This is a genomic window from Streptomyces sp. B8-7 (assembly GCF_058833805.1).
Window position 1 is genome coordinate 1 of sequence record NZ_JBYRRL010000006.1, and the last position, 57671, is coordinate 57671.

Genomic DNA, 57671 nt, shown 5'->3' on the forward strand with positions numbered 1-57671 from the left:
ACTCCGACTTTATCAGAAGTTCCAGGCCGGACTGACCGGCCATCCATTTCCGATTCATCGGGGGTGGCTTCGCGAATATCGATGAGATCGACACTTCAAGAAGCTGGTAGAGACTTGCTCGTCACCGACCGGATACTGTCCAGTCCAGGCAACTGTTCGAATCTACCTCCCCGCGCGCTCCGTGTCAACGGTTCTTGCGGGGCGAAGAGGACAGTAGCAGCTCCACGGACCGATGCGCACATCAGGCCGCGACGGGCAGCGTGGCACTGCGCTCGGCGGCGTCGACGTCGCCGGTGGAACCCTCCCGGGCGGCACGCCCGCCCAGGACGTACACGTACGCCAGGAAGGCCAGCTCCGCGGTGATGCCGATGGCGATGCGGGCCCGGGTGGGCAGTCCGGACGGGGTGACAAAGCCCTCGATGGCTCCGGAGACGAACAGGACGAGGGCGAGCCCGATGGCCATGCCCACCGCGGCGCGGCCCTCCTCCGCGAGGGCGGTCCGGCGCGTGCGCGGGCCCGGGTCGATCACCGTCCAGCCCAGCCGCAGTCCGGTGCCGGCGGCCACGAAGACCGCGGTCAGTTCGAGCAGGCCGTGTGGAAGCACCAGTCCGAGGAAGGTGTCGAGTCGCCCGGCGGACGCCATGAGGCCCATGCCCACGCCCAGGTTGAGCATGTTCAGGAAGAGGATCCACAGGACCGGAAGACCCAGGAAGATGCCCAGAACCAGACACATCGCGGCGGCCTGTGCGTTGTTCGTCCACACCTGGGCGGCGAACGACGTCGCCGGATGGCTGGAGTAGTACGTCTCGTACTGGCCGCCCGGGCGCGTGAGCTCCCGCAGCTCGCTGGGGGCCGCCACGGCGGCCTGGACGTCGGGGTGGGTCCCGATCCACCATCCGAGCAGGGCGGCCACCAGCGTGGACAGCAGCGCGGTGGGCACCCACCAGTGGCGCGCGCGGTAGACCGCGGCGGGGAAGCCGTACGTCAGGAAGGCCGTGACGTCACGCCATGAGGCCCGGCGGGTGCCTGTCACCGCACTGCGCGCGCGGGCCACCAACTGGCTGAGCCGTCCGGTGAGCTGCGGATCGGGTGCGCTGGACTGGATCAGGGACAGATGCGTGGCGGTGCGCTGGTACAGGGCCACGAGTTCGTCGACCTCCGCGCCGCTGAGGCCGCGCCGACGCCTGATCAGCGCGTCGAGACGGTCCCATTCCGCCCGGTGGGCGGAGACGAAGACGTCGAGGTCCATCGGTGCACCTGCTCCTCGGCTTGTGGGGCTTGTGGGGCTTGTGAGGTGTATGAGGCTTGTGAGGCTTGTGAGGCTTGCTGCCGGGTCGTACGCGGGTTGTGATCGGCCCGGTCGCGGATGTCAGCTTGTCGTACTGCGGCGCGATGCGCCCTCAGCTTGGCAGACTGTCGGTTCTTGAGGCAGAGCAGGGCAGGGAAGGGCGGCAGGTGTGAGTGAGCTGGTGACGGGCGAGGCGGTGGCGCTGGAGTTGCGCCCGGCGAAGCTGCCGAGCAGGGCGCTGGCCGTGCTGCTCGATCTGGTGGTGGCCGGGATCGCCTTCACCACCGCGTCGATCGGCTTGGCCCTTGCCACGGCGTCGCTGGACGAGGCCGCGCAGACAGCCGTGGCCATCGCGACGTTCCTGCTCGTTCTGGTGGGCGGCCCGATCGCCGTCGAGACGCTCAGCCACGGGCGCTCGCTGGGCAAGCTGGCGTGCGGCCTGCGCGTGGTGCGGGACGACGGCGGGCCGATCCGGTTCCGGCACGCCCTGGTGCGTGGCGCGGTGGGCGTGGTCGAGATCGTGATGACCTTCGGCGTGATCGCCTGCATCGCCTCGCTGACGTCGGCACGCGGACGACGGCTCGGTGATGTCTTCGCCGGAACGCTGGTGGTCCGCGAGCGGGTGCCGGCAGCGCGGAACTCCGTCCTGCCTCCAACGCCCCCCTGGCTGTCGGAACGTTTCTCCGCCGTTGATCTGTCCGCCGTCCCGGACCCTCTCTGGCTCGCCGTCCGCCAGTACCTGACGCGCATGGGACAGCTGGACCCGCAGGTCGGCTGGTCGATGGGCGAGCGGCTCGCCGTGGACCTCGGCGCGCGGACGGGGACGCCGGCACCTCCCGGTGTTCCGCCCGCGGCCTATCTCGCGGCGATGCTCCACGAACGGCAGACCCGCGAGGCCCGGCGGGCGTTCGGCGCGGCGCAGGCAGCATCGGACGCCCGGGGACGGGTGCCCGAGGCGTACGGCGCCCCGGCCGGCAGTCCCACCTGGGGCTGGGCCGGGTCCCCCACGGGCCCTCTGCCGCCGTCCCACGAGAACGGGCCGACCGGCCGGGCCGCTGACGCGCCCGCGGCCCAGCGGCCTTCTCCCCGGACGGGGGCGCCGCTGCCGAGCGCTCCCGTGCCGACGGCTCCTCCGCAGGTTCCGTCGGAGCCGGTGCAAGTTCCGTCGGAGCCGGTGCAGGTGCCGTCGGAGGCCGGTCGCGCGGCCGGTGAGCCGAACGGCACCGCGGACGGCTCCTCGACCGGAGGTTTCGCGCCTCCGGCGTGAACCCCCGCGGCCTCCGTCCGCGAGCCGCTTCCACCTGTCCCGTCCGTCTGCCGCTCCTCATCCTCCGGATCTGCTCCGTCTCTCCGGACTGCTCCGTCTCTCCGATCCATTCCGTTCTGTTCCGTCCCTCCGGTTTGTTCCGTCCCTCCGGCCTGTTCCGTCCGTCCGTTCGCCCGCCCTGTCCGACCGTCGCGGTGTCCGAGCCGTGCGCGAGGTGCGCCGGTCTTCCGGGTCGACGCCGATGTCGTACGAGTGCTTGTCGCCACGTCTGCTTGTCGCCACGTCGTACCCGCTGCCGGGTCGGGCGGGGCCCGGTCAGCGGCCGTCCGTGCCCTCGGGGTCGCTGAGGTCGCCGCCGTCGGTGTCCGGCGAGGCGAAGCGCGACGGCGGCGTGTCGAGGTCCTCCAGCTCGATGCCCGGTGCCGCCAGCACCACGTCCCCGGTGAGGTGAACCGTGTGCTGCTCGCCCGTGTCCAGGGCTGTGACCTGGTATGCGTCCACAGTCAGGGGGCCGTTGTCAGTGGCGTGTGCTTCTCTGTCCACCAAGGCCCAGGACTGGTCCACGGTGCGGGGGGCGAGGACCGGGTCCGTGAAGGCGACCAGCCGTACGCGGGTCGCCTGTCCGAAAGGGGTGAGGCGCAGGAGACGGGCCGTGGCGACGAGGAACGCGGGGGATGTGCCCGTGAAGGCGTGGGCGCGCACATTGCCTTCCGTGGCATGGGAGCCGGTGGGGTCCGTACGGACCCAGGTGACGCCGTCGAGGGCGGCGCCCCGCACCTGCCAGCTCCCCGCATGGAGCTCCAGCCTGATCGGGCGGCCCAGTTCGTCCAGGGTCAGGTCGACGGAGCCGTGGTGATCGCCGGACGGGGTGGTCAGCTGCGAGACATAGCGCCAGCCGGAGGGGCCGGGGGCGCAATGGAAGTGCTCGAACGCGAGAGGGGTGTGATCGTGCGGATCGTGGAGCGAATAGCGGCCGCGGGGCATGGGAGGTCCTGGGTTCTGGCGGGCTGATCCGGCATGGCTCGGTTCCGTCGGCGACCGGCTCGTCCTGGTGTCGCCGGCGTGGTCCGGGCGGAGGCCTGGGCGGGCGGGGCAGACCGCCCCGTCGCGAGGCCGAGGTCGTCGCAGCGGCACAGGTGGCGAGGCCGCGGTGACGGCCCGTGGACGAGGCAGGCCCCCGGCACGGGGGTGCGGGGGCCTGCCTTGAGCGACCGGACCGCGGTGCGGGTCGGTGCAGTGGACGGACGCGTACCAGTGCACGGACACGTACCGCGGCCGGCGAAACCACCGAGCCCCGGTTGCACCAGTCTCACGGGGCTCACGGGTCTCACCGGTCTCACCGGTCTCGCCGGGGCTCAGGACTGCGGGACGCCGGACCCCTGGAGTCCGCCGGCCTCAGGCGCTTGGGCCGGTCCGCCTCGGTCGAGTGGCCGAGGCGGACTCCCGGGAAGTCCGGGCCGGCCCGGACTCAGTAGCGGTAGTGGTCCGGCTTGTACGGACCCTCGACCTCGACGCCGATGTAGGCGGCCTGCTCCGGGCGCAGCGTGGTGAGCTTGACACCGAGCGCGTCCAGGTGGAGGCGGGCGACCTTCTCGTCCAGGTGCTTGGGCAGGGTGTAGACGCCGATCGGGTACTCGGCCTGCTTGGTGAACAGCTCGATCTGGGCCAGGGTCTGGTCCGCGAAGGAGTTGGACATCACGAAGGACGGGTGGCCGGTGGCGTTGCCCAGGTTCAGCAGGCGGCCCTCGGACAGGACGATGATCTTCTTGCCGTCCGCGAAGGTCCAGGTGTGGACCTGCGGCTTGATCTCGTCCTTGACGATGCCGGGGATCCTTGCAAGGCCCGCCATGTCGATCTCGTTGTCGAAGTGGCCGATGTTGCCGACGATGGCCTGGTGCTTCATCTTGGCCATGTCCGAGGCCAGGATGATGTCCTTGTTGCCGGTCGTGGTGATGAAGATGTCGGCCTTGTCGACGACCTCGTCGAGAGTGGTGACCTGGTAGCCGTCCATCGCGGCCTGGAGAGCGCAGATGGGGTCGATCTCGGTGATGATCACGCGGGCGCCCTGGCCGCGCAGGGACTCCGCGCAGCCCTTGCCCACGTCGCCGTAGCCGAACACGACGGCGGTCTTGCCGCCGATCAGGGTGTCGGTGGCGCGGTTGATGCCGTCGACCAGGGAGTGGCGGCAGCCGTACTTGTTGTCGAACTTCGACTTGGTGACGGCGTCGTTGACGTTGACCGCCGGGAACAGGAGGGTGCCCTCGCGCTGCATCTCGTACAGACGGTGGACGCCGGTCGTGGTCTCCTCGGTGACACCGCGGATCTCGGACGCCAGCTGGGTCCACTTCTGCGGGGTCTCGGCCACGGTGCGGGTGAGGAGCTCCAGGATGACGCGGTGCTCGTCGGACTCGGCGGTGTCGGGCGAGGGGACCTTGCCGTCCTTCTCGTACTCGACGCCCTGGTGGACGAGGAGGGTGGCGTCGCCGCCGTCGTCCAGGATCATGTTCGGGCCGCCGGTGGGGGTGTTCGGCCAGGTCAGCGCCTGCTCCGTGCACCACCAGTACTCCTGAAGCGTCTCGCCCTTCCAGGCGAAGACCGGGACGCCCTGGGGGTTGTCCGGGGTGCCCTTCGGGCCGACGGCGACGGCGGCGGCCGCGTGGTCCTGGGTGGAGAAGATGTTGCAGGACGCCCAGCGGACCTGCGCGCCCAGGGCGACCAGGGTCTCGATCAGGACGGCGGTCTGGACGGTCATGTGCAGGGAGCCGGTGACGCGGGCGCCCTTGAGGGGCTGCGCCTCGGCGTACTCCTCGCGGATCGCCATCAGGCCGGGCATCTCGTGCTCGGCGAGGCTGATCTCCTTGCGGCCGAACTCGGCGAGCGAGAGGTCGGCGACCTTGAAGTCCTGTCGGTTGTCGACAGTCGTCATTGCGAGCTGCTCCTCGGGATTGGGTCGAGGTGGGTGGGCTGGTCTGCGCGGCGGCGGACAGGGGGGCGCCCGGTTGGACACAGGCATGCCCGCGTGCGCGCAGCGCAGTCCGTCGGAGGCCCTCTCTCCCTCGGCCGGGCCCCGTGCGGGACCGACCGACCGCCATCAGCAGCGACGTCTGGCTCCGTCCCAAGCTACACCGGTGTGCCCGGCCCACCCCAGTCCGGTTTCGCACACATCCGGCCGAACCCGGTCCGTTCGCCGGGCGGCCTCCGGTCGGAGGACGCCCGGAGGCCGCCCGGAGTTGGGCAGGAGTCGGGCAGGAGTCGGGCAAAGGCGGGCAGGAGACCGGCAAGCGACCGGTCAGGAGTCCGGCGGGAGTCCGGCGGGAGAGCGGCGGGAGAGCGGCGGGAGTCCGGCGGGGCGACGCGAACCGGAGGCCGGTGGGCGGCCGCCCGGCCGACCGCCCGGCAGGTCCGTCCTGCTCGTCCGTCCTGCTCGCGCCCGGCAGGCGGCAGGGCACGACGGGGCGCGGGGGACGGTGGCCGGGCCGGTGGGCGGGGTCGGTGATCCGGGCGCCTGACGGCGACACCCTGTGTGCGTGCATATCGGTGGGTGGTCGTCCGGCGGACGTCGTTGCCTCTTGGCGCGTTCCGAGCCCGTGGGTCAGTGGCCCGGGGCCGGGGACGGGCCACCCGGGGTGGCCTCCCGGTCGGGGCCCTTGGCGGCTTCGTCCGCGCTGTAGATGTCGGGCTCCAGGTAGATCACGCGGGCGATGGGGACGGCCTCGCGGATGCGGGCCTCGGCGGCGTCGATGGCCCGGGCGACCTCGCCGGCGGTGTCGTCGTGACGTACGGCGATCTTCGCGGCCACGAGAAGTTCCTCGGGACCGAGGTGGAGGGTGCGCATGTGGATGAGGCCGGTGACGGTGTCGCCGTCGACGGCGGCGGCCTCGATCTTCCGGACGTCCTCGACCCCGGCGGCCTCGCCGAGCAGCAGGGACTTGGTCTCGGCGGCCAGGACGAGCGCGATGACGATCAGCAGGGCACCGATGCAGAGGGTGCCCACGCCGTCCCAGACGCCGTCGCCGGTGGCGAGGGCGAGGCCGACGCCGCCGAGGGCCAGGACCAGGCCGACCAGCGCGCCGAGGTCCTCCAGCAGGACGACGGGCAGCTCGGGGGCCTTGGCGCGGCGGACGAACTCCGCCCAGGACCTGCCGCCGCGCAGGGGGTTCGACTCCTTGACGGCGGTGCGGAAGGAGAACCCCTCGGCGATGATCGCGAAGACGAGCACGCCGACGGGCCAGTACCAGTGCTCCAGCTCGTGCGGATGCCTGATCTTCTCGTAGCCCTCGTACAGGGCGAACATGCCACCGACGGAGAAGAGGACGATGGAGACCAGGAAGGCGTAGATGTAGCGCTCGCGCCCGTAGCCGAAGGGGTGCTGCGGGGTCGCCTCGCGCTGGGCCCGCTTGCCGCCGACGAGGAGGAGGAACTGGTTGCCGGAGTCCGCGACGGAGTGGACGCCCTCGGCGAGCATCGAGGAGGAGCCGCTGAAGGCGAACGCCACGAACTTCGCCACCGCGATCGAGAGGTTGGCGCCGAGTGCCGCCACGATCGCCCTGGTACCGCCTGACGCGCTCATCTGTCCGCGTTGTCCCTTCGTACGCAGCTCCGGGCACCGCCCTCGGCTCTGCCCGTCCTTGGCCGGTGGGTCATTGTTGCAGCACGGTCCGGCGCGGATGCGCCGGAGTGCCCCTGACGTCCCCTCGCCGACGTCCGGTCAGGCGATGACGGTGGCACGGAACAGGGTGCCGGTGCCGGACGTCTCGGCTCGTTCTCCGGCCGGGACGAAGACGGAGGCGCCGGGGGTGAGGTCGTGGCCGCCGACGCGGACGGCGCCGGCGGTGCAGAGCAGGATCTGCGCAGTGGTGCGGGTGAGGTCGTGGGTGGCGCCGGCGGGCGGCAGGACGTACCGGGAGAGGCGGAACTCGTCGACCGGCGTCGTGTAGACCTCCTCGCCGTCCGGGGAGGCCTCGGGGCGCAGCACGGCGGGGTCGGCGGGCTCGAAGCGGACCACGCGCAGGAGTTCGGGGACGTCGACGTGTTTGGGGGTCAGGCCGCAGCGCAGCACGTTGTCGGAGTTGGCCATGATCTCGACGCCGAGGCCGTCGAGGTAGGCGTGCGGGACGCCGGCGCCCAGGTAGAGGGCTTCGCCGGGCTGCAGGCGGACGTGGTGCAGGAGCATCGCGGCGATGACGCCGGGGTCGCCCGGGTAGTGGTGGGCGATGTCGGCGTAGGGCGCGTAGTCGCCGCCGAGGCGGGTGCAGGCGGCGGTGGCCTCGGCGACGGTGCGGGCCATGGCGTCGGGGTCGGCGGACAGCACGGCGGTGAGGACCTCGCGCAGCGCGGCGTCCTCGGGGTGGGCGTGCAGCAGGTCGACGTAGGGCTTGAGGGAGTCGACGCCGAGGCCGTCGAGCAGGTCGGCGGCGTCGGCGGGGTCGCGGAAGCCGCACAGGCCGTCGAACTCGGTGAGGGCGCAGATCAGTTCGGGCTTGTGGTTGGCGTCCTTGTAGGTGCGGTGCGGGGCGTCGGCGGGGACGCCGCGCCGTTCCTCGTCGGCGTAACCGCTCTGTGCCCGGGCGAGGTCGGGGTGGACCTGGAGCGACAGGGGGGCGCCGGCCGCGAGGATCTTGAGCAGGAACGGCAGCCGGGGCCCGAACTTGGCGACGGCGGCCGGGCCGAGTTCCTTCTCGGGATCGGCGTCGATGACCTCGGCCAGGGTGCCGCGCCCGGTGCGCGAGGGCGCGCCGGGGTGGGCGCCCATCCACAGTTCCGCCTGCGGTTCACCGGTCGGCTCGACGCCGAGGAGTGCGGGGATCGCGGTCGTGGAGCCCCAGGCGTAGGGGCGGACGGTGTTGTCGAGGCGGTCCATGCGCTTGTCTGTCTGCTCTCTCTGCGTACGACGCGGGTTCGCCTCCGCGTACGACGGGCGGGGCGTCCTGGGCTACATCAGGCTGCGGAGGCGAGCGCCAGGTAAACGGCGGCGAAATCCGTGATGGCGATCAGTTCGGCGAGGGTCTCCAGTTCGTCGCCGGACTCGGGTTCGAGTTCGCTGATCGGGGTGTCGTGGCCGAGCGCGAGGTCGCGGGCCGCGGGTGCGGCCGTGAGCCCGCCGATCGGACGGTCGCGCAGCAGCACCACGCGCGCGTGCAGGGCGGGGGTTTCCTCGACGCGGTCGCGGAAGAAGTCGTCGGGGTCGGCACTGGCGGCGAGCGGCCCGGCGAGCAGGGCGCTGTGCGCGGCGAGTGCCTCGGGGAGTTCGGCGACCACGGCGGGGCGGCCGGAGAGTTCGGCGAGGGCGGCGGCGAAGCGCCGGCCCGCGGGCCCCGCGGAGTCGCCTTCGGTCCAGATCACGGGGAGGGCGTCGGCGAGTTCGGCGGCGAGGGTCTTGGCCGGGTTGCCGTAGGTCGCGATGGCGGGGCCGCAGCGCTCGGCGATGTGGTCGAGGCGGTCGGCGACCTGGTCCAGGGCGTCGGCGGGCGCGGTGACCAGGCCGATGCGGTCCAGCAGGGCGAGCAGCGGGGTGAGCAGGGCCCACAGCACTCCGGGGGCGGACGCGGTGAGGGCTTCGTCCTCCTCGCCGGGCTCGTACGGTGCGGTCGCCATGGGGACGAACAGGCCGTGCGACTGTTCCAGGGCCTCGCCGAGGGGGGTGCCCGCGGGGGCGACGGCGACGACGGTGCAGCCGCGGCGGTAGGCCTGTTCGGCGAGGAGGGACAGGCCGGGTTCGGTGCCGTCGGGGGTGGCGATCAGCAGCAGGTCGACGGAGCCGGCCCAGCCCGGCAGCTCCCAGCGCAGGGCGCCCGCGGCGGGGGCGACGCCGGTGGGCGCGAGCCGGGTGACGGGGCTGCCGGCGCCGGCGAGGGTGCCGAGGAGGTCGGCGGCGCAGCTGGCGGCGAGGCCGGGGCCGGCGATGAGAACGGCGCGCGGGCGGCCGTCGGGCTTGAGCCGGCCCACGCCGGCCTCGGTGGCGAGCCGGGCGGCGGTACGGACGCGGGCGCCCGCTTCGGCGGCGCCCCGCAGCAGGGCCCGACGGTCGGCCTCGGCGAGGGCGTCCGGGGTGTCGAGCAGCGATTCGTCGAGCATGGCGGAGGCCTCCGGTCGCCGGGTCGGTGCGGGGTGCTTGCGCGGGCCTGTGCGCGGGCCGGGCGGGCGTACGGGGTGCCGCGGGGCTCAGGCGGGGCGGCGGGCCTCGTCGACGAGGAGCACGGGGATGCCGTCGCGGACCGGGTAGGCCAGGCCGCAGTCCTGACCGGTGCAGATCAGCTCGGCGTCCTGCTCCGTGAGCGGGGCGTGGCAGGCCGGGCAGGCGAGGATCTCCAGGAGGCCGGCTTCGAGCGGCATGGTGCGTCCCTCCGGGGGTGCGACGGGGTGACGGGATATCGGCGTATCGGGTATCCCTGTGTGCCCGGTCAGCGTACCGCTGGTGGGGGTGGGTCGCGGGGCACGACGGGTGCTCAGGGGGCGGGTGCTCCTCAGGCCCTCCGCAGGCCCGCCTCAGGCCCCCGCCCCGCGCTCCGCCCTGCGCTCCGCCCCGCGGCCGCCGGCCGGGAGGTCTCAGCCCCGGATGAGGGCGAGGGCCTCGTCCCGGATCTTGGTCATGGTGGCCTCGTCGCGGGCCTCGGCGTTGAGGCGCAGGAGCGGTTCGGTGTTGGAGGCGCGGACGTTGAACCACCAGTCGGCGGCGGAGACGGTGAGGCCGTCGAGGTCGTCGAGGGTGATGCCGTCCCGGCCCTGGTAGGCGGCGCGGACGGCGGCGAGGCGGCCGGCCTGGTCGGCGACGGTGGAGTTGATCTCGCCGGAGCCGGCGTAGCGGTCGTACTGGGCGACCAGTCCGGACAGCGGTCCGTCCTGGCCGCCGAGGGCGGCGAGGACGTGGAGGGCGGCGAGCATGCCCGTGTCGGCGTTCCAGAAGTCCTTGAAGTAGTAGTGGGCGGAGTGTTCGCCGCCGAAGATGGCGCCGGTGCGGGCCATCTCCGCCTTGATGAAGGAGTGGCCGACGCGGGTGCGGACGGGCGTGCCGCCGTTCTCCTCGACGACCTCCGGGACCGTCCAGGAGGTGATCAGGTTGTGGATGACGGTGCCCTTGCCGCCGTGCCTGGCGAGTTCACGGGCGGCCACCAGGGCGGTGACGGCCGACGGGGACACCGGGTCGCCGTGCTCGTCCACGACGAAGCAGCGGTCCGCGTCGCCGTCGAAGGCGATACCGAGATCGGCGCCCTCCTCGCGCACACGTGCCTGGAGGTCGACGATGTTGGCCGGGTCGAGGGGGTTGGCCTCGTGGTTCGGGAAGGTGCCGTCCAGTTCGAAGTACATCGGCACCAGGTCGAGCGGCAGCTGCGCGAGGACGGTGGGCACGGTGTGGCCGCCCATGCCGTTGCCCGCGTCGACGACGACCTTCAGGGGGCGGATGGAGGTCAGGTCGACGAGCGAGCGCAGATGGGCCGCGTACTCCTCCAACGTGTCGCGCCGGGTGACGGTTCCCGCCGTCGCGGCCGGTGCGGGGGCGCCCGACGCACGCCACTGCTCGACGAGTTCGCGGATCTCGGTGAGGCCGGTGTCCTGACCGATCGGGGCGGCGCCCGCGCGGCACATCTTGATGCCGTTGTACCGGGCGGGGTTGTGCGAGGCGGTGAACATCGCCCCGGGCAGGCCGAGCGCGCCGGAGGCGTAGTAGAGCTGGTCGGTGGAGCACAGGCCGATCTCGGTGACGTCGGCACCGAGCAGGGCCGCACCACGGGCGAACGCACCCGCCAGAGCCGGCGAGGAGGGCCGCATGTCGTGCCCGGTCACGATCGCGTCCGCACCGGTCACCCGGGCGAAGGCGGCGCCGAAGAGTTCGGCGAGCGACTCGTCCCACTGGTCGGGGACGACCCCGCGCACGTCGTACGCCTTCACGATCTGCGACAGATCAGCAACCACGGCCAGCCTCCTGAAAGTCCTGTCGGTCACCTCAAACTACCCGCACGGCCCGGCAGTCCGCCGAGCGCTCCGCCCCTCGGGCGGTCGGGATGCCCGGAGCCGGGCCGGTTCGGGCCATGGTGGCGCGCGGAGGGTCCGGCGGTGCGCCGGGAGAGGGGGTCCGGGTGCGCATGGTCCGCTCCCGTGACAGATCAGGCCGGACGGCCGTGAACGGGCGGTGGCGGGCGGGTGCCGGTCAGTTGTCGGGAGAGCGCAGAACCCGCAGGTGGCCGCGGCGGGCGACCTCCATCGGGTCGGCCCCCCGGCCACCGCCGGCCTGCGCGGCGCGCTCCTGCGGGCGGGCCGCCTCGCGGACCGCGTTGGCGAGGGCCTCCAGGTCGTCGCCGCTGGGGCGGGCCGGGGCGGAGCCGTCGAGGAGGCGTACGACCTCCCAGCCGCGCGGCGCGGTGAGGCGCTCGGAGTGCTCGGCGCACAGGTCGTAGCAGTGGGGTTCGGCGTAGGTGGCGAGCGGGCCGAGGACCGCGGTCGAGTCGGCGTAGACGTACGTCAGCGTCGCGACGGCGGGTCGGCCGCAGGCGGTGCGCGAACAGCGACGTACAGGGCTCACGACGTTGGACGGTACCGCACTCTTGAGCGGGCCGCGACGACTCTCCACCAGGTCACCCCACCGTGTCGTGTTGCGAAACGTCCCACAAACCTCTTCTGTCATACCCCGCTGACCTGGGCGGACACCAGGCTTCCGGGGAGGGCGCGGCCGACCGTCCGGCCACCGGTCCGGACAAACCACGTCAATCGCCGTGACTCGGACGGTCTTCCGAAGGTATGGAATCGAGCCCGAGCTTGGCTGGAATGGTCATACTGCGACAGGCCGCGCGGGTGGCCGGAAGCCGTCCCGCGGGGCGTGGCCGAGTCCGGCACCCGGGGTGCGCGACGACTACCCTTCACCAGTGATGGACACCCCCGTACCGCCCCGTGCCACCAGCCCCGGGCCCCGCCGCCGCGACCGCCACGGCAGGGGCATGCGAGGCCCGATCGCGCCGCCGCAGGTGCCGCTGGCCGCGAGTCGTGCCGAGATCTTCGCGGATCTGGTGCAGGACTCGGTGGAGCGCCTGGAAAGACGCTGGCCGCAACTCGCCGACATCGACTTCCTCGTGCTGGAGGTACCGGCGCCGACCGGCCGGGACGGGACGTGGCACGACGAACCGGTCCCGCTGGGCGGCACGGTCGCCGCGCACGAGGGCCGGCCCGCCCGTGTGGTGATCTACCGGCGGCCGGTGGAGATCCGCACCAAGGGGCGCGACGAGCGGGCTGCGCTGGTGCACGAGGTCGTCGTCGAGCAGGTCGCCGAACTCCTGGGGCTGACACCGGAGACGGTGGACCCGCGCTACGGCGAGGACTGAACCGACCGGGCCGGAACAGACGGGGACCGGAGCAGAAGGGGACCGGAACAGAGGGGGACCGGAACAGAGGGGGACCGGAACAGACAGGCTGCGACCGACAGTGACCCGTAGTGACCCGTAGTGACACCCGCAGTGACCCGTATCGGCCGTGTCGGCGCGTGGTGGCCTGCGACGACCGGTCGCGGCCGGAACCGCCCGGCGGTGCCCGACGGCGCCCCGCGCGAGACCGCGGGAGCCGCTGAGGGCGAGCGCGGAAGGGTGCACGGGTGACGACGCATGACGACGGACGAGGAGCCGTGAGCACCGGTGAGCACCGGTGCGGACCCCCGTGAGGAACCGTGAGGACCCGTGAGGACCCGTGACGGCCTCTGAGGAACTGCGGGGCCGAGGAGGCGGCCCCGTCCCCCCGCGGCCTCCCGCCCCCGTCCTGCTTCCCTACTTCAGCAGCACCGACAGGTCCTGGTCCGCCCCCGGTACGGCGACGGTGCCGCGGTCGTCCGGAAGGGTCTGCACCGTGAACGCGGACACGCCGCCCAGCGAGGCCTCCAGCGTCCGGGCGGCGTACACCGGGCCGGCGGCGCCCGGGGCGGGCTCGACGGTGAGGGCGTAGGAGCCCTTCAGGCCGTCGGGGACGGGCACCTTCACGTTCTGCGTGGTACCGGACTTCAGGCGGTACGTCTCGCTCTTGGGTGTGCCGCCCTGGGTGCCGGCCGAGGCGGTCACCTTCACCTCGGCCGCGCCCTCGGGTGCGGTGAGCGACAGGGTGGTGCCCTTCGCGGTGTTGGCGACGACGCTCGCGCGGCTGCCGACCGGCCGGGCCGCCGGGATGAACGCCGTCTCCTGCGCGTCCCCCTTGCCGCGCACGACGCGCACGGCGGCGACGACCGGCACGGAGCGGTCCGCCGGGGACAGGACCAGCGAACCGGCCTCCCCGCGGGTGAGCTCACCGAGGTCGGCGGCGGCGGTCATGCCGGCCTTCACATGCAGGGTCTCCTGCCCGGCGGGGGTGATCAGGCCGGTCGGGGAGGCCAGCCGGACCTCCAGGTCGGCGTCCGTACCGCCGGGCGTGAACGCGACCAGCCGGACGGACGCCGCGTCCGCGGGGATGCCGGGCACCACGAGCGTGCCGGCCGGGTCGGCGGAGGCGGTCAGCCAGTCGCCGCCGAGCCGGTCGTCCAGGGCGAGCAGGGCGGCGCCGACGCGGCCGCTGCGCACGGTGACGTGCACGGTGACGTCGGTGTGCGCTCCGTCGGCGAGGGTGGACAGCAGGACGGGTTCGGTGGAGCGGGGCTTGACCGTGATGCCGTCGGCGACGGTCGACTCCAGCAGGCCGTCCTCGCCGTACAGCTGGATGTCGACGACGGCCGCGGAGTCGTCGGGATTGGTCAGGTGGACGTAGTCGGTGCGGCTCTTGCCGGTGCTCGCGCCGGGAAACCAGAACTCCGTGTCGGGAGCGCCGCAGGTGACACCCTGCAGGCCGCGGCCGGTGCCCGCGGTGACCTCGGTGGTCTGCTGCACGGTCCAGCCGGGCGCGGCCCTGCCCTCCGCGGTGCCGATCAGCGCGGGCGCCTGGCCGCCCGAGGTGTCGTCGCTGACGGGCGTGCCGGGCTCGCCGGCCTTCAGCACGGACTTGGCGTCCGCCTCGGCGCCGTCACCCTCGCCCTTCTCCTGTCCCTTCTTCTCCGTCTTCTCCTTCTTCTCCTTCTTCTCCTTCTCGTCGCTCTGGTCCTTCTCGTCGCTCTGGTCCTCGGCGTCCTTCGCGGTCCCGCCGGCCGGGGTGCCGTCGGCGGGCAGCAGTACGGCCGTGCCGTCCTTGCCGGTGCCCTCGGTGACGGGCGTGAACGCCGTGTACGTGGTGTCCGCGAGGTCGGAGGTGCTCGGCGCGGGGCAGAGCAGACCCGTGCGTTCGACGGGCAGACGTTCGGCCGCCTCGGCGGGGTCCGTGCCCGACGCGCCGGGAGCGGCGAGCGTGCCGAGGCCGGTGACGGCGGCGAGCGCGGCCGCCGCGGCGATCAGGGAGAGGGTGGTGCGGTTCACTGCTGGCTCCCGTCGGGGCGCTCGCTGCCGGTGGCGTGCGGGTCGTGCGGGCGGTCCGGGCCTGCCGGGTCGTACGTCGCGTCGTAGCCCCGCGCCTGCGGGTGTGCCGGATCGTACTGCGTGGTCTGCGATCCGCCCTCGCCGTAGGAGTACGGGGCGTAGGTCCCGGTCCGGTACGGGTCCGCCGGAGATCCGTCGGCGGCGTACGGGCCTGACGGGTGGTGGTCGGCCGGATGCCGGTCCGGGGCGTGCCGGCCCGACCGGCCCGACGGGTACGGGTCCGACCCGTACGGGTCCTGCGCGTACTGCCCTGCCTGGTACTGCCCTGCCTGGTACGGGTCCGCCTGGTACGGGTCCGCCTGGTGGCCGCCGTCGTACGGGCCCGTGGTGTACGGGCCGGACGGACCGGAGGTCTGGCCGGCGTGCGCGGCGTACTGGTCCGCGCCCTCCCAGCCGTCGTAGGCCTGCTGCTGCGGGACGGCGGCCGCGGGCTCGTGCGCGGCGGACACCTCGTACGGGTCGGTGCGGTTCTCGGCGGCGTCGTCGCTGCCGGCGCCGAGAGCGGCGTCGTCGCCGGTGGCGGCGGCCTCGGCCTCCGTCCGGGCGCGCAGCCGGCGGGCCCGGCGGCCCTCGCCGGAGGTGGCCTGGGCCGGGACGGGCGCCGCCTCGGGCAGGTCGTCGTCGACGTCGCGGCGGCGGCCGGGCAGGGCCAGGACGACCAGGACGAGCGCGAGGAGGCCCTGCGTCCACAGCCAGGCGGTGTGACCGGCGGGGTCGTCGTAGGTGACGTCCAGGCGGCCGCCCGCGGCGGGGAGTTCGAAGCCCTGCGCCCAGCCGTCGACGGTGGTGCGCTTCAGCGGGGTGCCGTCGAGCGTCGCGCTCCAGCCGTCGGCCGCGCTGTCCGCCAGGCGCAGGACGCGGCCCTCGGGTCCGGCCGGCACGGTGGTGTGGATCTCGACGGGGCCGGCCGCGACGGGCTGCGGCTCGGTGTCGTCGTCCTGGACGAGGGTGGCGCGGGCGACCTTGCGCTCCACCCGCCACAGGGCGCCGCCGCTCTGCTCGCTGAGCCGGTTCAGGCCCGGTGTGGCGTCCAGGACGCGGCTGACCTCGCGGGGCGCGCCCTTGTGGACGAGGACGTAGCACACGGCGAAGTCGCCGAGCTGGGCCGCCTGGTCGGCGCCGGAGCCGGCGACGAGGTTGGCGACGACCTTGTCCAGGCGGGCGTTGCGGCCTGCGGCGGCGGCGAGTTCGGCGTCGCCGAGGCGGGCACCGGAACCCCGGACCAGGGTGTAGGAGACGTGCGCGGTGGAGCGGCTGTCGAGGACGAGGGTGCGGGGCTGGGCGCAGCCCGGCCCGTCCTCGGCGACGAAAGCGGGTACCTGCACGGGGTTGCGGCGCTCCAGGGGCCCGTCCGCGCCGCGGATCATCCAGCCGGCCGCGACGAGCAGCGGGCCCGCCGCCGAGGCGAAGGCGATCAGCGCGGCGACCGGCTGCCGCCAGCCGAAGTTCTGCTCGGCGACGCGGGCGCGCGCCCCGTCGGCGCCGAGGACCGCGGCGGACAGCAGGGCGAGTCCGTAGACAAGGGTGGCGGGCCCCGCCCAGGCGGAGCGGTTGGCCAGCACGGCGAGGACGAGGCCGGTCAGGGCGACGGCCCAGGCGGTGAGGATGGCCGTGCGGCGTTCGGCGCGCAGCAGGGCGGCGAGTGCCGCGAGGACGATGCCCGCGAGCATGAGGCCGTTGACGGTGCCGGGGCCGCCGGGGCTCGCGCCGAGCAGGTCGAGCGCGGAGGCGGCCGAGGCACCGTGGTCCAGGCCGGCCTCGGTGAAGAACCCGGTCGGCAGCAGCGTCAGCGACCAGGGCGCCAGGACCAGCAGGGGGGTGCCCACCTGGGCGAGGAGACGCGGCCCGTAGGCGGTGAGGTCGCCGCGGCGCACGACGAGCACGGCGAGGCCGAGCACGAGCGCGGCCGGCCACACCAGGGGCGTGAACGCGGTGGCGACCGTCAGCAGCAGCGCGTACGTCCAGGTGGCCCGCCAGGTGCCGCGGGTTCCGGTCGGGCCGGTGAGGCCGGCGGCGGCGATGCCGGCGCGCGCGATGAGCGGCAGCAGGACCGCGAGGACGGAGGTGCCGAGGCGCCCGCCGGCCAGGGCTCCGGTGGTGGCGGGCAGGAAGGCGTAGGCGACGGCGGCCCAGGCGCGCAGCAGCCGGGACGTCACCAGGGGGCGGGACGCGAAGTAGGCGCTGAGGCCGGCCAGCGGCACCGAGGCGACCAGCAGGACGGTGACGGCGAGCCCGGTGGACCCGAACAGCAGGGTCGCGAGGAGCGCCACGAGGGCGAGGTAGGGCGGGGCGGTGGGGGTGCCGCCGGCGCCGACCGGGTGCCAGGCGTCGAGGTAGCGGCTCCACAGGTCGCCGAGGTGCGCCGGGGCGGGCAGCAGGGCGCCGCCCGCGAGCGAGCCGCCGCCGACGAGTCCTCGGCAGGCGGCCAGGGTGACCAGCAGCAGCACCAGGAACAGCACGGGGGCGGGCTTGCGGGCGAGTCGTCTGAGACGGGCGAACTGCTCGACTTCCAGGAAGTCGGCGTCGTCGCCGCCGGGACCGGACTCCACCGCTCCGCCGTGCCGTCCGGCGCCGGAGGCGGACTCGGTGTCGGAGCGGCCGACGAGGCTGCCCGCGACCTGTTCGACCGTGACGCGGACGGTCGCACCCGGGGGCGGGAAGAGCTGTCTGAGCTCGCCCTTGTCGATCTGGGGCCGGCCTCTGACGCGGCGCGCGGCGATGATCCGCTCGGGCCGCAGCAGTACGCCGAGCAGTCCGCGGATCTCGTCGACGGCCTGTCCGGGGACCTTGCCGACGAGGTAGGCCACGGTACGCAGGAGGGTGCCGAGGACGAGCCGGAGCAGCACCCAGGGCAGGGCCGCGGTCCGGGCGTTGGCAAGCAGCGTGTAGGCGGCGCCCGCCTTGTCGACCCGGTGCGGGGAGGCGGTGGCGCGGCCGGCGCAGTCGACGGCGCGGCGCTCGCGGGAGGCGGCCTCGGCGTGCCGTACGACGGCGTCGGGGGCGACCAGGACACGGTGGCCCGCGGCGTGCGCGCGCCAGCACAGGTCGACGTCGTCGCGCATCAGCGGCAGCCGCCGGTCGAAGCCGCCGAGCTGTTCGAAGACGTCGCGGCGGATCAGCATGCCGGCCGTGGACACCGACAGCACGGGCCGGACGTGGTCGTGCTGTCCCTGGTCCTGCTCACGGCGGTCCAGGCCGGTCCAGCGGCGGCCGGAGTTGGCGATGGAGACGCCGACCTCCAGCAGCTGGCGCTTGTCGTACCAGCCGCGCAGCTTGGGGCCGACCACGGCCACGTCGTCGCGGCCGAGTTCGAGTTCGTTGTCCACGACCCGCAGGAGCTGGGCGAGGGCGTCGGGGTCGGGGGCGCAGTCGTCGTGCAGCAGCCACAGCCACTGGACCGGTTCGCCGTACGGCAGCTCGGGCATGTCGTACGTGTCGTCGCGCCAGGTGCGCGTGACGGGGTCCCAGCCGCTGGGCCGCTTCAGGTAGGGCAGGTCCTCGGGGGTGAGGTGGGGGGCGGTGCGGTGGGCCTCCTCGACGGCCTGGCCGAAGCCGGTGCGGCGGGCGAGGTGCAGCACCTGGTCGGGGCCGAGGGCGTCGGTGACGAGCTGCGCGGAGTCGTCGGCACTGCCCGTGTCCGCGGCCAGGGCGTACTGGACGGGGCGCTCCTGGCCGAGCAGCCCGGCGAGCGTGTCGGGCAGCCAGCGGGCACCGTCGTGGGAGACGATCACCGCGGTCACGACATGGCGCGGGAACTCTGGTGTGGCGGCGCCGTGTTGCGCCGCCGGATGGCTGTACACGGACATCGAGGTACGGGCCCCGGTTCGCTGGACTGCGGTGGACGCCTGCGCCCTGAGGGGGCGGCGGGGCGTCTCGGACGAGCGACCACACTATCGGCAGATACAGAAGCGCGGCGCCCAGCGCCCGGATGGGGGGACCGCGGGCGAGTGTGGGGCCAACCGCTGCGGGCGGCCGGCACCTCGGCCCCGGGCCCGGCGGCAGGTCCGGCACCGGGCCCGGCAGCGGGCCCAGCAGCGGGCCCAGCGGCTGGGCCGGAAGCGGGCCCGGAGTGGTGCCGGCCGTGGCGACCGGCGGTGGCCGTGCGGTGGGTGCCTCCGGCATGAGCGGTGCTCACACTTGCGCCCGGTGCTCCGCGCCGCGATCAGTGCTCCGCGCCGCGATCAGTGCTCTGCGGTGCGATCAGTGCTCTGCGGTGCGATCAGTGCTCTGCGGTGCGATCAGTGCTCCCGATAGCGGGCGGCGCTCACCGACGCGATCGGTGCTCACAGAAGCGGGCGGCGCTCTCCGACGCGACCCGTGCTCCGCACTGCGACCGGCGCTCACGGATGCGACCCATGCTCACCGACGCGACGGGCGCTCTGCACCGCGACCCGCGCTCTGCACCGCGACCGGCGCTCTCCGAGACGAGCAGAGCACCCTTACGACCAAGCCCCGCCCTCGCGATCAGTGCTCTCTGAAGTGATCGGCGCTCACGAATGCGACCCATGCTCACCGACGCGACGGGCGCTCTGCACCGCGACCCGCGCTCTGCACCGCGGCCGACGCTCTCCGATGCGGCCGACGCTCTGTACTGCGACCCGTGCTCTGCACCGCGACCCGCGCTCACTTCTGCGAAACGGCGCTCACTCTTGCGACCGGCGCTCACTCCTGCGACTGGTGCTCGCGTTCGTGATCGGCGCTGACAGCGGGCGCCGGCGTTCGGCCTCACAGTCCCTGCCGGCCCTCGGGGCCTTGCTCCGTCGAGCCGGCGGGCGGGGCCGAGCCCGGGCCGCGGAACGGGCGGCGGATCAGACGGCTGCCTTCTTCAGGCGGCGGCGCTCCCGTTCGGAGAGGCCGCCCCAGATGCCGAAGCGTTCGTCGTTGGCGAGGGCGTATTCGAGGCACTCGGAGCGGACCTCACAGGCGAGGCAGACCTTCTTGGCCTCGCGGGTGGAGCCGCCCTTCTCGGGGAAGAAGGACTCGGGATCGGTCTGGGCGCACAGCGCGCGCTCCTGCCAGCCGAGTTCCTCGTCCGCGTCGTCGACCAGCAGTTGCTGCACCAGCTCGGTCATGTGCGCCCCTCGTCTGTCTTTCGCGTCCCCGTGATGTGGCCGTTACCGAAACCGGCTGAACGACACGAGTGAAATTACAAGTGTGCTGCTCCGGGCGAGTCAAGCCGAGATCTGCTATTGGGCCCCTTATTCACTCTGCGGAACCAAGGCGGTGCGGAAAGTGTTCAAATCGCCATAAACCTTGACATGCAGACAGGGGTCCGGAGGGTTTCCGGCCCCGCACAGAGCTGTACGGAGAAGGACGCCCGGACGTTCGATCCCGTTCCGGCACGCGTGGCGAAGCGAACCGGATCACAGCGAGATCACGGGTTCGCAACGAGGCTTGCGCGCCCGGTTGTGCGCCTTGTGTCCCCGGCCCTCGCTGAACAAACCTTTCGCCAGCGAGGTGCACCGGAAGAGGTGAAGCGCGTCCCACATACCGGGCGTCGAGTTGACAGTGCAGGTGTGAGCCGCTGTCCTTGGGGCATGCTCGCGAACTCGGCACTCGTCTCGACCCGCTCCGCCGGGTCCCCCGGTGCTGCCCCCGTTCGCCGTAGCTGTTGCTGTTGTCCCGGTTGTTGAGCCCCACGCGCGCTCCAGCCGCACCCTGATCCCAGCGGAGTCCACCGCCGACTCCACCGGAGTCCACCGCGACCCGGCGGTTCCGTCTCCGCCGCCCGTACCCGGGCACTCCCCGCTCCCCCCCCCCCGGGAGCCGTCCCCCGTCACCCGGGCGGACGGTACGCGGCACCCGGCCGGCTCCCGCCGTCCCCCGCTCCCCGCCCCGACCTCCCCGAGGAACCACCCCGCTCATGAACAGCGACAGCGACCTCCAGATCGCCGGCGACATCCTCGAAGTGCAGCACCTCCTCCAGGCTCCGCGCGAGCACCCGGTGACCGTCGCCGAGTTCGCCGGTCTGGCCCGCTCCATCGCCGCCGACCGCTCCCAGTGGGAGCCCCTCGTCCGGTACGACGCCACCACCCGCTGGTACCACCGGCTGCGCACCGGCCCCGGCTACGAGGTGTGGCTGCTGTCCTGGGTGCCCGGCCAGGGCAGCGGACGGCACGACCACGGCCGCTCCTGCGGTGTGCTCACCGTGCTGGACGGCACCCTGACCGAGCGGGCCGGACGCACCGGGGGCGCCACGCGCGCGCTGACGGCGGGCGCCCAGCGCGTGTTCGCCCCCGGCTACGTGCACGAGGTCGTCAACGACGCTCTGGTGCCCGCGGTCAGCCTGCACATCTACCACCCCGGCCTGACCGAGATGCCGATGCACACGACGCCGCACTGCGAGACCCGACCCGTGACCGCCTGACGCGATGTCGGACCCGCCTGCAAGACTTGGCGCATGCGCATTGTGGTTCTGGCAGGCGGCATCGGCGGTGCCCGGTTCCTGCGTGGTCTGAAGCAGGCCGCGCCGGACGCGGACATCACCGTCATCGGCAACACCGGGGACGACATCCACCTGTTCGGGCTGAAGGTGTGCCCGGACCTGGACACGGTGATGTACACGCTCGGCGGCGGCATCGACGAGGAGCAGGGCTGGGGGCGTTCCGGCGAGACGTTCCACCTCAAGGAGGAGCTCGCGGCGTACGGGGTCGGCCCCGACTGGTTCGGGCTGGGCGACCGGGACTTCGCCACGCACATCGTGCGCACCCAGATGATGGCCGCCGGGTATCCGCTGAGCGCGGTCACCGAGGCCCTGTGCGACCGCTGGCGGCCCGGGGTGCGGCTGATCCCGATGACCGACGACCGCGTCGAGACCCATGTGGCCGTCACCCTGCCGGACGACGGCGCCACGCCCGGGTCCGGCAGCACGGCCTCCGGCGGCACAGCCTCCGGCTCCGACACCGGCCCCGCCTCCGGTTCCGGCTCCGGTTCCGGCTCCGGTGAGCGCAGGGCGATCCATTTCCAGGAGTACTGGGTGCGGCTGCGCGCGTCGGTGCCCGCCGAGGCCGTCGTCCCGGTGGGCGCGGAGCAGTCCAAGCCCGCACCCGGCGTGCTGGAGGCCATCGCCGCCGCGGACGTGGTGCTCTTCCCGCCGTCCAACCCCGTCGTCTCCATCGGGACGATCCTGGCCGTGCCCGGCATCCGCGAGGCGATCGCCGAGGCGGGGGTGCCGGTGGTCGGTCTCTCCCCCATCGTGGGCGACGCCCCCGTGCGCGGCATGGCCGACAAGGTCCTCGCCGCGGTGGGGGTCGAGTCCACGGCCGCGGCGGTGGCCGAGCACTACGGCTCGGGCCTGCTCGACGGCTGGCTCGTCGACACCGCCGACGCGGCCTGTGTGGAGCGTGTGGAGACGGCCGGCATCCGGTGCCGTGCGGTCCCGCTGATGATGACCGGCCTGGACGCGACCGCGCGCATGGCCGGTGAGGCGCTCGCGCTCGCCGAGGAGGTGCGCACGCCGTGACCGCGACGCCCCCGGGCTACCGCGTCTGGGCGGTTCCCGGCCTCCCCGAGGTCGCCGCCGGCGACGACCTGGCCAAGCTCATCGCCGCCGCCGAGCCGGACCTGGCCGACGGGGACGTCGTCCTGGTCACCTCCAAGATCGTCTCCAAGGCGGAGGGGCGGGTCGTCCGGGCCGCCGACCGGGAGGCCGCGATCGACGCCGAGACCGTCCGGGTGGTGGCCCGCCGCGGCCCGCTCCGGATCGTCGAGAACCGCCAGGGCCTGGTCATGGCCGCGGCCGGCGTCGACGCCTCCAACACCCCGGCCGGCACGGTGCTGCTGCTCCCCGAGGACCCCGACGCCTCCGCCCGTGCGCTCCGCGAGGGCCTGCGGGCCGTCCTCGGCGTCGACGTCGGCGTCGTCGTCACCGACACGTCCGGGCGGCCCTGGCGGTCCGGACTCACCGACATCGCCGTCGGCGCCGCCGGTGTGCACGTGCTGGACGACCTGCGCGGCGGCACCGACGCGCACGGCAACCCGCTCAGTTCGACCGTCGTGGCCACCGCCGACGAACTCGCCGCGGCCGGCGACCTCGTGAAGGGCAAGGCGGCCGGGCTGCCGGTGGCCGTGGTGCGCGGACTGCCCCGGGTGACCGGCCCGACCGCGGCCGGCGCGCGCGACCTCGTCCGGGACGCCGGCAGCGACATGTTCCGCCTGGGCACCTCGGAGGCGGTCCGCGAGGCGGTCGCGCAGCGCCGTACCGTCCGCGCCTTCACCGACGAACCCGTCGATTCCGGCGCGGTCCGCCGGGCGGTGGCCGCGGCGATCACCGCGCCCGCACCGCACCACACCACGCCCTGGCGGTTCGTCCTGCTGGAGTCCCCGGGGTCGCGCACCCGGCTCCTGGACGCGATGCGCGACGCCTGGATCGCCGACCTGCGCCGCGACGGCAGGAGCGAGGAGTCCATCGCCCGGCGCGTCCGCCGCGGCGACGTCCTGCGCAACGCGCCGTACCTCGCGGTGCCCTGCCTCGTCATGGACGGCTCCCACACCTACGGCGATCCGCGGCGCGACGGCGCCGAGCGGGAGATGTTCGTGGTCGCCGCGGGCGCCGGCGTGCAGAACTTCCTCGTGGCCCTCGCCGGGGAGCAGCTCGGCTCCGCCTGGGTGTCCTCCACGATGTTCTGCCGGGACGTCGTCCGCGAGGTGCTGGGCCTGCCGGAGCACTGGGACCCGATGGGCGCGGTGGCGATCGGCCGGCCCGCCTCGCCGCCCGGGCCGCGCGGCGACCGCGACGCGGCGGCCTTCGTGGAGGTGCGGTGACCGGGACCGTGCGGCGGCGGCCCGCCGCGGCGGGCACGGCCGGGGGCGGGGCGGCTGCCGGGCGCGCGGCCGGCGCGGGTGTGTCGTACGTCTACGGGCGAGTGGTCCCCGCCGGGCCGGCCGGGCTCGTACGCTCGTAGGACCGACCGGCTTCCCAGGGACCTCATCGTGGCAGGACGCTTCGCTCCGCGCCCCACGCGTACGACCGTGCGCGGGGGTCATGTGCCGCTGCCCGCGGGCGAGCCGGGGCCGGCCGCGGAAGCGGGACGGGTACGGACGTACGTTCCGCCGGGACCGCTGGATCTCGGACTGGTGCTGGGCCCGCTGCGGCGCGGACCCGCCGACCCGACGTTCCGGGCGACCCCGGACGGCGCGGTGTGGCGGGCCAGCCGGACGCCCTCCGGGCCGGGAACCCTGCGGGTGTCCGCACGCGGCGGCGAGGTGTGCGGCCAGGCGTGGGGCCCCGGCGCCGACTGGCTCCTGGAGCGGCTGCCGGAGCTGCTCGGCGCGGCGGACGACCCGGACGCGTTCGCGCCCCGGCACCGGCTGGTCGCGACGGCCCGGCACCGGAGGCCGGGCCTGCGGCTGACCCGGACCGGGCTCGTCCTGGAGTCGCTGATCCCGTCCGTGCTCGAACAGAAGGTCACGACCGACGAGGCGTACCGGGCCTGGCGGCTGCTCGTGCGGAGGTTCGGCGAGCCCGCGCCGGGGCCCGCGGCCGGCGGGCGGCTGTGGGTGATGCCCGCCCCGCGGACCTGGGCCTTGATCCCCTCCTGGGAGTGGCACCGCGCCGGAGTCGACGACAAGCGGGCCACGACGGTGCTGCGCGCGGTGCGCGTCGCCGCCCGGCTCGAAGAGGCGACGGGGATGGCGCCGGAGGCGGCGCGGGCCCGGCTGGAGCTGGTGCCCGGCATCGGCCCCTGGACCTCCGCGGAGACCGTGCAGCGCAGCCACGGGGCCCCGGACGCCGTCACCGTCGGCGACCTCCATCTGCCGGGGATCGTGGGGTGGGCGCTGGCCGGGGACCGCTTCGCCGACGACGCGGTGATGCTGCGTCTGCTGGAGCCCTACGCCGGGCAGCGGCACCGGGCCGCCCGGCTGATCCTGCTCAGCGGCCGCACCCCGGCACGGCGGGCGCCCCGGATGACCAGGGGAGACATCGGGCGGCTGTGAGGGGGCGACGCCGCCCGGCGCCGCGACACGCACGGGCGGCGTCGACCGTGCCCAGGACGCCTCTCACCGGTCGGGCCGGATTCGGCCGGTCCCAAGCCCGGTTCCGCAGGTCCCAGACCGGGTTCCGCAGGTCCCAGACCGGGTTCCGCAGATCCCAGACCGGGTTCCGCAGGTCGCGGCCCGGGCTCCGCCGGCCCCAAGCCCGATTCCGCAGATCCCAGACCCGATTCCGCAGGTCGCGGCCCGGGCTCCGCCGGCCCCAAGCCCGATTCCGCAGGTCGCGGCCCCGATTCCGCAGATCCCAGACCGGGTTCCGCAGGTCCCAGACCGGGTTCCGCAGGTCGCGGGCCGGATTCCGCAGGTCGCGGCCCGATTCCGCAGGCCCCAAGCCCGGTTCCGCAGGTCGCGGGCCGGGTTCCGCGCCAGGAGGGGCCCCGGTGGCAGAGCCGCCTCCCGCCCCCGCTCCCCCGCCTGCCGCCCGGGCCGCCTCCCGCCGTCCGGGCCCGCCGCTCCGGGACGTTCGACCCCTGCCGGTCCGGGGAGAACCATCACCGGTCCAGGGGAGAACCCCTACCGGTCCGGGGAGAAGCGGAGGGCCGCTGCCGGGATGCGGGCGTCGCACCAGACGCGGGCGCCGTCGAGGAGTTCGTTGTCGGCGCCGACGACCGCGCCGTCGCCGACGACCGTGCCGGTGAGGACGGAGCGGGTGCCCACCCGGGCCCGGCTGCCGATGAGGGAGTCGGTGACGATCGCGCCGGGCTCGATCACCGCACCCGGCAGGATCGTCGAGCCGAAGACCCGGGCGCCCTCGGCGACGAGCGCGCCCTCGCCGACCACGGTTCCACCCGCCAGCTTCGCGTCCGGTGCCACGGTCGCCGTGGGGAGGATCAGCCGGTCGCCGCAGCGGCCGGGGACCGCCGGGGACGGGGCGCGCCCCAGGACGAGGTCGGCCGAGCCGCGGACGAACGCGGCCGGTGTGCCGAGGTCGAGCCAGTACGTGCTGTCGACCAGGCCCTGGAGGTGTGCTCCCGCGGAGAGCAGGCCGGGGAAGGTCTCGCGCTCCACGGAGACGGGGCGGCCGGCCGGGATCGCGTCGATGACGGAGCGGCGGAAGACGTAGGCGCCGGCGTTGATCTGGTCGGTGACGATCTCCTGGGGCGTCTGCGGCTTCTCCAGGAAGGCCAGCACCCTGCCGGTGCCGTCGGTGGGCACCAGCCCGTAGGCGCGCGGGTCGGTCACCTTCGTCAGGTGCAGGGAGACGTCCGCGCCGGTCCGTTCGTGCGTGCCGGCCAGGGCTCCGATGTCCAGGCCGGTCAGGATGTCGCCGTTGAAGACCAGCACCGGGTCGTCCGGCCCGGAGTGCAGCCGGGACGCCGCGTTGCGGATCGCGCCGCCGGTGCCGAGGGGCTCGTCCTCCGTGACGTACTCGATGCGCAGTCCCATGGACGCGCCGTCGCCGAAGTACGGCCGGAAGACGTCCGCGAGATAGGACGTCGCGAGGACGATGTGCTCGACCCCCGCCGCCCGCGCCCGCGCCAGCTGGTGCGTGAGGAACGGCACCCCCGCCGCCCTGACCATCGGCTTCGGCGTGTACACCGTGACCGGGCGCAGCCGGGTTCCCTTGCCGCCGACCAGGAGGATCGCTTCTGTCACCTGTCGTCTCCGCTTCCTGCCGGGACCGGCCGGACGGTCGTCCGGCCGGTGTGTGCAGTCCGTCGTCCGGCACCTTCGGCTGTCGGCGATGACGCGTCACTCCCCCCGGTGGTTGAGTCCGCCCCCGGGTGTGGTCCCGGTCCGCCGGGTGGACACCGGGGGCTGGAGCGGGTCAACGGCCCTGGTAGCGGGCCGCGTCCGAGCGGACCGAGCCGAGTCTGCCGTACAGGTGGCCGCCGGGGCACTGCGTGGCGAAGGTGTCCCGGTGGCCGGAGATCACGCTCAGTCGTACGTTCTTGCCCTTCTGGTAGAGGTTTCCACCGCCGGAGGTGAGATACGTCTTCCCCGCCGGGTTCATTCCGTCGAGTCCGAGCTTCCAGGCCGTCAGCCGGGCGACGGCGGTCACCGCGTCGCCCGAGGGTTTGGCGGAGGTGAACGTGCCGAGGACGGCGATCCCGGTGCTGTAGCTGTTGAAGCCGCGTGTGTGGGCGCCCATCACCGGCTTCGCCACGCCGCCGGCCCGTCCCTCGTAGATGGTTCCGCACTTGTCGACGAGGAAGTTGTAGCCGATGTCCCGCCAGCCCATGCTCCGGACGTGGTAGCGGTAGATGGCGCGGATGACGGACGGGGCCTGCGCACAGGTGTAGTTGTTGCCGGTGACGGTGTGGTGCACGAACCCGGCCTTGACCTGCTTGGTGTACAGGAACTTCTTCTCGCGCAGGCTCTCGTCGGCGCCCCAGCCGTGCCGGGTGACGATGCGCGGGCGCGGCCCGATCTTCTTGGGTCCGGCCTGTGCCGCGGGTGCTCCCTGCGAGGCCGCCCCCTCCTCGTTGTCCTCGGCGTCGCCGCGGCTCTGGGCGGGGATCTCCAGGGCGCCGGGCGGGGCGAGCCCGGCGTTGGCGGCCCAGGCTGCGGCGGCCTCGGGGCTGAGCACGGCGGCACGCCGGGCGTCGAGCGGGACGGCGCCGTGGGCGCGGGGGCCGGCGGGGACACGGCCGGTCCGGCCCGGGTCGACCAGTTCCAGGCGCAGGCCGGAGGGCAGGGCCGGTGCGCCGGAGCCGGTGCGGGCCGCGCGGCCGGACCCGTCGGTGTGGGCCGGCTCCGCGGCCCGGACGCGGACCTCGACGCCGTCGGAGTCGCCCACCCACAGGGGCGCGGTGGCGCCGCGGACGGTGCGGGCGGCGCCCTCGCCGGTGTCCGGGTCGGGGGCGTGCTCGTGGTTGTGGGTCCCCACGTCCTGCCAGCCCGACCACCGTTCGGTGGTGGCGTCGCGGACGCGGACCCGGACGCTGCCGTGGAGTTCGGCACGCGGGTCGTCCCACACCACGCCGACGAGCGAGAAGTGCCGTACCTCGCGACGGGGCAGGCCCTGTACGGCGGCGGAGCCGGAGGCACGGTCGGCGGTGAGCGGCACCAGCGGCACGGACCGGGTGTCACCGGGGACGGCCGCGGCGGGGTCCCCCATGGCTGCGGCGGCCGGGGCTCCGAGGGCGCCCGCGGACGAGGCCGGGAGGGCGTCCGCGGCGGCCGCGCCGGACGAGGCGCCGGCCGTACCGCCGGTGCGGGCCGCGGCGGTACGGCCGGGGACGGCCCCGGAGGTGCCGCCGGCCAGGGCCGCGGGGGCCGCGGGGGCCGCGGAGGTGTCGCCCGCCGCGGCGGAGGACGGGCCGGTGGCCTGCTCCGCGGACGCTGCCGGGACCGTCGCCACGCGGGTGGGCAGGGCCGGCGGAAGTGCGAGAGCGGCCGCGCAGGCGGCGCCGATGGAGAAGGCAAGAAGTCCACGCATGCCCCTGATCCTGGACATGGTCATACAAATCTGTCCATCGGGGACTTGACGGTGCGTCGGCCGTCGTTGCGCCGAACCGGTGACCCGTGCTGGGCCGAACCGGTGGTGTGCGCTGGGCCGATCCGGTGGCCGGGCGTTCCGGCGCGGGTGCGCGGGCACGCGTACGCTTGCGCGAGTGAATGCGACCGACCGTACCCCTGCCGACCTGCTGCGTTCCGCGCTCGCCGCGGACCCCGCACGCCCCCTCGTCACGTTCTACGACGACGCCACCGGTGAGCGCGTCGAACTGTCCGTCGCCACCTTCGCCAATTGGGTGGCCAAGACCGCCAACCTCCTCCAGGACGGCATGTCCGCCGAGCCGGGTGAGCGGGTGGCGCTGCTGCTGCCCGCGCACTGGCAGACGGCCGTGTGGCTGCTGGCCTGCTCGTCGGTGGGCGTGGTGGCCGACGTGGACGGCGACCCGGCGCGGGCCGGCCATGTGGTGGCCGGGCCGGACCGGTTCGAGGAGGGGCTGGCCTGCGGCGGCGAACGGTACGCGCTGTCGCTGGCTCCGCTGGGCCGGCGTTTCGTACCGGGCCCGCCTCCCGGCTATGCGGACTACGCCGTCGACGTGCCGGGGCACGGGGACCGGTTCGCGCCGTACGCGCCGGTGGATCCGGAGGAGCCCGCACTGGTGGTGGCCGGGGCGGAGTTCACGGGTGCCGAGGTGGTGGAACGGGCCCGGGCCGAGGCGGGGCCGCTGGGGCTGACCGGGCCCGGCTCCCGGCTGCTGTCCGGGCTGCCGTACGACACGTGGGAGGGGCTGAGCGCGGGGCTGTACGCGCCGCTGGCCTCCGGCGGGTCGGTGGTGCTGTGCCGGAACCTGGCGCAGGCCTCGCAGGAGACGGTGGCCCGCCGGATCGACAGCGAGCGGGTCACCGCGACGGCCCGCTGAGCCTCCGGCAGGCCCGGCAGCGGGGTGGGCTGCCGGGCCGCCTCCTCCCGGGCTCCCCCGCGGCGCGGCCCCCGTTCGGCCCAGTCCCACCCCGCATCAGGCCCCCGTCCACGGCATCGTCGTAGGCGCAGGACGACACGCCCGTACGCCGCGAGGGGGGGGGCAGCCGTGATCGACGAAGTCGGGAACGAGGGCGGGAACGACGGCGGCGGGCGAACCGGCGGTGAGACCGGGAGCGCGGTGCGGAGGCCGGGGGCGGCGGGTGCCGGGGCGGCTGCGTCGGGTCCCGGACCGGCGCGGCGGCGGCGTCGGCGCTGGGTGCGCGGGGCCGCGTTCGGGGCGGCCGTCCTCGTGGCCGCCGCGGTGGGCACCGGCTGGGTCGTCTACACCAAGCTCGACGGGAACATCACCGCCGACGAGGCCGCCGCCGCCGAACTCGCCCGGTACGAGAAGGAGCGGCCGACCTCGCTGGTGAAGGGCGCGCAGAACCTGCTGCTGATCGGCTCGGACTCGCGGTCGGGCGCGGACAACGGCCGGTACGGCCGGGACTCGGGGACCGAGCGGTCGGACACGACGATCCTGCTGCACCTGTCGGCGGGCCGGCACAGCGCCACCGCGGTCTCGCTGCCGCGCGACCTGATGGTGGACGTGCCCGGCTGCCGGCGGCGCGACGGCAGCCGCGCCGAGCCGACGTTCGCGATGTTCAACTACGCCTTCGAGACCGGCGGTTCGGCGTGCACGATCCGGACCGTGGAGAAGCTCACCGGCATCCGGATCGACCACCACGTGGTGGTGGACTTCAGCGGCTTCAAGCGGATGGTCGACGCGCTGGACGGCGTCGAGATCTGCGTCGCCGAACCCATCCGGGACAAGGCCGCCAAGCTGCGGCTCCCCGCCGGGCGGGTCCGGCTGAACGGGGAGCAGGCACTCGGCTACGTGCGGGCCCGCAAGTCCCTCGGCAACGGCAGCGACACCGACCGCATGGACCGCCAGCAGCGCTTCCTCGGCGCGCTCCTCAGCGAGGTGCGCGGCACCGACGTGCTGCTGAACCCGGTCAAGCTGTATCCCGTGCTGGACGCGGCGACGTCCTCCCTGACCACCGACCCGTCACTGGCCAGCCTGCGCGGTTTGTACGAACTCGTCCGCGGTGTCCGGGACATCCCCACCTCACGGGTGCAGTTCCTGACGGTCCCGCGGGAGGCGTACGCCTACAACGCCAACCGCGACCAGCTCGTCGAGCCGGAGGCGCGGAAGCTGTTCGCGCGACTGCGCACGGACGCGCCGGTCGCGGTGACCGGGAATCCGCGGAATTCCCCCGCGAACACGAACACGAACACGAACACGAACACGAACACGGACACGGACACGGACACGGACACAGATACGGACACGGACGCGAACACGGAGACGGACGCGAACACGGACTCCGGCACGGAAACGCAGTCGAACGGTCACGCAGAGTACGGAAATGACGGCGCTTCTCCCGCGCCCACGTTCCGCGGGAACACGGCCGCGGAGGACGACTGCGGGTAAAGCCATCCTCAAGACGGACACCCCGGACGAACGCGCGTTCAAAGAATTGGGCGGGATTGCCCGGTTGTAGGGGCGTGGAATTTGTCACCGTCGTCGCTCCACGCTGAACTGGGCGGATAGTGTGAGCGCTTCCGGTGCCCCCGGCTCAGCGACCCGACCGGTCCTGTCCCGGGGTCGCGCACTGCTTGTACGAGACCCGAGCGCCTTTGAAGGGAGAAGGCGCCGCGTGGCCCCGACGGAGGATTCGGACAACCGTGGACGCGCAAGGCCGTGGGCGGGCGGACAACATCGACCCCGCAGACCAGTGGGTGCTCAATCCGAACACCGGCGAATACGAACTGCGACTGGGTCATCCCGCAGCGCAGTCACCGGTGCCGGGGCCGCGTGCCGACGCGCGCCACGCCGCGCAGGGCGCGCCCCGTGCGCGTACCGCCGCGCCGGCCGGCCGCGGTGCGCCCGGGGCTCCGGGCCGCGAGGACGCGCCGCCCGGACGCCAGGTCCCGCCGCCGCGGCGGCGCCGTCCGGGGACCGGGGAGCCCGCGCCGGGCCGGCGCGGGCGGCGGCCGGCGAAGAAGGCCCGCGGCAAGAGGATCCTGGTATGGACCGGCGGCTCGATGGCGCTGGTCCTGCTGGTCGCCGGCACCGCCGGGTACCTGTATCTCAAGCACCTCGAGGGCAACGTCAGCACCACGGACGTCGGGAACGCGGGGGCGAGCAGTTTCAGCAAGGACGAGGCGTTCAACATCCTGCTGATCGGCACCGACAAGCGCACCGGCGAGGGCAACGAGGGCTACGGCGACGCCGACAACTCGGCCGGGCACGCCGACACGACGCTGCTGCTGCACGTCGCGAAGGACCGGACGAACGCCACCGTGCTGAGCATCCCCCGCGACCTGATCGCCGACGTCCCCGACTGCGAGACGAAGCAGGACGACGGCAGCACCGTGACGGTCCCCGGCGAGCAGGGGACGCACTTCAACTACAGCCTGGGGGTCAGCGGCCGCGACGCGGGCTGCACCATGCGCACCGTCGAGGACCTGACCGGTATCAAACCGGACCACTTCATGATGGCGGACTTCAACGCGATCAAGACGCTGACCACGGCCGTGGGCGGCGTCGACGTGTGCGTCGAGAAGGCCGTCGACGACCCCAAGTCCCATCTCAAGCTCCCCGCCGGGGAGTCCACCATCGAGGGCGAGCAGGCGCTGGCGTTCGTCCGCACCCGGCACGCCTGGGGCAACCAGGGCGACCTGGACCGCATCAAGGTGCAGCAGCAGTTCCTCGCCTCGCTGATGCGGAAGATGTCCTCCGGCGACACGCTGACCAGCCCCACGAAGCTGCTGAAACTGGCGGAGGCCGCCACCAAGGCCCTCACGGTCGACACGGCCATCGGCAAGGTCTCCACGCTCAAGGACGTCGCCCTGGAGCTGAAGAAGGTGCCGACGAAGAACATCTCGTTCACCACCGTGCCGGTGCTGGACAATCCGGCGGAGACGACCAAGGTCACGGTCGTCCTCAACGAGGCGAAGGCGCCCCCGATCTTCGACGCCATCAAGAACGACGTCTCCTTCACCGAGGTCAAGCAGGAGCAGCAGAAGGAGAAGGCGGCGGTCGCGGCCCGGCTGAAGGGCACCAAGGCGCCCGCCTCCGATGTACGGGTTCAGATCTTCAACGGCGGGGCACCCGCCGGGTCCGCGCAGCAGACCCTGAACTGGCTCCAGTTGGAGGAGGGCGTGACCAAGTCGGAGAACGGCGGCAACGCGCCCGCCGAGATCGCGAAGACCACGCTGGAGTACGCGCCGGAGCAGGCCGACCAGGCCCGTGCGCTCGCGGCGATCATGGGGCTGCCGGGTGCGGCGATGAAGCCGGGCGAGAGTGTGACCAACTCCCAGGGTCTGCCGACGATGACCCTGACCCTGGGCAGGGACTTCAAGGGTGCGGGGATCCCGCTGACCGGTCCGGTCAAGGTCGACGCGGAGAAGTCCACAGCAGACAAGGTTCAGTGCGCCAGCTGAGCGTACGAGGCGACCGAACGGGCCTGCCGCGCGTCCTACCGGGCGAACGGCAGGCCCGTTCGACGGCCCAGGGGCGGGAAAGGACGCAGGGTGACGCGGAACGGCGTGAAGGAGGGGACGGCCGAGGCGGCCGGGCCCCCTCGCGGGCCGGGCGGAACGTCCGGCGCCGTGGCCGGCGGGAGTGCCGGCGGAACGGCCGGCGGAACGGCCGACGGGGGTGCGGCGGGTGACGGTGCGGCGGCCGCCGACGCCGCGGGGAGACCGCCGCAGGGGCGGCGGGGCGCGCTGCGCGGGCGTCGCGCGCTGAGATGGTCGGCGACCGTCCTCGCGGTGCTGATACTCGGCACGTCCGGCGCCGGCTACCTGTACTACCGCCACCTGAACGGCAACATCGAGAAGGGCGAGCGCAGCAGCGGCGACTCCAAGGCGACGAAGGCCACGCCGAACGCCGCCGGACAGACCCCGCTGAACATCCTGCTGATCGGCTCGGACAGCCGTGACTCCGACGAGAACGTGGCCCTCGGCGGCAGCCGGGACAACCGCGGCAACCCCCCGCTGGGCGACGTGCAGATGCTGATCCACCTGGCCGCGGACCGCAGGAGCGCCGCGGTGGTGAGCATCCCCCGGGACACCCGGGTCGACATCCCCGAGTGCACGGACCCGGAGACCGGGGAGACCTTCGGGGCGGCGGGCGGCATCATCAACGAGTCCCTGGCGCGCGGCGGCGCCGGCTGCACCCTCGCCACCTGGCAGAACCTCACCGGCATCTGGATCGACCACTGGATGACGATCGACTTCGCGGGCGTGGTGGACATGGCGGACGCGGTCGGCGGCGTCGAGGTCTGCGTCAACCAGAACGTCTGGGACCGCCCGCTGCCCGGGGTGCCCGGCGGCTCCGGTCTCCGGCTGACCGCGGGCACGCACCAGGTGAAGGGCAAGCAGGCGCTGCAGTGGCTGCGGACGCGGCACGCGTTCGGCAGCGACATACAGCGGGCCAGGGCCCAGCACCTCTATCTGACGTCGATGATCCGCGAGCTGCGGGGGCAGAACGTCTTCACCGACACCGGCCGGCTCATGGACCTCGCCGAGGCGGCCACGAAGGCCCTGACGGTGTCCGAGGAGGTCGGCTCGGTGAAGCGGTTGTACGACCTGGGCAGGGAGCTGAGGTCCGTGCCGCCGGACCGCATCACCATGCTGACGATGCCGTGGGTGGAGGACCCCCGGAACCGCAACCACGTGGTGCCGGACGGCGCCGACGCCGAGCAGGTGTGGGAGATGCTCCGCGACGACGTGCCGCTGGACGGCAACGGCCCGCGCGAGCCGTCGCCGGCGAGGACCGAGGAGGCCCGCTCGGCGGACCCGGCCGCGCCGGACGCGCAGATCGGGGTGCTGGTGCAGAACGCCACCCGGTCCGGCACGCTGGGCGTGGTCGACGGACGGGCGAGGGCCGTGACGCAGACCCTGGTGCAGAAGGGCTTCGCCCTGGCGGCGCCGGACACCTCCGCCTCGTACGCCGAGGAGCGCACCGTCGTGCGCTACCCCAGCGCCGACCTGGAGGGTGACGCCCGGCGGGTCGCCGCCGCGCTGGGGGTGCCGCTCAGCTCGGTGAAGCGGTCGACCGACGTGTCCGGGGTGACCCTGGTCGTGGGCGCCGACTGGCGCTCGGGCGCGGCCTACCCGAAGAAGGCCCCGCCGAAGGCCGGTGACCTGCCGGAGAACGCGGACGCCCTGAACGGCGCCGACAGCGGCACCTGCATGGACGTGTACGGGCCCTACCGCTGGTAGGGCCCGGCCGGGCGGGCACCCGACCGCGCCCGGGGGACGTCGGCGGCGCGGTGCGGGCCGGTACCCGGGTCCGCTCGGCGTACCGCGGGCGGTTCCGGCCGCGCGGTGCGTGAGGCGCGGGGGCGTCCAGCGAACCCGGCCCGGCCCGGCGCGTACCGGTGCGCCGGGGCGGCCCCGGCGGCCCGGCTCAGCGCGTGGCGTCCACGCCGGCCGCGGCGGGGCGGCGGGAGGCGATGACCTTCCGGGCGAGGGCCTTCGGGCTGGTCAGGAAGCCCCAGCCCCAGGACATGTGCATGGTGGCCAGGGCGAGGGGGATCTGCAGGCGGGCCTTCGGCGGCAGGCCGCGGCCCGCCGGGAGGGAGCCCGCGGTGATGGCCGCGAGGTATCCGCCGGGCACCAGCAGCGCCCACGGGGTGGCGAGGACGCCGAGCACCAGTCCGGCCGCGACGGCGCACAGGGCGGTGGGCGGCGCGAGGTAGCGCAGGTTGATGGAGCCGGCGTGGTAGCGGGCCACGACGTGCCGCCAGCGGCCGTAGTCCTTGTACTGCTTGGCGAGGGCCCGCATGCTCGGCCGGGGCCGGTACGACACCTTCAGTTCGGGCGAGAACCAGATCAGCCCGCCCGCCTCGCGGATGCGGAAGTTCAGCTCCCAGTCCTGGGCGCGGATGAACTCCTCGTTGTAGCCGCCCTGGCGTTCCAGGGCCTCGCGGCGGAAGACGCCGAGGTAGACGGTCTCGGCGGGGCCGGCCTGGCCCCCGGTGTGGAAGACGGCGTTGCCGACGCCGATCTTCGAGGTCATCGCGGCCGCGACGGCGTGCTCCCAGTCGTTCTCGCCCTCGGCGTGCATGATGCCGCCGACGTTCTGCGCGCCGGTCTCGGCCAGCAGCCGCACGGCGGTGGCGATGTAGTCCTGCGAGAGCATGCCGTGCCCGTCGACCCGGACCACGACCGGGTGCCGGGACGCCCGGATCGCCGCGTTGAGGGCGGCCGGCGTGCGCCCGGTGGGGTTGGGCACGGTGTGCACGCGGGGGTCCTCGCGCACCAGCTCGGCCGCGATCTCGTCGGTGCGGTCCGTGGACGGACCGAGAGCGATCACGACCTCCGTCTCGCCGGCGTACTCCTGCGCGAGGATCGCCTGGACGGAGCCGCGCAGGTGCCGCTCCTCGTTGAGGACGGGCATGATCACGGAAACGGCGGGGAGCTGCACGTCGGGATTGGTGTTCATCGGCGCTCACGTTACCGCGAACGGGGGACGGCGGTGTGACCCGGCCGTGTGGTGCACCGGAGTGGAGATCGTATGGACCTACGGTGTCAAGGCGTGTTGCGAAGCGGCGTCGTCCGCCCGGAGGGCCGGGCGGGGCTTTCGGAACCCGCCCCAGTGGATCCCGGATCCCGGTCTCCCGGTCACGGCCTCGCCCGGAGGTGTCCCTTGCCCACGCCGCCCAGGTCCCACGGCCGGCCCCAGCCCCCGTCGCAACCCCGGCCGCAGCCCGCGTCGGCCGCCCGGCCGCGAGGGGCGTCGCAGCCCCCGGCCCGCCGCCCCCGGCACCCCGGGCGGCGTCCCGGCCCGCGGCTCCGGCGGCCCCGCTGGGCCACCCGGGCGGTGACGGCCCTGTCGGTGGTGGTGCTGGCGTCCGCCGGGATCGGGCACGCCGTCGTCACCAGCCTCGACGCGGACATCGCCCGGGTGGACCCGTTCCGGGACATGAAGAACCGGCCGCAGGCCGGGCACGGCATGAACGTCCTGCTGGTCGGCACCGACGGCCGCGACGAGATCGGCGAGGCCGAGCGGCGCGCCTACCGGCTGGGCGGCGAACCCTGCCACTGCACCGACACGATCATGATCGTGCACATCTCGGAGGACCGGGAGCGGGCCAGTGTGGTCTCCCTGCCGCGCGACTCCTACGCGGAGCTGCCCGAGCACGTGGACCGTACGAGCGGTGAGCGGCACCACGCCCATCCGGTGAAGCTGAACGCGGCCTACGCCGAGGGCGGGCCGCAGCTGACCGTGCGGACGGTGGAGCGCATGACCCGGGTGAAGATCGACCACTATCTGGAGGTCGACTTCACCAGCTTCATGCGGACCGTGGACGTCCTCGGCGGCGTCCGCATCTGTACGACGGCCCCGCTGAAGGACGGTTACACGGGCCTGGACCTCCCGGCCGGGCCGCACGACCTGAACGGCGGCCAGGCCCTGCAGTACGTGCGCTCCCGGCACGTCGACGGCGCCTCCGACCTCGGCCGTATGCAGCGCCAGCAGCGGTTCCTCGCGGCGCTGGTGGAGCGGGCCACGTCCTCGGGCATCCTGCTGAACCCGCTGAAGTTCCGGGACGTGACCCGGGCGGTGCTCGGCTCGGTCCGCGCGGACAAGGGCTTCGGCACGGACGAACTGCTGGACCTGGGCCGCGCGATGCGCGACTTCTCGCCCTCCTCGTCGGAGTTCGCCACCGTCCCCATCGGGCAGATGGGCTACACGGTGAAGGGCATCGGCTCGACGCTGAAGTGGGACCCGGTGAAGTCGGCCCGCCTGTTCCGGTCCCTGCGTGACGACAGGCCGCTGGCCGTGCCCCGCCTCCGCGGCGCGGAGGTCCGGGTGCCGGTCGCGCCGCAGCAGATCCGCGTCCAGGTGGAGAACGGCACCGGCACGGCCGGGCTGGGCCGCGAGGTCGACGGCGCGCTGGCCGCCGCCGGCTTCCGCACCAGCCACCGGCCGACGGACTCCGCACAGCCCGCGCGGGAGCGCACCCTGGTCGCGTACGACCCGCGCTGGGACAGGTCGGCGAAGTCCCTCGCCGCGGCCCTCCCCGGCAGCGAACTGCAGGCCGTCGAGGGGCAGGGCGGCGTCCTGAAGGTCGTCGTGGGCTCGGACTACACGCGCGTGCGGAAGGTGCGGGCGGAGGACGCCCGGCAGGGGGAGTTCGGGGTGGTGCGGGGCGACGAGGTGGGCTGCCCGTAGGGGGCCCGGCCGGACTCCGGCCGAGGGGCGCTCCGGCGAGGGGACCCCGGCCCGTCGTGAGATGCGCGGCCCCCGGGTCCGGCCCGGGCCCGGCCGCGCCGACGGCCGCGGCGGTCAGTCCTGGTAGCCCTCCGCGGCCCGCTGCTCGCGCAGCTCGCGGATGGCGCGGCGGCGGGCGAGGCGGTGGGTGCGGCGGATCTGGGCCTCCTGGTAGCGGCGCTTGTCCCGCTCGGTCTCGGGGACGACCGGGGGCACGGTGCGCGGCTTGCCCTCGGCGTCCACCGCGGCGAACACGAGGTAGGCCGAGCCGACCTGGGTGGCGGGCGTGGACTCGTTCCAGCGTTCGGCGAGGACCCGTACCCCGACCTCCATGGAGGTGCGGCCGGTCCAGTTGACCTGGGCCTTGACGTGGACGAGGTCGCCCACGCGGACCGGCTCCAGGAAGGCCATCTCGTCCATCGACGCGGTGACGGCGGGGCCGCCGCTGTGCCGTCCGGCCACGGCGCCCGCCGCGTCGTCCACCAGCTTCATGATCACGCCGCCGTGCACGGTGCCCAGCAGGTTGGTGTCGCTGTGGGTCATGATGTGGCTGAGGGTGGTGCGGGACGCCGAGGTCGGCTTGCCCGGAATGCCGGCGTTGTCCATGGCGATGCCGGTGGCCTGGTCTGTCATGACCCCCACCCTAAGCCGAAGCGACGGACTCGGGACTTTGTGTCGGATTGGCAACAGCACCGCCCCTGTTTTCCCACCGGCTCTGTCAGACACCCGGCCGCGCCGGGCACACTGTGCCGCATGAACGAATGGCCCGAGGGATGGCCCGACGACAACCGCGGCAGACGCGGTCCCGCCCACGGCCGCGGCAGCGCGGGCGCCCGGCCCGAGGGCCCGCGCGTCATGCGGCAGGTCCGGCGCGGCCCGGCCGGCGGCGGCCGGCCGGCACCGCCGCAGCAGCAGCCGGGGGTGCCGCAGCAGCCGTCGTACGTCGACGGCGGTGACGGCGGTGACGGGTACGGCGGCTACGACAGCGGCTACAACACCGGACAGGTCTACGGCAGCCCCTCCGGCGGCGGCCGCGGCGGCGGTCCGGGGGGCACCGGGCACCCCGGCGGCGGAGCCCGGCCCCGGCCGGACTGGCGGCGCCGCATCAAGTGGACCGCGATCACGCTGAGCACCGTGCTGGTCGTCACGGCGGTGGGCACCTACTTCTGGGCCGACTCCAAGCTCAACCGCGAGGTCGACCTCTCCAAGGTCATCGAGAGACCCGAGGCGGGCGAGGGCACGAACTACCTCATCGTCGGCTCCGACTCCCGCGCGGGCATGACCGACGAGCAGAAGAAGCAGCTGCACACCGGCTCCGCCGAGGGCAAGCGCACCGACTCGATGATGGTCCTGCACACCGGCGGCGGCGCCCCGACACTGGTCTCCCTGCCCCGCGACTCCGACGTGGAGATCCCCACCTTCAAGGGCTCCGAGTCGGGCAAGATCTACCAGGGCACCGGCCGGCGCGTGAAGCTGAACGCCGCGTACGCCGAGGACGGCCCCGAACTGCTGGTGCGCACCGTCGAGTTCAACACCGGCCTGCACATCGACCACTATGTCGAGATCGGCTTCGCCGGGTTCGCGAACATCGTGGACGCGGTCGGCGGGGTGGAGATGGACATCCCGAAGGCCTTCAAGGACAAGAAGTCCGGCGCGGACTTCCAGCAGGGCAGACAGACCCTGAACGGCGAGGAGGCCCTCGCCTTCGTCCGCACCCGGTACGCCTTCGCCGGCTCCGACCTGGACCGCACCAAGAACCAGCAGAAGTTCCTCTCCGCCCTCGCCAACCAGGTGGCCACCCCGGGCACGGTCCTCAACCCCTTCAAGCTCTACCCGACCATGGGCGCGGGCCTGGACTCCCTGATCGTCGACAAGGACATGGGGCTGTTCGACCTGGCCGGCATGTTCTGGGCGATGAAGGGCGTCAGCGGCGGCGACGGCACCTCGATGAACATGCCCCTGGCCGGCTCCACGGGCGGCAACCTCCTCTGGGACAAGGCGAGGGTCAAGACGCTGGTGCAGCAGCTGAAGAACGACGAGAAGGTCACCGTCACCGGCGACTGACCCGGTCCGCGCCGCCGCAGCCTTCCTCTGGCGGCGGCGCGGACCGGCAACGCCCGTTCCGCACCACCGCGTGCCCCTTCATGGAGTTGCCGACGACTGCCCCGAACTCCTGGTCCGGGAAGGGCAGTTCCGGCAGCGCGGCCACGTCGGCGGCGACCCCGCGGGCCTGTGCCGCCTCGGCCATCGCGGGCTCGGCGTCGACCGCCCGCACCCGTGCGCCGCGCTCCTGCGCCGCGAGGGCCACGGTGCCGGTGCCCGTCCCCACGTCCAGCAGGTACGTCCCGGCCCCGACGCCCGCCGCGTCCAGCAGCCGGGGCACGGGATGCGCGCACAGCCGGGCGAAGCCCGCCCCGTACGCGGCGGCCTTCCCGGCCCACATCCGCCGCTCGGCGCGGTCGAACGCCGTGGTGCGCGCGGTCTCGGGCGCCTGGTCGGACATGGAGCCGACTCCCCTCCTCCGGATTGAAAGGATCAACCCTAGCCTCGCCCTCCGGCCTCGAACCAGAGCAGTTTCCCGGCGCCACGCCCGGGGAGACCGTCCCCGAGCGCCCACCCGCCCCAGGAGTCGGCGTACTCCTGCACCAGGTACAGCCCGCGCCCGCCGCCCACGTCGGGCGGAGCGGGTGCGATCCGCTCTCCGGGCGGCCTGGCGAACGGAGCGGGGATGTACGGGTGGCTGTCCCACACCCCGACCCGAAGCCGTCCGTCCCCCAGCGCGGTCAGCCGCAGCGAGCAGGGGCCTCCGGAGTGCCGGTAGGCGTTGGTCACCAGCTCGGACGCCAGCAGTTCCACCGTGTCCAGCAGTTCGCGTCTGCCGTGGCCGCACAGGGCGGCCCGTACGGTCATACGTGCGACACGTGCGGCTCTCGGGTCGTGCGGCAGACGCAGGGCGTACACCCAGGTGTCGGGCAGGGATACGGTGCCCATGGAGGCCTCCGGGTTCTGCAGAGAGGGGGGTTCGGGCTTGCCCAACGACCGCGCCGAGCGGTGGCAGTGCCTGACGAGGTGCGCTTCCGGCTTACGGGGGCGGGGAGTTGAGCGGCACGGACTACCGTAGACACCCACTGGGAGATTCATCTTCCAAATTGAAGAGATGTAACCGCAATTGACCCGTGTGGGTGACGCGTCCACCGCCCAGCGGCCTGAGAGAAGGTGCCTTGCCGCCCGTCAACAACCCCACCCTCCGCCAGCGCCGGCTCGGCGCCGAACTGCGCAAGCTCCGCGAACGCGCGGGGTTCACCGTTACGCAGGCGGCCGTGCACCTGGGCGTCAACCAAGGACGCGTCAGCATGATCGAGACCGGTCGCAGCGCGCTCAGCGCCGACCTTGTCCGGGGGATGGCGTCGGCCTACGACTGCGCCGACGAGCAGTTGATCAACGCCCTCGCCGAGATGACCGGGCGCCGGGTTCGCGGTTGGTGGGACGAGTACCGCGAGCACCTGCCCGCAGCTCTTGTCGATCTTGCCGAGCTGGAGCACCACGCCACCGGCCTGCGCGTGGCCCTCGCCATGCACATCCCGGCCCTCCTGCAGACCACCGACCATGCCCGCGCCCTGTTCCGGGCCGTGGTACCGCCCATGCGGCAGTACGAGATCGAGCACCGACTCACCCATCGGATCAAACGCCAGGGCATCCTCCATCGCGACAGCCCTCCCCCTTACTCGGCGATCATCCACGAATCGGCCCTGCGCATGGGCTTCGGCGGCCCCGCCGTCGCGCGCGCTCAACTCGAGCACCTGCTGGACATGGCTGAGCTACCGCACGTCACAGTCCGGGTGATCACTTTCGGGGCGGAGTTCTACCCCAGTACTGGGCAGTCGTTCGACTACGTCACGGGGGCCGTGCCTCAACTCGACACCGTGCAACTTGATACCCACCACGGCGGCTGCGGATTCCTTGACGCAGAGGCCCAGTTGAGCAAGTACCGTGCCGTGCTGAGTCACATGGAGTCCTGCGCTCTCGGCACCGGCGAGACACGCGACTTCGTCCAGACGCTCATCCGGCACATGTGAGAGAGGCCGATCATGCAGACCCTCCGGTGGCGGAAGTCCACCTACAGCGGAGACAGTTCGAACTGCGTAGAGATAGCCGGCACCCCCACGGCAGTCCACGTCCGCGACTCCAAGACCCCCACCGGGCCCCGCCTCGCCTTCCCGGCAAGGGCCTGGGCCGACTTCATCTCCTGCACCGCGGAAGCGGATCGCTGACCCTGACCCGCCTGCTGTAGTCAAGCTGTGCGCCGACGCGTTCGACGCCGTCTGGGCAGCGGCTGTGCGACATGCGGACTACACGCTGCCCTCCCGACGACGAGGGCGGGCGACTCGCCTCGGGGCGGTCGCGGTGCCCTGCGCGCCACGCAGCCGCGTCGACGGGGGGTCCTGCATCAGACCCGTGAGGCCCGGCCGGAGGACCGTGCGGCGGGGGCGGATGAGGCAGGCTGTTCGTGACCGACCGCCGAACCGGCCCCAGGAGATCGACCTGTGCATGACTTGGAAGCCTTCGCGTCCGTGCTCCGGGGTGACGACGCGATACCGAGAGGCCTCGTCGGGCCGCTCGACATCGTCCGCGTCGCCCCCGAGTTGCGCAGCGTCTTCATCGTCGAGACCGGAGCCGGGGGGACGCAGACGGGAAGGATCGTCTTCGTCAGCGAGACGGGCGGCGGGTCGTTCGACGTGAGGGTGCGGGTGCCCGGGTCGTTCCCGGTGCGGCACATCGGCGACGACGGTGAACGCTTCACCCTCACCAGCACCGACGGCCGTTCCGTGCACGGAACGCCGGGGCAGTTCAGAAGTCTGGCCGAGGTGAGGATCCTCGGTCGGGAGTACAACCCCTCCTACGACCGGCACGCCGAGGAAGCGTTTCTGGCAAGCCACCTCCTCCCGGCCGACCGGCCGCTGCCGGCGCACCTGGAGACCGATGCGGTGCTCGGCGAGGTGCGCCTGCACGACACGCTCCGGGAGTACGAAGCGACCGTACCGGTCGCCGGTGGTGAGATGCGGGTGAGTTTCGACAGCGCCGGCCCGGAGAAGGTGATCGCGTTGCTGCCTCATGCCCACGCGCTGGTCACGGCGTTCGAGCGTGTCCTCCACGACGGAACGGAGTTTCTCTGGAGCTGGGGCGCGGACAGCGTCGAGCCTGAGGAAGAGGAGGAGGAGAGGGCTCGCTTCCGCAACGAGATGCTGCCGGCCGGCGATGTGGTCGTCTACCGGTCGGGAGACTTCGAAGTCCACTTCACAGGGGCCGGCGGCGGCAGCTTCTTCCCGGCCGGGTACTGGCCGGCCGTCCACTTCACGGCCGGCATGACACCCGTCGGTGTCACGGTGCAGGCCTGACGGTCCCGCCCGCCCGGACGGCCCCGCTCCGCCGCCGTGGAGCTTTCGACAACGCGGCAGACGGTCTGGCGGCCCGATCGTGATCGGGTTGCGAGTTCGTGGTCGGCGCCTCCTGCGTGTACGCCCGGTCGCCGTCCACCGCCTGCCCGGGCGCCGGGTGCGGCCCGGTCCTTCAGAAGGCCGCCAGTGTGACCGTTCAAGGATTTAGCGAGCCAAGGTTGACGCGTCATCAATTGCGCGTTCCCCGGAGTTGCACCGCGCGGCAGCCGTGGAAGACTGAAGGTGCGTACACCTGCTTAGCGCCCCGACCAGGACCGGGCGCCAGGCGGCGAACAAGTCGGCCCTCGCAGGAACGTGATACGCCATGAGTAACAACCCGCACATCAACGGTTCGGATGTCGGCATGGGGTGGCTGCCCGACCGTCCGGATGTCCGTGACTACACGCAGGAAACAGGCGACGTCGTGGATCTCGTCGCAAGGACCGGCGCCCTGAAGGTCCAGGCCGTGCCGCGGGCGTACGACCTGCGACCTCAGTGCTCTCCCGTAGTGGATCAAGGGCCTATCGGGTCGTGCACTTCCCATGCGGCGGCCGGGATCATCGAGTACTACCAGCTGCGCACCAACCAGAAGTACACACCCGTGTCCAGGATGTTCGTCTACAAGGCGACTCGAAACCTGCTGCAATGGGACGGCGACACCGGCGCGTACCTGCGCACGACCATGGGCGCCGTCAGGCTGTTCGGCGCTCCTCCGGAGCAGTACTGGCCCTACGATCCCACGCAGTTCGACAAGGAGCCTTCGGCTTTCTGCTACGCGTACGCAGAGCAGTTCCAGGCGCTGAAGTACTATCGGCTCGACACCCCCAACAAGGCCACCGAACAGCTGGTCGACGAGATCAAGTCGCACGTACGCGCGGGGCTGCCGCCGATGTTCGGCTTCACCGTCTACGACAGCTTGTTCCAGGCGCAGAACGGCGACATACCGTTTCCCGCACCCGGCGAAAGGGTCTCCGGCGGCCACGCGGTCGCGGTGGTGGGATACGACGACAACCACGTGGTGACGAGCCCGGTCAACGGACAGAACACTCAAGGGGCGTTCATCATCCGTAATTCCTGGGGCAGTTCGTGGGGCGATTCCGGCTACGGCTACCTGCCGTACCAGTACGTCCTTGCCGCTCTGGCCGAGGACTTCTGGGTCCTCGCCAGCGCGGAATACCTCGACACAGGTGTGTTCGACGCCTGAACCGGCGCCGCGACGAGTCGCCCGGTGGCGCGGGGCGGTCAGGCGACAGCGTGCGACTTCCGGGCCCGGCCAGGGCGTCCCCGGAGGGGCGGCACGACGTCGAACAGGGGCATCAGCTGTGTGACGTCGCTGCGGTCCCCGCCGTCAGGACGATCGCGGGTGAGGGGCCGGGTTCGGGACGTACGCCCCTGGGTGGCTCTGTCAGTCCACGCGGCCGCGGGTGGTCGGCCGGCGGGAGTGACGCGGCTGCAGTACCAGCCGGTCGAGCGGGCGGTCGCGGGTGAGCCGCCGCCCGGGACGGCGGTGCGTCCACGCGGGGCGGCGGCTCAGGTGTGGGACGTTGTCGACTCAGCTCCCGAACACTTGAAGGGACCGGAGCGAGTAGCCCCAGTTGGTGGCACGCTGGGTGCCGTTCATACGGATGTAGCGTCCCGACCCGGTCAGGCCGGTGAGCTCGTCGACGCCGCCGTCACCGGTGGTGGTGCTGTAGATCGTGGTCCAGGTCACGGCGTCGTCGGAGGTCTGGATCTGGTACGCCTTGCCGTAGGCGGTCTCCCAGGTGAGGGTCACGCCGGTGACGGAGTGGGTGGCACCGAGGTCGACCAGCAGCCACTGCGGGTCGGAGTAGCCGCTGGACCAGCGGGTGGCCGACTGGCCATCGGTGGCATTGCCCGGCAGGAACGAGGTGCCGTTCTCGATCGACGAGGCGGTGGTGCGCGTTCCCAGGGCCAGGTCGACGCCGTAGACCTCGAACTCGTAGAGCGAGTAGCCCCAGTTGGTGGCGCGCTGGGTGCCGTTCATACGGATGTAGCGGCCCGAGCCGGTCAGGCCGGTGAGCTCGTCGACGCCGCCGTCACCGGTGGTGGTGCTGTAGATCGTGGTCCAGGTCACGGCGTCGTCGGAGGTCTGGATCTGGTACGCCTTGCCGTAGGCGGTCTCCCAGGTGAGGGTCACGTGGCCGATGGCCTGCGTCTGCCCGAGGTCGACCTGCAGCCACTGCGGGTCGGAGTAGCCGCTGGACCAGCGGGTGGCCGCGTTACCGTCCGTGGCCTTCGCGGCCGCGTGGGAGGTCGCATCGGTCGAGGAGGCCGTGGTGGGCTTGTTCAGGGCCAGGTTTCCCCCGGTGACCGGGGCCTGTGGCCAGGCCGGGTTGCGGCCGACCTTCGTGATCAGCGGCTTGAAGTCGGCGTAGGCGGTCACCGGCTTGGGCGACCCCCACAGCTGCTGGGCCACGATCCGCTGGATGTTCGCGATGCCCTCGGCGGTCTGGTCCTCGGTCTCCGCGGTGGGCTGGTCAGCCCAGATGTGCACCATGCTGCCGCGGTTCTTCGACGGGTCGGTGATGACGGTGCCGCCCTGGAAGGTGTCCGGGGTCCAGGTCTCGTAGCCCCACTGCTCGTTCGGCTTGGATCCGCCCAGCACGTAGTAGGTCGGGTTCCAGCTCTGGTTGGCGAGCTGGTATCCCTGGTTGAGCAGGGTCTGCGCGTTGTTGTAGTTGTACCAGTAGTCGACCAGGATGTCCTTGTTCACGGTGACGGCCGAGCCTCCGCCGATGCCGTCGTTCCACATCCGCAGGGTCTTGCCGCCGGCCCGCACGATGCCGTCGGCCCAGTTGACGAAGCCGAGGTAGGCGTCCTTGGCGTTGGCGTCGGCCCCGTACTGCTGCCGGGCGTAGGTCAGCAGCTGCGGGTAGTTGCTGTAGCCGCCCTTCGGCGAGTACTCGTCGGCGCCGATGTGGAAGTACGGCCCCGGGAACAGCTGCAGGTACTCGTTGATCAGGTCCTTCATCAGCGTGTGGCCAGCCGGGAGGGACACGTCGAGGTAGCCGTTGTTGACCGTTCCGTCGGCGCCTTTGAGCCGCAGGTCGATCGCGGTGTGGGTGGCCGTCGTCGTGTTCTCCCCGGCGAGGAGCGCGGTCATGTGCCCGGGCATGTCGATCTCGGGGATGATCGTGACGTGGTGCTCGGCGGCGAACGCCAGCAGGGTCTGGACGTCGGCCTTGGACAGGTGGTCGGCCGCGACGACCTCCGGGTGGGTGTCGCTCTGGATCCGGAAACCCTTGTGGTCGGACAGGTGAAGATGGAAGGTGTTCATCTTCAGGTAGGCCAGCTCCTGCACCTGGCTCTCGAGCCAGCCAAGGGTGTAGAACTTGCGGCCGTTGTCCACCATCTGTCCCCGCTCGGCCTTGACCGGCCAGTCCTTGGCCGTGCCCCGCGGGACCGCGTAGCTCTGGTGCAGCAGTTGGAGGACGGTGCGGGTGCCGTAGAACGCCCCGGCGTCGGTCCGGGCTGTGATGGTGATCCGGTCGGTCACCGACATGGCGTAGCCCTCGCTGCCGAGGGTGGTGTCGGTCGAGCCGAGGGACAGGAAGATGTCGCCGGCCTGGGCGGCCGAGGTGCCGGTGGTCTGCGTGATGGTGAAGCCGGACAGCGACTTCAGATCGGTGGCGAGGAGCCGGCTGGTGGTGGCGAGCGCCGAGGCGTCTGCCGTGTTGCTGACGATGCGGACCGACGGGGTGAACAGGTAGCTGCCGGACCCTCCGGTCCATTGCTGGAGGGCAGGGATCGTGACCGGCTTGACGTTGGCTGCGTGTGCCGACGGCGGCGACACGGCCGTGACCGCGGTACCGGCGAGTGTCAGGATCACGATCAACAACAGCCGAAGGGGCCGAAAGAGAAGCGCCATGACGGAACTCCGATGGTGAGTCAGTTAAGGGTGGGCCCCCGTGTGGCGGAAATCATCCAAGTGGTCTAGGCCACTGTCAAGAGTTGCTGCCGACGGAATATTTATCCATGGTGGGACCGGCATCCGCGACGCGGCGATCCGTCTGTCGCAGCGCATCGGGAAATGCCGGACCGAGCATCCAGAAACAGGTTTTGGCAGTCGGTTCGGTACGCGTCGATGCGCTCAGAAAGGGCATGCGACATGGGTGGATGTCCCTCTGTCTCCTGGTAGGTTCCTCGCCAGGTACGTGTCGTCTCATCCGTTATGCGCTTGGGGAGGCCGTCGGTCGAGGCGACGTGAATCATGGCCTCGGAGCCGGCGGGCAGGGCCTCGCCGGCAGTTTTCCCATCCTGATCTTTCGCTTCGGTGAGATTCCACCCCACTGCGCCACCAGCGGCTTCTTCCCTTCACCGCGTTCGACGGTGATCTGGAGATCCTTTCGGGGGACCCGGTCAGTCTTCGGTACGGTCCGGCAGCAGGACAGATTCGCGGTGATCTTGTTGCGGTGCAGGTCCGTCGACGTCACGTCCGACCGTGAACTCGCCCTGTCGCCGTCCGCCATCGCTGCCGTGAGTCCGCTCCGCCGAGGAAGACCTCGTCCGCGACGGGGGCTGCCGCGGCAGCCGACCGAGCGCCTGCCGGAGTCTGCTGTCGAAGGCGGGATCACCGGTCACCTCGGCCATGAGATGCGAGGCTGTCGTCATGACTGATCAAGGCGAGGTTTCCGTCGTCCGCTGGCCGCACCGCGCTCCTTCCGCCGGGGCCGGACTGGCCGCGTTGCTGGCGGCCTACCATCTGCGGACGGAGGCCGAGAAGGGCGAGGCTGTCGCCGATGTGGACGGGCTGCCGGAGCGCTACCGGACGGAGATCTCGGACCCGCGGACGGCGTTTGCCGACGATGTGGTGCTGGTGGCTCTGAGCGGGAGCGTCATGGCGGGCTGTCTGGTGGTGACCGCCCCCGGTGACGGGCGGTCGGAGGTCAAGAGGCTCTGGACGGCCCCGGAGTTCCGGGGCCGGGGCATCGCGTCCGGCCTGCTCGGTGCCGCGCTCGCCCATGCCGCCGAGAGCGGCGCGGACACCGTGCGTCTGTCGGTGTGGAGATGGCGGACCGGGGCCATCGCCCTGTACGAGCGGTTCGGCTTCACCGTCACCGAGTCATGGGACGACCGGGATCGGCTGGTGTGCATGGAGCGTGCCGTGTGAGGGGGCACGGCCGCTCGTTGCCGGCCGCCACGAGGACGGCCGCCCGGGGCGGACCGCCGGCCCGTCGTGTCGCGCGGCCCCGGCCCGGTGTCTTCCGGGGCGGTGGACGGCGCGCTCGGCCGCGTGCCGTGCCGTGTGGTCCGGTGGGCCGGACTTCGGGGACCGGCCGCCGTGCGCGCCGCTCTTCCTGCGGCTGCGGGCCCGGTCGCCCCTGTCCGGGATGGTGCAGCGAATCCCGCGTCGCCGCAGGCAGGCGTGGTTCTCCCGGGCGGCGTACGCCGTGTGGCGCACGTCGGCCGGCACGAACGCCCCTGCCGTGAAGGGCAGGGGCGTTCATCGGACGGGACGGGACGGCGGACGGCACGGGACGACGGGCGGGACGGCGAAGGCGGACGGCACGGCGAAGGCCGGACGCGAGGGGCCCTTGCGCCTGCGCCGGTGAGCGGCGGTTCCCCGCCCGCCCGGCGTCAGCCCGGGACTCCCCCGCATGACGCCCATGACCGGAGCGAAACGGACCCGGACGGGCCGGAACGGACTCGGATGAACCCGGACGGGCCCGGATTGACACTGACGGACCGGGGCGGAACCGGGCGGACCCGGGCGGACCGGAAGCCGGGCACCGCCCGCGAGGCCGTCGCGAGCGGTCGCCGCCCTGCGAGGACCCGGCTACGGCAGGTTGCGGGCCATCACGATGCGCTGGACCTGGTTGGTGCCCTCGTAGATCTGGGTGATCTTGGCGTCGCGCATCATGCGCTCGACCGGGTAGTCGCGGGTGTAGCCGTAGCCGCCGAGGAGCTGGACGGCGTCGGTGGTGACCTCCATGGCCACGTCGGAGGCGAAGCACTTGGCCGCGGCGCCGAGGTAGGTCAGGTCGGCGTCGCCGCGCTCGGAGGCGGCGGCGGCCTGGTAGGTGAGGGCGCGGGCGGCCGAGATCTTCATGGCCATGTCGGCGAGCATGAACTGGATGCCCTGGAAGTCGGCGATCGGCTTGCCGAACTGCTTGCGCTCCTTGACGTAGCCCTTGGCGTAGTCGAGGGCGCCCTGGGCGACGCCGAGGGCCTGCGCGGCGATGGTGATGCGGGTGTGGTCGAGGGTCTTCATCGCGGTCGCGAAGCCGGTGCCCTCCGCGCCGATCATGCGGTCGGCCGGGATGCGGACGTTGTCGAAGTAGACCTCGCGGGTCGGGGAGCCCTTGATGCCGAGCTTCTTCTCGGGGGCGCCGAAGGAGACGCCCTCGTCCGACTTCTCGACGACGAACGCCGAGATGCCCTTCGAGCGCTGGGACGGGTCGGTCACGGCCATGACCGTGTAGTACTCCGAGACGCCCGCGTTGGTGATCCAGCGCTTCACACCGTTGAGGACGTAGTGGTCGCCGTCGCGGACCGCCTTCGTCTTCATGCCGGCCGCGTCCGAACCGGCGTCCGGCTCGGACAGGCAGTACGAGAACATGGCGTCGCCCTTGGCGAGCGGGCCCAGGTACTTCTTCTTCAGCTCCTCGGAGCCGGAAAGGATCACCGGCAGGGAGCCCAGCTTGTTCACCGCCGGGATCAGGGAGGAGGAGCAGCACACGCGCGCCACCTCCTCGATCACGATCACGGTGGCGAGGGCGTCGGCGCCCGCGCCGCCGTAGGACTCGGGCACGTGCACGGCGTGCAGGTCGCCCGCGACCAGCGCGTCCAGCGCCTCCTGCGGGAAGCGGGCCTCCTCGTCCACCGCCGCGGCGTGCGGCGCGATCTTCGCCTCGGCCAGGGAGCGGACGGCGTCGCGGAGCATGTCGTGCTCCTCGGACGGGCGGTACAGGTCGAAGTCAGCCGATCCGGCCAAGGTCTCTCACGCTCCAAAGACGCTGCGGTGCTGGCGCTAATTACCGTTAAGTAACCCAAATTTTAGTGCCCCGCCCGTGCGAGGCATACGTGAGCTAGGCGACAGCGGGGAAACTGCCCGCCGACAGGCCCTTCCACGCCCCGGCTATGCTCGGGCACCGCAGCACCGTCGGCACACCTCTGGAGCGCTTCCATGGCCCTGAAGATCACCGTGATCGGCACCGGTTATCTGGGCGCCACACACGCCGCGGCCATGGCGGAACTCGGCTTCGAGGTGCTCGGGCTCGACATCGTCGAGGAGAAGATCGACCTGTTGCGGCAGGGCCGCGTCCCGATGTACGAGCCGGGCCTGGAGGAGCTGCTGCGGCGGCACGTGGCCGGGTTCGAGGGCTCCAGCGGGCGGCTGCGCTTCACCACGGACTACGCCGAGGCGGCCGCCTTCGGCGACGTGCACTTCGTCTGCGTGAACACGCCGCAGCGGCACGGCGACTACGCCTGCGACATGTCGTACGTGGACGCCGCCTTCGCCGCGCTGGCCCCGCACCTGACCGGCCCCGCCCTGGTGGTCGGCAAGTCGACCGTGCCCGTCGGCTCCGCGCAGCGGCTGGCCGGCTACGTCGCCGAGCACGCCCCGGCCGGGGCGGACGCCGAGGTCGCCTGGAACCCGGAGTTCCTGCGGGAGGGCTTCGCCGTGCAGGACACCCTGCACCCGGACCGCATCGTGGCCGGGGTGCGCAGCGAGCGCGCGGAGAAGCTGCTCCGCGAGGTGTACGCGACGCCGATCGGGGAGGGCACCCCGTTCGTGGTGACCGACTTCCCGACCGCCGAGCTGGTCAAGACGTCCGCCAACTCCTTCCTCGCCACCAAGATCTCCTTCATCAACGCCATGGCCGAGGTGTGCGAGGCGGCGGGCGGCGACGTGGTGAAGCTCGCGGAGGCCATCGGCCACGACGACCGGATCGGGAAGAAGTTCCTGCGGGCCGGCATCGGGTTCGGCGGCGGCTGCCTGCCCAAGGACATCCGGGCGTTCATGGCGCGCGCCGGTGAGCTGGGGGCGGACCAGGCGCTGACCTTCCTGCGCGAGATCGACTCGATCAACATGCGGCGGCGCGGCCAGATGGTGGAGATGGCCCGCGAGGCCCTCGGCGGCGGCTCGTTCCTCGGCCGCCGGGTCGCGGTGCTGGGCGCCAGCTTCAAGCCGGACTCCGACGACGTACGGGACTCCCCCGCGCTGAACGTCGCCGGGCAGATCCACCTCCAGGGCGGCCAGGTGACCGTCTACGACCCGAAGGGCATGGCCAACGCGCGGCGGCTGTTCCCCACGCTCGGCTACGCCGACTCGGCGACGGAGGCGGTGCGCGGCGCGGACGTCGTCCTGCACCTCACCGAGTGGCGGGAGTTCCGCGAGCTGGACCCGGCCGAGCTGGGCCGGGCGGCACAGCAGCGGATCATCCTCGACGGGCGCAACGCCCTGGACCCCGAGCTGTGGCGGCAGGCCGGGTGGACGTACCGGGCGATGGGGCGGCCGACGGCCTGAGCGGCCCGGCCGTCCTGAGGGCCCTGTGCCGGGAAGGCCCTGAGCCGGGAGGACCGGGCGTGGGGGTGGCGCGGGGGTGGGGGACGCGCGTCGGCCGCGGTGTCCGCCTGCCGCCCGGTGGAGGCGGTGACGGGGCGTGCTTCCCCACAGGGCCGGGCACCCGGCGGCGCAGCCGGCCGCGGGGCGGTGCGGGGCCGGGCGGCGGACGGGGCGACGCCGGTTCGGCCGAGGCTCAGTCGGCCGAACCGGCGTCTGCACGCATTCTGCACCACGCGGCGCCGCCGCGGCCCGGAACGGGTGCGCCACCCGGCCCTCTGTGCGCTCCGGCACCCTCCGTCCGGGTCCGCCGGGAGCGGGGCGGGAGTGGCACCCTCGCCGCAGCGAGGGAGGGAAGCCGCAGATCGGATGCCCGGACGGGCCCGCGCGGGCGATGAGGGAGGGTCCGCGGTGCCGGAGGTCATCGCGCCCCCATGGATGCGCACCACCGGCCCCGGGACAGGTGGCACACGCCATCGGGCGTGATGCGGACGCGCGCACCGAGTGGCGGTAGTGCCCCCTCGGTGTTGAGGCGGTTCCGGGTGCGTTCCAGGGCATCCCACAGTCGTTGCGGCCCGCCCTGGTGCACGGTCGGCGGGTCGGTCCACTCGGCGGACGCACGTGCCCATGACCCGCTTCCGCGTTGGCCGGGCCGGTCGGCTGCCGGACCGTCACGCGCGACAGCCGACCGGAGTGGAGCCCCGCCCCTGCCGCAGAGCGAGTCGTGGCCCCGTGCTGTCCTGGTCCGGGTCCTATGCGGCGAGGGCGGGAGTATCAGCGCGCTACGTCCACGGGTCCGCAGCGAGGACGTACAGGGGGTGTGACAGTCCGCCGATGCGGTGGGGTATCGGCTCGGGGGTCGCCTGGTCGGGCTGGTCGGCGGGGAGCCGGACCGGACGGACGGACAGGGTGTACGTGCAGTCCGCATCCGGGACCGTGACGAACAGCGGGTGCCCGCCCTTGATGTGCTCGCGTGCCTCGCGTTGCTCGTCCGGGTCGGTAGCCCACACGCGGAGTTCCGCGGGGCAGTCCGGGACGGGCACGGTTGCCGCGCGCATGGTCGGCTGCACCCATGCCGAACGGTGCGGGTCGGGGTCGAGCCGGTCCGCGATGCGCAGTGCCTCGCCGCGGAGCCACCGGAGCACCAGCACGGGGGACATGCTCTGCGTGGTGCTCAGGACGTGGTGCACGGTCTCGCCCGTGCCGTACACCGGTCCTTCCGCGTGCACCTGCGCCCAGTAGCCCGCCGGCTCCGGTCGGCCGGTCATGACGGACCGTCCATCCGCATGGACCACGGGCGGGTGATCACCTCGGCGAACCGGGAGTGGTCGCGGTTCCCCTTCCAGTGGTCCCATGCCCACCGTTTCGCGGTGTCGGGTTCGGTACTCGGCCCGGACTCGGCTCCGCATTCCCTGTCGTCGTCGTCCAGCGTCACACAGCGGAGCGCGTACGTAGGGTCCGGTGCGTCCGGCTCGTCACCGACGGGCACCAACGACCAGTCGATGAACCGTAAGCGGCGACGGGTCACAGCCGATCACCCCTGCTCCGCGCGTTCGCACGGGCGGTCTCCGCGTGCAAGCGCTGCTCAGGGCTCGCCGGCCGCACCTCCGCAGGGTCGACAGACCATTCCATGCCGCCCGTCACGGGGCGCAGGGACCAGGCTCCGCACCACGCGCCCCGGAACTCTCCAACCCGGTCATGCGCATCCACCAACAGTGTGCCGGGGGCCGGGACGTGTGGGGGTTCATGCCGCTCGGTGGGAACGTTCTCGCCGGACACGACCACTCCTCTCCGTAGTGCTTCCACTACCCAAGGCGATTCAGCGTGGCCTAGAGTTGGAGTGTCTTCAACTTACGGAAGCTGCTTGTTGAGTTGGACGGTGACCGTTGAACCGGAGAGAGCTGGATCCCGAAGCATCGCCAAGCGCACGGTTTGGACAGCTACTACGCACGTTGCGGGACGAACGGGGGTGGACACAGGATGAGCTGGCTACCCGTGTCGGATGCTCCGGGGCGCACGTTTCCGCTGTAGAAACTGGTCGCCGCCCTCCAACTCGCCGCTTTGCAGCAAGCCTTGACAGAGCGTTTGGCACCGGGGACAGGTTTGAACGCCAGAGCCGGGCCGCTCGTCACACTGCGCTCATTGAAGGGTTCCCGGAGTACGTTGCACTTGAGGCACGGGCAGCAGAGATCCGGCTGTATGAAGTGGGCGTCATCCCCGGCCTGTTACAGACGCCCGAGTACGCAGCGACATTGGAAGCGGACGCGGTACGGCGGGAGGCAATCACCTCTGAGCAAGCAGACGAACGGGTTGAACTCGCAGTACGGCGGCAAAACAGCCTTGAGCGGACGCCGTCACCTCTGATCACCGCGGTACTTGATGAAGGGTGCATCCTCCGCCCGATGGGAGCCCCCTCGGCCATGGATGCCCAGTTTGCACGCTTGATTGACTTCGCCGACCATCCAAACACCGTGCTGCAGATCGCGCCGTTCTCCATGGGAGCGCGCAGACCCTTCAGCCTGCCCGTCACCGTGCTCACGATGCCGGACCGCTCGTTGGTGTCCTACGCCGAGTCCGCCCATCGGGGCCATCTCGAACGAGAAAGCACGTTCGTACTTCCGATACTGGCGGCCTACCATCAACTACAGGCCGAAGCGCTGTCGCAAGCGGCCTCCGTGGCCATGATCGAACAGCTTCGAAAGGGCACCCCGTGACGACCGATTCCCCCCGCTGGGTCACGTCCTCCTACAGCGGCAACGGCGGCCAGTGCATCCAGGTCGCCACGAACCTCGCCGTTTCTCGCGGCACCGTCCCCGTCCGTGACTCCAAGAACCCGGCTGGTCCCGTGCTGGACCTCCCCGCCGACTCGTTCGCTTCCTTCGTGGCAAGCGTCAAGGGCGGAGAGTTCGGCACCGTCTGACGAGTCGGACCAGCCACACCCGCTCGCGGTAGCCCCACCGTGCTTGGCACGGTGGGGCTTCACCGTGTACCCCCAAGACGACGAAAGCCCCGCCGCACTCCCCGAGTCGGGAAGCACGGCGGGCCCTGGCCGGGGTGCGGTCCGTGAGCCACACCCAGCGGGTGTGCCGCGCCGGGCCGGGTGCGCCCCGGCGCCCTCGTCCGGGTCCGCCGGGAGCCGGCTACTTCGCGCGGTAGCGGCGCATCTTCGCCCGCGCCCCGCACACCTGCATCGAGCACCAGCGGCCGCGGCCGGCCGGGCTGCGGTCGTAGTACGCCCAGTGGCAGGTGTCGGCCTCGCAGGCCTTGAGGCGGGTCCAGGTGCCGGCCACCAGGGCCTCGGCGAGCGCGGCCGCGACCCGGGAGAGCAGGGGGCCGCCGTCGGCGGCGGTGAGGCGGGCGGAGCCGTCGCGGGGGTCCACGTCGAGCAGCAGCGGCGCCCCGGCCAGCAGCGTGCCCAGCCCGGGCACCTCGCGGTGCGGCGGGTGCCCGGCGTGCGCGAGCAGGGCGGCGCGCAGCGACTCGCGCAGCTCGCGGGCGCGCGGCAGCTCCGCCTCGGTGACGGCGAGGCGGGCCCGGCCCTCGGCCGTGTCGAGCGCGTCGGCGCCCGACTCCAGGTCCAGGGTGTTGACCAGGGACTCGATCAGGGCGAGGCCTCCGGGCGCGGGTGATCTCTCGCTCATGGCTGCACGCTACCTGCCTGTCCGTTCTCCCCTTGCGGCGCTTCTTTCCCCTTGCGGCGCCTCCGGTTACCTCCTAGGGTGCCTCATGAAGTAACGGTTACCGTAAAACAGCGTTTGCCGGTAACTTCGTGTTCCCGGAGGCCCGGGGCCCTCGAATGCCGAGGCCCCGAGGCCCTGAAGCCTTTGCTCCCAGGAGGAGTCATGACCGTCGCCAGGCTGGGTTCCGTCGTCCTGGACTGCCCCGACCCCACCGCGCTCGCCGAGTTCTACGCGGGCGTGCTGGGCGGCAGCATCGTGCAGGAGGAGGACTGGGTGGAGCTGAAGGTGCCGGACGGTCCGCCGCTGGCGTTCCAGGCCGCCCCCGGGTACGTCCCGCCGAAGTGGCCCGCCGCCGACCACTCGCAGCAGTTCCACCTCGACCTGACCGTGGCGGATCTGGACACGGCCGAGCGGGAGGTGCTGGCGCTCGGTGCGCGGCCGCTGGAGACCGACGACCGGTCGCGCACCTGGCGGGTCTACGCCGACCCGGCCGGGCACCCGTTCTGCCTCTGCGCCGGCTGAGGCGCCGCGCGGCGCACCCGGCTCACGCGTCGGAGCCACCGCCCCGCCCGGCGCACCCCGGCTATCCGTCCAGCTCCGCGATCCGCGCCGTGGACGGCTCCCGGCGCCGCTGCGCGGCGCGCGCGGTGAAGTCGGCGGTGCGCAGCACCCGCTGGACGTTTCCCCAGGTGAGCAGGGCCACGTCGGGCTCGGACCAGCCGCGTCGCAGCAGTTCGGCGACCAGGCACGGGTAGCCGGAGGCGTCGGCGAGGTCCCGGGGGTGCGCCGCGCCGGTGTCGTACGTGCCGGACAGGCCCACGCTGCCGGGCCCGGCGAGCGCGCGGACGTGGTCGAGGTGGTCGGCGACGTCCCGTACGGTCGGCCCGGTCTGCTCGGCGGTCAGCGGCACCATGCACAGGCCCTGGGCCGCGCCCAGCTCGGCGAGCAGGTCGTCGGGCAGGTTGGCGGGGTGCGGGCGCAGGGCGCGGGCGGCGGAGCGGGTGCAGATCACGGGCGTGCGCGACAGGGCGACGGCGCGGGCGGCGGTGGCTTCCGAGGCCCCGGACAGGTCGGCCAGGACACCGAGCCGGTTCATCTCCCGCACGACCTCCTCGCCGAACCGGGTCAGCCCCGCCTCGCTCGCCCAGGACGTGCCGCTGAGGGTGAGCACGCGCAGCCCCAGCCGGTGCAGGACGCGCAGGATGGCGAGGGAGTCGTCGAGGGCGGCCGCCGTCGCCGGGCCGAGCAGGACGGCGACCCGGCCGCAGTTGCGGGCGTCGATGACCTGCCCGGCGGTGCGTGCCGGGCGCAGCCCCTCGGGGTGCGTGCCGATCACCGAGCGCACCAGGTCCAGCTGTTCCAGCGTGGCGCCGACGGCCCGGTCGGCGGCCAGGCCCTCGGGCAGCTGCAGCGACCAGAACAGCGCGCTCACATGGCCCTCGCGCAGCCGCGGCACGTCCGTGTCGACCGCGCTCTCGCCGAGCTGGAGGTCGTACCAGGGCAGGTGCCGCAGCGCCCACGGCAGGCCGCTGTAGCCGTCGGCGACGGGGTGCTCGTCCAGCAGGGCGCGGGCCCGCCGGAGCAGGTCGCCGTCGGGGTCGGGCTCGGGGCCGAGGACCGGGCCGAGGACGGGCTCGCAGACGGGGTCCGGCGCTGCGGACGGGGCTGCGGCGGACGGGCCCGGTGCGGGCGGCGCCTGGGCCGACGGGTCCTGGGGCTCCGCCGGGCAGGGCTCCGCGAGAGGCAGGCCGCCTATGCCGGTGCTGGGGTGCAGGTCGTCCTGGAGGTCGGCCATGGCGGTCTCCGTACGTCGGGATCAGCGGCGTGATCTCAGCAGTACGGTCACCGTCGCACGGACCGCGGGACCCTTCCTGGTGAGCGCGGCGTTCGGGGGTAGCCCGGCCCGGCCCCCCGGGTCCGCCGCCGCCCCGGCCGGCCTGCGCCGGGGCGGCCGCTCAGCCGTCGAGGGCGCCGATCGTGGCGTTGGACGGTGCCCGGGTGGCCTGCAGGTCGCGGGCCACGTCCTCCGCCGCGCCCAGCACGCGGACCGCGTTCTGCCAGGTCAGCTTGGCCAGGTCGGTCGTGGACCAGCCGCGGTCGATGAGTTCGGCGACCAGGCGGGGGTAGCCGGAGACGTCGTCGAGGCCCTCGGGGGTGAAGGCGGTGCCGTCGTAGTCGCCGCCGATGCCCAGATGGTCGATGCCGGCGACCTCGCGCATGTGGTCCAGGTGGTCGGCGACGGTGGCCACGGTGGCGACCGGGCGCGGGTGCGTGTCCTCGAAGGCGCGGTGCGCCTTCATCGCCTCGGCGGTGGTGTCCAGGGGGTGGAAGCCGTGTGCGCGCAGGTTGTCGTCCGCGGCGGCGGTCCAGTCCACGGCCGCCTGGAGCACGAACTTCGGCACGAACGTCACCATCGCCACGCCCCCGTTG

The 57671-nt window shown here is 72.9% G+C and carries 46 protein-coding genes and 2 pseudogenes (1 of these 48 running past the window's edge); 21 read left to right on the forward strand and 27 right to left on the reverse strand.

Annotation, left to right across the window (positions count from 1 at the left end; genetic code table 11):
* Positions 1-241 precede the first annotated feature (241 nt).
* Positions 242-1249: a stage II sporulation protein M gene (locus tag AC5K6T_RS28340; protein WP_493213519.1), complete on the reverse strand. Its 1008-nt coding sequence runs from the start codon at positions 1247-1249 to the stop codon at positions 242-244.
* 208 nt (positions 1250-1457) lie between these two features.
* Here AC5K6T_RS28340 and AC5K6T_RS28345 point away from each other — a divergent pair, with 208 nt between their 5' ends.
* Complete coding sequence (locus AC5K6T_RS28345; protein WP_493213521.1) at positions 1458-2555, forward strand: RDD family protein; 1098 nt, start codon at positions 1458-1460, stop codon at positions 2553-2555.
* Positions 2556-2870: 315 nt separating this feature from the next.
* Here the strand turns inward: AC5K6T_RS28345 and AC5K6T_RS28350 are convergent, their stop codons facing one another.
* The 8 genes from AC5K6T_RS28350 to AC5K6T_RS28385 all read right to left on the reverse strand — a co-directional run bounded on the left by AC5K6T_RS28350 (position 2871) and on the right by AC5K6T_RS28385 (position 12120).
* A complete protein-coding gene (locus AC5K6T_RS28350; RefSeq protein ID WP_493213523.1) occupies positions 2871-3539 on the reverse strand; it encodes a hypothetical protein in 669 nt (222 codons plus the stop codon).
* A 484-nt stretch (positions 3540-4023) separates the two neighbouring features.
* A complete protein-coding gene (gene ahcY, locus AC5K6T_RS28355) occupies positions 4024-5481 on the reverse strand; it encodes an adenosylhomocysteinase (RefSeq protein WP_493213525.1) in 1458 nt (485 codons plus the stop codon).
* 666 nt (positions 5482-6147) lie between these two features.
* On the reverse strand, positions 6148-7125 hold the full coding sequence (locus AC5K6T_RS28360; protein WP_493213527.1) for a cation diffusion facilitator family transporter: 978 nt from the start codon (positions 7123-7125) through the stop codon (positions 6148-6150).
* 138 nt (positions 7126-7263) lie between these two features.
* On the reverse strand, positions 7264-8415 hold the full coding sequence (manA, locus tag AC5K6T_RS28365; RefSeq protein WP_493213529.1) for a mannose-6-phosphate isomerase, class I: 1152 nt from the start codon (positions 8413-8415) through the stop codon (positions 7264-7266).
* Positions 8416-8492: 77 nt separating this feature from the next.
* Entirely contained in the window at positions 8493-9629 is a 1137-nt protein-coding gene (locus AC5K6T_RS28370; RefSeq protein ID WP_493213531.1) for an SIS domain-containing protein, read from the reverse strand.
* 87 nt (positions 9630-9716) lie between these two features.
* Positions 9717-9887, reverse strand: a complete 171-nt coding sequence (locus tag AC5K6T_RS28375; RefSeq protein ID WP_493213533.1) for a Trm112 family protein — start codon at positions 9885-9887, stop codon at positions 9717-9719.
* A gap of 213 nt (positions 9888-10100) precedes the next feature.
* Complete coding sequence (locus AC5K6T_RS28380) at positions 10101-11465, reverse strand: phosphomannomutase/phosphoglucomutase (RefSeq protein ID WP_493213535.1); 1365 nt, start codon at positions 11463-11465, stop codon at positions 10101-10103.
* A gap of 235 nt (positions 11466-11700) precedes the next feature.
* Positions 11701-12120 carry a DUF3499 domain-containing protein gene (locus AC5K6T_RS28385; RefSeq protein WP_289920246.1) on the reverse strand — a complete coding sequence of 140 codons (420 nt, stop codon included), beginning with the start codon at positions 12118-12120 and terminating at the stop codon, positions 11701-11703.
* 295 nt (positions 12121-12415) lie between these two features.
* Between AC5K6T_RS28385 and AC5K6T_RS28390 the strand changes: the two genes are divergently transcribed.
* Entirely contained in the window at positions 12416-12865 is a 450-nt protein-coding gene (locus AC5K6T_RS28390) for a metallopeptidase family protein (RefSeq protein WP_493214280.1), read from the forward strand.
* 435 nt (positions 12866-13300) lie between these two features.
* Here AC5K6T_RS28390 and AC5K6T_RS28395 read toward each other — a convergent pair whose 3' ends face one another.
* The 3 genes from AC5K6T_RS28395 to AC5K6T_RS28405 form a co-directional block, all read right to left on the reverse strand.
* On the reverse strand, positions 13301-14902 hold the full coding sequence (locus AC5K6T_RS28395; RefSeq protein WP_493213537.1) for a DUF5719 family protein: 1602 nt from the start codon (positions 14900-14902) through the stop codon (positions 13301-13303).
* Positions 14899-18768 (reverse strand): glycosyltransferase family 2 protein, encoded by a 3870-nt coding sequence (locus AC5K6T_RS28400; protein WP_493213538.1) that lies wholly within the window; start codon positions 18766-18768, stop codon positions 14899-14901. Before AC5K6T_RS28400 ends, AC5K6T_RS28395 begins: the two co-directional genes overlap by 4 nt.
* A 1002-nt stretch (positions 18769-19770) precedes the next feature.
* Entirely contained in the window at positions 19771-20034 is a 264-nt protein-coding gene (locus AC5K6T_RS28405) for a WhiB family transcriptional regulator (RefSeq protein ID WP_003975777.1), read from the reverse strand.
* A gap of 791 nt (positions 20035-20825) precedes the next feature.
* Here AC5K6T_RS28405 and AC5K6T_RS28410 point away from each other — a divergent pair.
* The 4 genes from AC5K6T_RS28410 (at position 20826) to AC5K6T_RS28425 (ending at position 24898) form a co-directional block, all read left to right on the forward strand.
* A complete protein-coding gene (locus tag AC5K6T_RS28410; RefSeq protein ID WP_493213550.1) occupies positions 20826-21329 on the forward strand; it encodes a cysteine dioxygenase in 504 nt (167 codons plus the stop codon).
* Between the two features lie 33 nt (positions 21330-21362).
* A complete protein-coding gene (locus AC5K6T_RS28415; RefSeq protein WP_493213552.1) occupies positions 21363-22424 on the forward strand; it encodes a 2-phospho-L-lactate transferase in 1062 nt (353 codons plus the stop codon).
* The gene (locus tag AC5K6T_RS28420; protein WP_493213554.1) at positions 22421-23725 is read left to right on the forward strand and encodes a coenzyme F420-0:L-glutamate ligase; all 1305 of its coding nucleotides are present in this window, start codon (positions 22421-22423) and stop codon (positions 23723-23725) included. The genes AC5K6T_RS28415 and AC5K6T_RS28420 overlap by 4 nt, the downstream gene beginning before the upstream one ends.
* A gap of 168 nt (positions 23726-23893) precedes the next feature.
* The gene (locus AC5K6T_RS28425; protein WP_493213556.1) at positions 23894-24898 is read left to right on the forward strand and encodes a DNA-3-methyladenine glycosylase family protein; all 1005 of its coding nucleotides are present in this window, start codon (positions 23894-23896) and stop codon (positions 24896-24898) included.
* Positions 24899-25468: 570 nt separating this feature from the next.
* Here AC5K6T_RS28425 and manB read toward each other — a convergent pair.
* Both manB and AC5K6T_RS28435 read right to left on the reverse strand, forming a co-directional pair.
* The gene (gene manB / locus AC5K6T_RS28430) at positions 25469-26551 is read right to left on the reverse strand and encodes a mannose-1-phosphate guanylyltransferase (protein ID WP_493213558.1); all 1083 of its coding nucleotides are present in this window, start codon (positions 26549-26551) and stop codon (positions 25469-25471) included.
* 172 nt (positions 26552-26723) lie between these two features.
* Positions 26724-28337, reverse strand: coding sequence for a peptidoglycan recognition protein family protein (locus AC5K6T_RS28435; protein WP_493213560.1), 1614 nt, complete (start codon positions 28335-28337; stop codon positions 26724-26726).
* A 175-nt stretch (positions 28338-28512) separates the two neighbouring features.
* On the opposite strand from AC5K6T_RS28435, the gene AC5K6T_RS28440 reads away from it, so the two are divergent.
* The 4 genes from AC5K6T_RS28440 to AC5K6T_RS28455 all read left to right on the forward strand — a co-directional run bounded on the left by AC5K6T_RS28440 (position 28513) and on the right by AC5K6T_RS28455 (position 34604).
* Complete coding sequence (locus tag AC5K6T_RS28440; RefSeq protein ID WP_493213562.1) at positions 28513-29271, forward strand: TIGR03089 family protein; 759 nt, start codon at positions 28513-28515, stop codon at positions 29269-29271.
* Between the two features lie 240 nt (positions 29272-29511).
* Positions 29512-30804, forward strand: coding sequence for an LCP family protein (locus AC5K6T_RS28445; RefSeq protein WP_493214281.1), 1293 nt, complete (start codon positions 29512-29514; stop codon positions 30802-30804).
* 254 nt (positions 30805-31058) lie between these two features.
* On the forward strand, positions 31059-32819 hold the full coding sequence (locus AC5K6T_RS28450; RefSeq protein ID WP_493213564.1) for an LCP family protein: 1761 nt from the start codon (positions 31059-31061) through the stop codon (positions 32817-32819).
* 90 nt (positions 32820-32909) lie between these two features.
* Positions 32910-34604 (forward strand): LCP family protein, encoded by a 1695-nt coding sequence (locus AC5K6T_RS28455; protein ID WP_493213566.1) that lies wholly within the window; start codon positions 32910-32912, stop codon positions 34602-34604.
* Between the two features lie 187 nt (positions 34605-34791).
* Here the strand turns inward: AC5K6T_RS28455 and AC5K6T_RS28460 are convergent, their stop codons facing one another.
* The gene (locus tag AC5K6T_RS28460; RefSeq protein ID WP_493213568.1) at positions 34792-35829 is read right to left on the reverse strand and encodes a glycosyltransferase family 2 protein; all 1038 of its coding nucleotides are present in this window, start codon (positions 35827-35829) and stop codon (positions 34792-34794) included.
* Between the two features lie 204 nt (positions 35830-36033).
* On the opposite strand from AC5K6T_RS28460, the gene AC5K6T_RS28465 reads away from it, so the two are divergent.
* Positions 36034-37560 (forward strand): LCP family protein, encoded by a 1527-nt coding sequence (locus AC5K6T_RS28465; protein WP_493213570.1) that lies wholly within the window; start codon positions 36034-36036, stop codon positions 37558-37560.
* Between the two features lie 114 nt (positions 37561-37674).
* Here AC5K6T_RS28465 and AC5K6T_RS28470 read toward each other — a convergent pair whose 3' ends face one another.
* A complete protein-coding gene (locus tag AC5K6T_RS28470) occupies positions 37675-38232 on the reverse strand; it encodes an acyl-CoA thioesterase (protein WP_493213572.1) in 558 nt (185 codons plus the stop codon).
* A 120-nt stretch (positions 38233-38352) separates the two neighbouring features.
* On the opposite strand from AC5K6T_RS28470, the gene AC5K6T_RS28475 reads away from it, so the two are divergent.
* On the forward strand, positions 38353-39663 hold the full coding sequence (locus AC5K6T_RS28475) for an LCP family protein (protein WP_493213574.1): 1311 nt from the start codon (positions 38353-38355) through the stop codon (positions 39661-39663).
* Here AC5K6T_RS28475 and AC5K6T_RS28480 read toward each other — a convergent pair.
* Positions 39650-40102, reverse strand: coding sequence for a class I SAM-dependent methyltransferase (locus AC5K6T_RS28480; protein ID WP_493213576.1), 453 nt, complete (start codon positions 40100-40102; stop codon positions 39650-39652). The two genes, AC5K6T_RS28475 and AC5K6T_RS28480, sit on opposite strands and share 14 nt — an antisense overlap.
* Before the next feature lie 38 nt (positions 40103-40140).
* A complete protein-coding gene (locus tag AC5K6T_RS28485) occupies positions 40141-40590 on the reverse strand; it encodes an ATP-binding protein (protein ID WP_493213578.1) in 450 nt (149 codons plus the stop codon).
* Positions 40591-40820: 230 nt separating this feature from the next.
* Here AC5K6T_RS28485 and AC5K6T_RS28490 point away from each other — a divergent pair, with 230 nt between their 5' ends.
* The 4 genes from AC5K6T_RS28490 to AC5K6T_RS28505 all read left to right on the forward strand — a co-directional run bounded on the left by AC5K6T_RS28490 (position 40821) and on the right by AC5K6T_RS28505 (position 44238).
* Positions 40821-41675 carry a helix-turn-helix domain-containing protein gene (locus AC5K6T_RS28490; protein WP_493213580.1) on the forward strand — a complete coding sequence of 285 codons (855 nt, stop codon included), beginning with the start codon at positions 40821-40823 and terminating at the stop codon, positions 41673-41675.
* A 12-nt stretch (positions 41676-41687) separates the two neighbouring features.
* A complete protein-coding gene (locus AC5K6T_RS28495) occupies positions 41688-41870 on the forward strand; it encodes a DUF397 domain-containing protein (RefSeq protein ID WP_493213582.1) in 183 nt (60 codons plus the stop codon).
* 282 nt (positions 41871-42152) lie between these two features.
* Positions 42153-42995: a hypothetical protein gene (locus AC5K6T_RS28500; RefSeq protein WP_493213584.1), complete on the forward strand. Its 843-nt coding sequence runs from the start codon at positions 42153-42155 to the stop codon at positions 42993-42995.
* Positions 42996-43359: 364 nt separating this feature from the next.
* A complete protein-coding gene (locus AC5K6T_RS28505; protein WP_493213586.1) occupies positions 43360-44238 on the forward strand; it encodes a C1 family peptidase in 879 nt (292 codons plus the stop codon).
* Positions 44239-44586: 348 nt separating this feature from the next.
* On the opposite strand, the gene AC5K6T_RS28510 is transcribed toward AC5K6T_RS28505, so the two are convergent.
* Positions 44587-46923: a family 20 glycosylhydrolase gene (locus AC5K6T_RS28510; protein WP_493213588.1), complete on the reverse strand. Its 2337-nt coding sequence runs from the start codon at positions 46921-46923 to the stop codon at positions 44587-44589.
* A 266-nt stretch (positions 46924-47189) separates the two neighbouring features.
* Positions 47190-47294, reverse strand: a pseudogene (locus AC5K6T_RS28515) (IS5/IS1182 family transposase); the annotation flags it as partial.
* Positions 47295-47664: 370 nt separating this feature from the next.
* On the opposite strand from AC5K6T_RS28515, the gene AC5K6T_RS28520 reads away from it, so the two are divergent.
* Positions 47665-48165, forward strand: a complete 501-nt coding sequence (locus tag AC5K6T_RS28520) for a GNAT family N-acetyltransferase (RefSeq protein WP_493213590.1) — start codon at positions 47665-47667, stop codon at positions 48163-48165.
* 666 nt (positions 48166-48831) lie between these two features.
* On the opposite strand, the gene AC5K6T_RS28525 is transcribed toward AC5K6T_RS28520, so the two are convergent.
* Entirely contained in the window at positions 48832-49989 is a 1158-nt protein-coding gene (locus AC5K6T_RS28525) for an acyl-CoA dehydrogenase family protein (RefSeq protein ID WP_493213592.1), read from the reverse strand.
* Between the two features lie 192 nt (positions 49990-50181).
* Here AC5K6T_RS28525 and AC5K6T_RS28530 point away from each other — a divergent pair, with 192 nt between their 5' ends.
* On the forward strand, positions 50182-51525 hold the full coding sequence (locus tag AC5K6T_RS28530; protein WP_493213594.1) for a UDP-glucose dehydrogenase family protein: 1344 nt from the start codon (positions 50182-50184) through the stop codon (positions 51523-51525).
* A gap of 457 nt (positions 51526-51982) precedes the next feature.
* On the opposite strand, the pseudogene AC5K6T_RS28535 reads toward AC5K6T_RS28530, so the two are convergent.
* From AC5K6T_RS28535 to AC5K6T_RS28545, 3 genes and pseudogenes are all read right to left on the reverse strand, one after another.
* Positions 51983-52195: pseudogene (locus AC5K6T_RS28535) on the reverse strand (methyltransferase domain-containing protein); the annotation flags it as partial.
* Positions 52196-52343: 148 nt separating this feature from the next.
* On the reverse strand, positions 52344-52829 hold the full coding sequence (locus AC5K6T_RS28540) for a hypothetical protein (RefSeq protein WP_493213596.1): 486 nt from the start codon (positions 52827-52829) through the stop codon (positions 52344-52346).
* Positions 52826-53089: a DUF7848 domain-containing protein gene (locus AC5K6T_RS28545; protein WP_493213597.1), complete on the reverse strand. Its 264-nt coding sequence runs from the start codon at positions 53087-53089 to the stop codon at positions 52826-52828. The genes AC5K6T_RS28540 and AC5K6T_RS28545 overlap by 4 nt, the downstream gene beginning before the upstream one ends.
* 358 nt (positions 53090-53447) lie before the next feature.
* On the opposite strand from AC5K6T_RS28545, the gene AC5K6T_RS28550 reads away from it, so the two are divergent.
* Positions 53448-54275, forward strand: a complete 828-nt coding sequence (locus AC5K6T_RS28550; RefSeq protein ID WP_493213599.1) for a helix-turn-helix domain-containing protein — start codon at positions 53448-53450, stop codon at positions 54273-54275.
* Positions 54272-54481 (forward strand): DUF397 domain-containing protein, encoded by a 210-nt coding sequence (locus tag AC5K6T_RS28555; RefSeq protein WP_493213601.1) that lies wholly within the window; start codon positions 54272-54274, stop codon positions 54479-54481. The genes AC5K6T_RS28550 and AC5K6T_RS28555 overlap by 4 nt, the downstream gene beginning before the upstream one ends.
* Positions 54482-54701: 220 nt before the next feature.
* On the opposite strand, the gene AC5K6T_RS28560 is transcribed toward AC5K6T_RS28555, so the two are convergent.
* A complete protein-coding gene (locus AC5K6T_RS28560) occupies positions 54702-55202 on the reverse strand; it encodes a CGNR zinc finger domain-containing protein (protein ID WP_493213602.1) in 501 nt (166 codons plus the stop codon).
* A 201-nt stretch (positions 55203-55403) separates the two neighbouring features.
* On the opposite strand from AC5K6T_RS28560, the gene AC5K6T_RS28565 reads away from it, so the two are divergent.
* Positions 55404-55763 (forward strand): VOC family protein, encoded by a 360-nt coding sequence (locus AC5K6T_RS28565; RefSeq protein WP_493213604.1) that lies wholly within the window; start codon positions 55404-55406, stop codon positions 55761-55763.
* Positions 55764-55824: 61 nt separating this feature from the next.
* Here the strand turns inward: AC5K6T_RS28565 and AC5K6T_RS28570 are convergent, their stop codons facing one another.
* Both AC5K6T_RS28570 and AC5K6T_RS28575 read right to left on the reverse strand, forming a co-directional pair.
* A complete protein-coding gene (locus AC5K6T_RS28570) occupies positions 55825-57036 on the reverse strand; it encodes a dipeptidase (RefSeq protein ID WP_493213606.1) in 1212 nt (403 codons plus the stop codon).
* 160 nt (positions 57037-57196) lie between these two features.
* On the reverse strand, positions 57197-57671 hold the end of the coding sequence (locus AC5K6T_RS28575; protein ID WP_493214282.1) for a dipeptidase. The gene runs 704 nt beyond the window's last position; 475 of the gene's 1179 nt are visible here — the last part of the coding sequence; the start codon falls outside the window, past its right edge; the stop codon is at positions 57197-57199.

Coding starts and splice junctions, on each gene's coding strand:
- AC5K6T_RS28340 (WP_493213519.1), bottom strand. CDS start 1,249: ATGGACCTCGACGTCTTCGTCTCCGCCCACCGGGCGGAATGGGACCGT.
- AC5K6T_RS28350 (WP_493213523.1), bottom strand. CDS start 3,539: ATGCCCCGCGGCCGCTATTCGCTCCACGATCCGCACGATCACACCCCT.
- ahcY (WP_493213525.1), bottom strand. CDS start 5,481: ATGACGACTGTCGACAACCGACAGGACTTCAAGGTCGCCGACCTCTCG.
- AC5K6T_RS28360 (WP_493213527.1), bottom strand. CDS start 7,125: ATGAGCGCGTCAGGCGGTACCAGGGCGATCGTGGCGGCACTCGGCGCC.
- manA (WP_493213529.1), bottom strand. CDS start 8,415: ATGGACCGCCTCGACAACACCGTCCGCCCCTACGCCTGGGGCTCCACG.
- AC5K6T_RS28370 (WP_493213531.1), bottom strand. CDS start 9,629: ATGCTCGACGAATCGCTGCTCGACACCCCGGACGCCCTCGCCGAGGCC.
- AC5K6T_RS28375 (WP_493213533.1), bottom strand. CDS start 9,887: ATGCCGCTCGAAGCCGGCCTCCTGGAGATCCTCGCCTGCCCGGCCTGC.
- AC5K6T_RS28390 (WP_493214280.1), top strand. CDS start 12,416: ATGGACACCCCCGTACCGCCCCGTGCCACCAGCCCCGGGCCCCGCCGC.
- AC5K6T_RS28400 (WP_493213538.1), bottom strand. CDS start 18,768: ATGTCCGTGTACAGCCATCCGGCGGCGCAACACGGCGCCGCCACACCA.
- AC5K6T_RS28405 (WP_003975777.1), bottom strand. CDS start 20,034: ATGACCGAGCTGGTGCAGCAACTGCTGGTCGACGACGCGGACGAGGAA.
- AC5K6T_RS28410 (WP_493213550.1), top strand. CDS start 20,826: ATGAACAGCGACAGCGACCTCCAGATCGCCGGCGACATCCTCGAAGTG.
- AC5K6T_RS28415 (WP_493213552.1), top strand. CDS start 21,363: ATGCGCATTGTGGTTCTGGCAGGCGGCATCGGCGGTGCCCGGTTCCTG.
- AC5K6T_RS28435 (WP_493213560.1), bottom strand. CDS start 28,337: ATGCGTGGACTTCTTGCCTTCTCCATCGGCGCCGCCTGCGCGGCCGCT.
- AC5K6T_RS28460 (WP_493213568.1), bottom strand. CDS start 35,829: ATGAACACCAATCCCGACGTGCAGCTCCCCGCCGTTTCCGTGATCATG.
- AC5K6T_RS28470 (WP_493213572.1), bottom strand. CDS start 38,232: ATGACAGACCAGGCCACCGGCATCGCCATGGACAACGCCGGCATTCCG.
- AC5K6T_RS28475 (WP_493213574.1), top strand. CDS start 38,353: ATGAACGAATGGCCCGAGGGATGGCCCGACGACAACCGCGGCAGACGC.
- AC5K6T_RS28480 (WP_493213576.1), bottom strand. CDS start 40,102: ATGTCCGACCAGGCGCCCGAGACCGCGCGCACCACGGCGTTCGACCGC.
- AC5K6T_RS28485 (WP_493213578.1), bottom strand. CDS start 40,590: ATGGGCACCGTATCCCTGCCCGACACCTGGGTGTACGCCCTGCGTCTG.
- AC5K6T_RS28495 (WP_493213582.1), top strand. CDS start 41,688: ATGCAGACCCTCCGGTGGCGGAAGTCCACCTACAGCGGAGACAGTTCG.
- AC5K6T_RS28505 (WP_493213586.1), top strand. CDS start 43,360: ATGAGTAACAACCCGCACATCAACGGTTCGGATGTCGGCATGGGGTGG.
- AC5K6T_RS28510 (WP_493213588.1), bottom strand. CDS start 46,923: ATGGCGCTTCTCTTTCGGCCCCTTCGGCTGTTGTTGATCGTGATCCTG.
- AC5K6T_RS28520 (WP_493213590.1), top strand. CDS start 47,665: ATGACTGATCAAGGCGAGGTTTCCGTCGTCCGCTGGCCGCACCGCGCT.
- AC5K6T_RS28530 (WP_493213594.1), top strand. CDS start 50,182: ATGGCCCTGAAGATCACCGTGATCGGCACCGGTTATCTGGGCGCCACA.
- AC5K6T_RS28540 (WP_493213596.1), bottom strand. CDS start 52,829: ATGACCGGCCGACCGGAGCCGGCGGGCTACTGGGCGCAGGTGCACGCG.
- AC5K6T_RS28560 (WP_493213602.1), bottom strand. CDS start 55,202: ATGAGCGAGAGATCACCCGCGCCCGGAGGCCTCGCCCTGATCGAGTCC.
- AC5K6T_RS28565 (WP_493213604.1), top strand. CDS start 55,404: ATGACCGTCGCCAGGCTGGGTTCCGTCGTCCTGGACTGCCCCGACCCC.
- AC5K6T_RS28570 (WP_493213606.1), bottom strand. CDS start 57,036: ATGGCCGACCTCCAGGACGACCTGCACCCCAGCACCGGCATAGGCGGC.